The sequence below is a fragment of the uncultured Campylobacter sp. genome, from assembly GCF_944323605.1.
In the GTDB taxonomy this organism is placed as follows: Bacteria; Campylobacterota; Campylobacteria; order Campylobacterales; family Campylobacteraceae; genus Campylobacter_D.
This window is the reverse complement of the sequence record NZ_CALUTC010000005.1, coordinates 1-57,671: the sequence shown is the minus strand read 5'-3', so window position 1 is coordinate 57,671 and position 57,671 is coordinate 1. Positions and strand designations below refer to the sequence as shown.

At 30.8% G+C, this 57,671-nt stretch carries 54 protein-coding genes and 2 tRNA genes (1 of these 56 running past the window's edge); 22 read left to right on the top strand and 34 right to left on the bottom strand.

What is annotated here, in order from left to right; genetic code table 11:
- The 7 genes in view from Q0J35_RS04340 to Q0J35_RS04310 are tightly spaced (at most 51 nt apart) and all read right to left on the bottom strand, a layout consistent with a single transcriptional unit that may run on beyond the window.
- On the bottom strand, positions 1 to 1,561 hold the 5' portion of the coding sequence (locus Q0J35_RS04340; RefSeq protein ID WP_297193463.1) for a flagellar protein. 797 nt of this gene lie to the left of the window's left edge; only the first 1,561 of its 2,358 coding nucleotides appear in the window; the start codon lies at positions 1,559 to 1,561; its stop codon lies beyond the left edge, outside the window.
- A gap of 30 nt (positions 1,562 to 1,591) precedes the next feature.
- Positions 1,592 to 2,245 carry a hypothetical protein gene (locus Q0J35_RS04335; protein ID WP_297193575.1) on the bottom strand — a complete coding sequence of 218 codons (654 nt, stop codon included), beginning with the start codon at positions 2,243 to 2,245 and terminating at the stop codon, positions 1,592 to 1,594.
- 51 nt (positions 2,246 to 2,296) lie between these two features.
- Positions 2,297 to 2,974 carry an ATP-binding cassette domain-containing protein gene (locus Q0J35_RS04330; RefSeq protein WP_297193461.1) on the bottom strand — a complete coding sequence of 226 codons (678 nt, stop codon included), beginning with the start codon at positions 2,972 to 2,974 and terminating at the stop codon, positions 2,297 to 2,299.
- Complete coding sequence (locus Q0J35_RS04325; RefSeq protein WP_297193459.1) at positions 2,965 to 3,723, bottom strand: ATP-binding cassette domain-containing protein; 759 nt, start codon at positions 3,721 to 3,723, stop codon at positions 2,965 to 2,967. The genes Q0J35_RS04330 and Q0J35_RS04325 overlap by 10 nt, the downstream gene beginning before the upstream one ends.
- Positions 3,720 to 4,505 carry an ABC transporter permease gene (locus Q0J35_RS04320; protein WP_297193457.1) on the bottom strand — a complete coding sequence of 262 codons (786 nt, stop codon included), beginning with the start codon at positions 4,503 to 4,505 and terminating at the stop codon, positions 3,720 to 3,722. Before Q0J35_RS04320 ends, Q0J35_RS04325 begins: the two co-directional genes overlap by 4 nt.
- Positions 4,498 to 5,448 carry an ABC transporter permease gene (locus tag Q0J35_RS04315; protein ID WP_297193455.1) on the bottom strand — a complete coding sequence of 317 codons (951 nt, stop codon included), beginning with the start codon at positions 5,446 to 5,448 and terminating at the stop codon, positions 4,498 to 4,500. The genes Q0J35_RS04320 and Q0J35_RS04315 overlap by 8 nt, the downstream gene beginning before the upstream one ends.
- Positions 5,449 to 5,495: 47 nt before the next feature.
- Positions 5,496 to 6,347, bottom strand: coding sequence for a DNA ligase (locus Q0J35_RS04310; RefSeq protein WP_297193453.1), 852 nt, complete (start codon positions 6,345 to 6,347; stop codon positions 5,496 to 5,498).
- Between the two features lie 57 nt (positions 6,348 to 6,404).
- Between Q0J35_RS04310 and hisG the strand changes: the two genes are divergently transcribed.
- Genes hisG through hisB form a run of 3 tightly spaced genes read left to right on the top strand, consistent with a single transcriptional unit; the run spans position 6,405 to position 9,651 of the window.
- Entirely contained in the window at positions 6,405 to 7,301 is an 897-nt protein-coding gene (gene hisG / locus Q0J35_RS04305; RefSeq protein WP_297193450.1) for an ATP phosphoribosyltransferase, read from the top strand.
- 8 nt (positions 7,302 to 7,309) lie between these two features.
- Positions 7,310 to 8,593, top strand: coding sequence for a histidinol dehydrogenase (hisD, locus tag Q0J35_RS04300; protein ID WP_297193449.1), 1,284 nt, complete (start codon positions 7,310 to 7,312; stop codon positions 8,591 to 8,593).
- A complete protein-coding gene (gene hisB, locus Q0J35_RS04295) occupies positions 8,590 to 9,651 on the top strand; it encodes a bifunctional histidinol-phosphatase/imidazoleglycerol-phosphate dehydratase HisB (RefSeq protein ID WP_297193447.1) in 1,062 nt (353 codons plus the stop codon). Before hisD ends, hisB begins: the two co-directional genes overlap by 4 nt.
- A gap of 46 nt (positions 9,652 to 9,697) precedes the next feature.
- Here the strand turns inward: hisB and Q0J35_RS04290 are convergent, their stop codons facing one another.
- Positions 9,698 to 10,351 carry a ThiF family adenylyltransferase gene (locus tag Q0J35_RS04290; RefSeq protein ID WP_297193445.1) on the bottom strand — a complete coding sequence of 218 codons (654 nt, stop codon included), beginning with the start codon at positions 10,349 to 10,351 and terminating at the stop codon, positions 9,698 to 9,700.
- Complete coding sequence (surE, locus tag Q0J35_RS04285; RefSeq protein ID WP_297193443.1) at positions 10,341 to 11,123, bottom strand: 5'/3'-nucleotidase SurE; 783 nt, start codon at positions 11,121 to 11,123, stop codon at positions 10,341 to 10,343. Before surE ends, Q0J35_RS04290 begins: the two co-directional genes overlap by 11 nt.
- 194 nt (positions 11,124 to 11,317) lie before the next feature.
- Here surE and Q0J35_RS04280 point away from each other — a divergent pair, with 194 nt between their 5' ends.
- Entirely contained in the window at positions 11,318 to 12,541 is a 1,224-nt protein-coding gene (locus Q0J35_RS04280) for an aromatic amino acid transport family protein (protein ID WP_297193442.1), read from the top strand.
- 9 nt (positions 12,542 to 12,550) lie between these two features.
- Positions 12,551 to 13,909 (top strand): L-serine ammonia-lyase, encoded by a 1,359-nt coding sequence (locus tag Q0J35_RS04275; protein WP_297193440.1) that lies wholly within the window; start codon positions 12,551 to 12,553, stop codon positions 13,907 to 13,909.
- Positions 13,910 to 13,929: 20 nt separating this feature from the next.
- Here Q0J35_RS04275 and Q0J35_RS04270 read toward each other — a convergent pair whose 3' ends face one another.
- Positions 13,930 to 14,835 carry an RluA family pseudouridine synthase gene (locus tag Q0J35_RS04270; protein WP_297193438.1) on the bottom strand — a complete coding sequence of 302 codons (906 nt, stop codon included), beginning with the start codon at positions 14,833 to 14,835 and terminating at the stop codon, positions 13,930 to 13,932.
- Between the two features lie 86 nt (positions 14,836 to 14,921).
- On the opposite strand from Q0J35_RS04270, the gene Q0J35_RS04265 reads away from it, so the two are divergent.
- Positions 14,922 to 15,365 (top strand): isoprenylcysteine carboxylmethyltransferase family protein, encoded by a 444-nt coding sequence (locus tag Q0J35_RS04265; protein ID WP_297193435.1) that lies wholly within the window; start codon positions 14,922 to 14,924, stop codon positions 15,363 to 15,365.
- Positions 15,362 to 15,712: a hypothetical protein gene (locus tag Q0J35_RS04260; RefSeq protein WP_297193433.1), complete on the top strand. Its 351-nt coding sequence runs from the start codon at positions 15,362 to 15,364 to the stop codon at positions 15,710 to 15,712. Before Q0J35_RS04265 ends, Q0J35_RS04260 begins: the two co-directional genes overlap by 4 nt.
- An 89-nt stretch (positions 15,713 to 15,801) precedes the next feature.
- On the opposite strand, the gene Q0J35_RS04255 is transcribed toward Q0J35_RS04260, so the two are convergent.
- Positions 15,802 to 15,889 (bottom strand) — tRNA-Ser (locus tag Q0J35_RS04255).
- A 102-nt stretch (positions 15,890 to 15,991) separates the two neighbouring features.
- Between Q0J35_RS04255 and Q0J35_RS04250 the strand changes: the two genes are divergently transcribed.
- Positions 15,992 to 16,068 (top strand) — tRNA-Met (locus Q0J35_RS04250).
- A gap of 27 nt (positions 16,069 to 16,095) precedes the next feature.
- Here the strand turns inward: Q0J35_RS04250 and recJ are convergent.
- Positions 16,096 to 17,673 carry a single-stranded-DNA-specific exonuclease RecJ gene (recJ, locus tag Q0J35_RS04245; protein WP_297193431.1) on the bottom strand — a complete coding sequence of 526 codons (1,578 nt, stop codon included), beginning with the start codon at positions 17,671 to 17,673 and terminating at the stop codon, positions 16,096 to 16,098.
- Positions 17,660 to 19,279 (bottom strand): CTP synthase, encoded by a 1,620-nt coding sequence (locus tag Q0J35_RS04240; RefSeq protein ID WP_297193429.1) that lies wholly within the window; start codon positions 19,277 to 19,279, stop codon positions 17,660 to 17,662. Before Q0J35_RS04240 ends, recJ begins: the two co-directional genes overlap by 14 nt.
- Positions 19,280 to 19,357: 78 nt before the next feature.
- Between Q0J35_RS04240 and thyX the strand changes: the two genes are divergently transcribed.
- Positions 19,358 to 19,972 (top strand): FAD-dependent thymidylate synthase, encoded by a 615-nt coding sequence (gene thyX / locus Q0J35_RS04235; protein ID WP_297193427.1) that lies wholly within the window; start codon positions 19,358 to 19,360, stop codon positions 19,970 to 19,972.
- On the opposite strand, the gene Q0J35_RS04230 is transcribed toward thyX, so the two are convergent.
- From Q0J35_RS04230 to dnaA, 11 genes are all read right to left on the bottom strand, one after another.
- Entirely contained in the window at positions 19,969 to 21,012 is a 1,044-nt protein-coding gene (locus Q0J35_RS04230) for an AI-2E family transporter (protein ID WP_297193425.1), read from the bottom strand. The genes thyX and Q0J35_RS04230 overlap by 4 nt on opposite strands.
- An 8-nt stretch (positions 21,013 to 21,020) precedes the next feature.
- Entirely contained in the window at positions 21,021 to 21,590 is a 570-nt protein-coding gene (locus Q0J35_RS04225) for a transformation system protein (protein WP_297193423.1), read from the bottom strand.
- Positions 21,591 to 21,593: 3 nt separating this feature from the next.
- Positions 21,594 to 22,271 carry a hypothetical protein gene (locus Q0J35_RS04220; RefSeq protein WP_297193421.1) on the bottom strand — a complete coding sequence of 226 codons (678 nt, stop codon included), beginning with the start codon at positions 22,269 to 22,271 and terminating at the stop codon, positions 21,594 to 21,596.
- Complete coding sequence (gene mshL, locus Q0J35_RS04215; RefSeq protein ID WP_297193573.1) at positions 22,268 to 23,662, bottom strand: pilus (MSHA type) biogenesis protein MshL; 1,395 nt, start codon at positions 23,660 to 23,662, stop codon at positions 22,268 to 22,270. The genes Q0J35_RS04220 and mshL overlap by 4 nt, the downstream gene beginning before the upstream one ends.
- Complete coding sequence (locus tag Q0J35_RS04210) at positions 23,658 to 23,993, bottom strand: hypothetical protein (protein ID WP_297193419.1); 336 nt, start codon at positions 23,991 to 23,993, stop codon at positions 23,658 to 23,660. Before Q0J35_RS04210 ends, mshL begins: the two co-directional genes overlap by 5 nt.
- The gene (gene nifJ / locus Q0J35_RS04205) at positions 23,962 to 27,540 is read right to left on the bottom strand and encodes a pyruvate:ferredoxin (flavodoxin) oxidoreductase (RefSeq protein WP_297193417.1); all 3,579 of its coding nucleotides are present in this window, start codon (positions 27,538 to 27,540) and stop codon (positions 23,962 to 23,964) included. Before nifJ ends, Q0J35_RS04210 begins: the two co-directional genes overlap by 32 nt.
- Before the next feature lie 191 nt (positions 27,541 to 27,731).
- On the bottom strand, positions 27,732 to 28,826 hold the full coding sequence (locus Q0J35_RS04200) for a Cj0814 family flagellar-dependent secreted protein (RefSeq protein ID WP_297193415.1): 1,095 nt from the start codon (positions 28,824 to 28,826) through the stop codon (positions 27,732 to 27,734).
- Positions 28,827 to 28,966: 140 nt separating this feature from the next.
- Positions 28,967 to 29,647 carry a hypothetical protein gene (locus Q0J35_RS04195; RefSeq protein ID WP_297193413.1) on the bottom strand — a complete coding sequence of 227 codons (681 nt, stop codon included), beginning with the start codon at positions 29,645 to 29,647 and terminating at the stop codon, positions 28,967 to 28,969.
- Positions 29,648 to 29,669: 22 nt separating this feature from the next.
- Positions 29,670 to 31,988 (bottom strand): DNA topoisomerase (ATP-hydrolyzing) subunit B, encoded by a 2,319-nt coding sequence (gyrB, locus tag Q0J35_RS04190; protein ID WP_297193411.1) that lies wholly within the window; start codon positions 31,986 to 31,988, stop codon positions 29,670 to 29,672.
- 9 nt (positions 31,989 to 31,997) lie between these two features.
- Positions 31,998 to 33,068, bottom strand: a complete 1,071-nt coding sequence (dnaN, locus tag Q0J35_RS04185; RefSeq protein ID WP_297193409.1) for a DNA polymerase III subunit beta — start codon at positions 33,066 to 33,068, stop codon at positions 31,998 to 32,000.
- Between the two features lie 139 nt (positions 33,069 to 33,207).
- Positions 33,208 to 34,533 carry a chromosomal replication initiator protein DnaA gene (gene dnaA / locus Q0J35_RS04180; protein WP_297193406.1) on the bottom strand — a complete coding sequence of 442 codons (1,326 nt, stop codon included), beginning with the start codon at positions 34,531 to 34,533 and terminating at the stop codon, positions 33,208 to 33,210.
- Positions 34,534 to 34,627: 94 nt separating this feature from the next.
- Between dnaA and ruvC the strand changes: the two genes are divergently transcribed.
- Together ruvC and Q0J35_RS04170 are read left to right on the top strand one after the other, a co-directional pair.
- Positions 34,628 to 35,119, top strand: coding sequence for a crossover junction endodeoxyribonuclease RuvC (gene ruvC, locus Q0J35_RS04175; RefSeq protein ID WP_297193405.1), 492 nt, complete (start codon positions 34,628 to 34,630; stop codon positions 35,117 to 35,119).
- 24 nt (positions 35,120 to 35,143) lie between these two features.
- The gene (locus Q0J35_RS04170) at positions 35,144 to 36,190 is read left to right on the top strand and encodes an ATP-binding protein (protein WP_297193403.1); all 1,047 of its coding nucleotides are present in this window, start codon (positions 35,144 to 35,146) and stop codon (positions 36,188 to 36,190) included.
- Here Q0J35_RS04170 and Q0J35_RS04165 read toward each other — a convergent pair.
- The 6 genes from Q0J35_RS04165 to coaE form a co-directional block, all read right to left on the bottom strand.
- The gene (locus Q0J35_RS04165) at positions 36,185 to 36,796 is read right to left on the bottom strand and encodes a YiiX/YebB-like N1pC/P60 family cysteine hydrolase (RefSeq protein ID WP_297193401.1); all 612 of its coding nucleotides are present in this window, start codon (positions 36,794 to 36,796) and stop codon (positions 36,185 to 36,187) included. The genes Q0J35_RS04170 and Q0J35_RS04165 overlap by 6 nt on opposite strands.
- On the bottom strand, positions 36,775 to 37,182 hold the full coding sequence (locus Q0J35_RS04160) for a DUF4878 domain-containing protein (protein ID WP_297193399.1): 408 nt from the start codon (positions 37,180 to 37,182) through the stop codon (positions 36,775 to 36,777). The genes Q0J35_RS04165 and Q0J35_RS04160 overlap by 22 nt, the downstream gene beginning before the upstream one ends.
- A gap of 12 nt (positions 37,183 to 37,194) precedes the next feature.
- On the bottom strand, positions 37,195 to 37,746 hold the full coding sequence (locus tag Q0J35_RS04155; protein WP_297193397.1) for a hypothetical protein: 552 nt from the start codon (positions 37,744 to 37,746) through the stop codon (positions 37,195 to 37,197).
- A 92-nt stretch (positions 37,747 to 37,838) separates the two neighbouring features.
- On the bottom strand, positions 37,839 to 38,549 hold the full coding sequence (locus Q0J35_RS04150) for a glucosaminidase domain-containing protein (RefSeq protein ID WP_297193395.1): 711 nt from the start codon (positions 38,547 to 38,549) through the stop codon (positions 37,839 to 37,841).
- Positions 38,524 to 39,279 carry a diaminopimelate epimerase gene (gene dapF / locus Q0J35_RS04145; RefSeq protein ID WP_297193393.1) on the bottom strand — a complete coding sequence of 252 codons (756 nt, stop codon included), beginning with the start codon at positions 39,277 to 39,279 and terminating at the stop codon, positions 38,524 to 38,526. Before dapF ends, Q0J35_RS04150 begins: the two co-directional genes overlap by 26 nt.
- Positions 39,266 to 39,865 carry a dephospho-CoA kinase gene (gene coaE, locus Q0J35_RS04140; RefSeq protein ID WP_297193391.1) on the bottom strand — a complete coding sequence of 200 codons (600 nt, stop codon included), beginning with the start codon at positions 39,863 to 39,865 and terminating at the stop codon, positions 39,266 to 39,268. Before coaE ends, dapF begins: the two co-directional genes overlap by 14 nt.
- 58 nt (positions 39,866 to 39,923) lie before the next feature.
- On the opposite strand from coaE, the gene purM reads away from it, so the two are divergent.
- The 3 genes from purM (at position 39,924) to Q0J35_RS04125 (ending at position 42,657) form a co-directional block, all read left to right on the top strand.
- Positions 39,924 to 40,910, top strand: a complete 987-nt coding sequence (purM, locus tag Q0J35_RS04135; RefSeq protein ID WP_297193389.1) for a phosphoribosylformylglycinamidine cyclo-ligase — start codon at positions 39,924 to 39,926, stop codon at positions 40,908 to 40,910.
- 87 nt (positions 40,911 to 40,997) lie between these two features.
- Positions 40,998 to 41,834 carry a type II restriction endonuclease gene (locus Q0J35_RS04130; protein WP_297193387.1) on the top strand — a complete coding sequence of 279 codons (837 nt, stop codon included), beginning with the start codon at positions 40,998 to 41,000 and terminating at the stop codon, positions 41,832 to 41,834.
- Entirely contained in the window at positions 41,824 to 42,657 is an 834-nt protein-coding gene (locus tag Q0J35_RS04125) for a site-specific DNA-methyltransferase (RefSeq protein ID WP_297193385.1), read from the top strand. Before Q0J35_RS04130 ends, Q0J35_RS04125 begins: the two co-directional genes overlap by 11 nt.
- Positions 42,658 to 42,836: 179 nt before the next feature.
- On the opposite strand, the gene traF is transcribed toward Q0J35_RS04125, so the two are convergent.
- The 4 genes from traF to Q0J35_RS04105 form a co-directional block, all read right to left on the bottom strand.
- On the bottom strand, positions 42,837 to 43,964 hold the full coding sequence (traF, locus tag Q0J35_RS04120) for a conjugal transfer protein TraF (RefSeq protein ID WP_297193383.1): 1,128 nt from the start codon (positions 43,962 to 43,964) through the stop codon (positions 42,837 to 42,839).
- A 254-nt stretch (positions 43,965 to 44,218) separates the two neighbouring features.
- Positions 44,219 to 44,464 (bottom strand): hypothetical protein, encoded by a 246-nt coding sequence (locus tag Q0J35_RS04115; RefSeq protein WP_297193381.1) that lies wholly within the window; start codon positions 44,462 to 44,464, stop codon positions 44,219 to 44,221.
- 99 nt (positions 44,465 to 44,563) lie between these two features.
- A complete protein-coding gene (rlmN, locus tag Q0J35_RS04110) occupies positions 44,564 to 45,622 on the bottom strand; it encodes a 23S rRNA (adenine(2503)-C(2))-methyltransferase RlmN (RefSeq protein ID WP_297193379.1) in 1,059 nt (352 codons plus the stop codon).
- Between the two features lie 16 nt (positions 45,623 to 45,638).
- Positions 45,639 to 46,184, bottom strand: a complete 546-nt coding sequence (locus Q0J35_RS04105) for a purine-nucleoside phosphorylase (protein WP_297193377.1) — start codon at positions 46,182 to 46,184, stop codon at positions 45,639 to 45,641.
- Between the two features lie 91 nt (positions 46,185 to 46,275).
- On the opposite strand from Q0J35_RS04105, the gene rsmA reads away from it, so the two are divergent.
- The 8 genes from rsmA to queF all read left to right on the top strand — a co-directional run bounded on the left by rsmA (position 46,276) and on the right by queF (position 57,590).
- Complete coding sequence (rsmA, locus tag Q0J35_RS04100) at positions 46,276 to 47,082, top strand: 16S rRNA (adenine(1518)-N(6)/adenine(1519)-N(6))-dimethyltransferase RsmA (protein ID WP_297193375.1); 807 nt, start codon at positions 46,276 to 46,278, stop codon at positions 47,080 to 47,082.
- Positions 47,051 to 49,018 carry a ribonuclease J gene (locus Q0J35_RS04095; protein ID WP_297193373.1) on the top strand — a complete coding sequence of 656 codons (1,968 nt, stop codon included), beginning with the start codon at positions 47,051 to 47,053 and terminating at the stop codon, positions 49,016 to 49,018. Before rsmA ends, Q0J35_RS04095 begins: the two co-directional genes overlap by 32 nt.
- Positions 49,019 to 49,057: 39 nt before the next feature.
- Entirely contained in the window at positions 49,058 to 50,212 is a 1,155-nt protein-coding gene (locus tag Q0J35_RS04090) for an Eco57I restriction-modification methylase domain-containing protein (RefSeq protein ID WP_297193371.1), read from the top strand.
- Entirely contained in the window at positions 50,187 to 50,813 is a 627-nt protein-coding gene (locus tag Q0J35_RS04085; RefSeq protein ID WP_297193369.1) for a restriction endonuclease, read from the top strand. The genes Q0J35_RS04090 and Q0J35_RS04085 overlap by 26 nt, the downstream gene beginning before the upstream one ends.
- 23 nt (positions 50,814 to 50,836) lie before the next feature.
- Entirely contained in the window at positions 50,837 to 51,616 is a 780-nt protein-coding gene (locus tag Q0J35_RS04080) for a pseudouridine synthase (RefSeq protein WP_297193367.1), read from the top strand.
- 78 nt (positions 51,617 to 51,694) lie between these two features.
- A complete protein-coding gene (locus Q0J35_RS04075) occupies positions 51,695 to 52,585 on the top strand; it encodes a site-specific DNA-methyltransferase (RefSeq protein ID WP_297193365.1) in 891 nt (296 codons plus the stop codon).
- A gap of 111 nt (positions 52,586 to 52,696) precedes the next feature.
- Positions 52,697 to 57,187 carry a glutamate synthase large subunit gene (gene gltB / locus Q0J35_RS04070; RefSeq protein ID WP_297193363.1) on the top strand — a complete coding sequence of 1,497 codons (4,491 nt, stop codon included), beginning with the start codon at positions 52,697 to 52,699 and terminating at the stop codon, positions 57,185 to 57,187.
- 16 nt (positions 57,188 to 57,203) lie between these two features.
- Positions 57,204 to 57,590: a preQ(1) synthase gene (gene queF / locus Q0J35_RS04065; protein ID WP_297193361.1), complete on the top strand. Its 387-nt coding sequence runs from the start codon at positions 57,204 to 57,206 to the stop codon at positions 57,588 to 57,590.
- The last annotated feature ends 81 nt before the right edge of the window (positions 57,591 to 57,671 follow it).

The following is a 57,671-nucleotide window of genomic DNA, read 5'->3' as shown; positions in this document are numbered from 1 at the left end:
TTCTTTCCAAAATATTTTTAAGCTCTTGATTATTATACTTTTCTATCTCGTTTTTATAGTTTAATATAGCTGTGTCATTGTTTTCTTTGAAATAAAGCTTTACATCTCTTTCTAAAGCCTTTGCTGCTATTTCATTTGCATATTCTTTCATCAAACTTTGGTATTTTTGATGTAAAAAACTGGCATTATTTTCTGGTATATTAAAAAAAACAGAATCAGAAGCTTCTTTTATAAGTGCTATGTATTCGCTATTTTGAAAATCTTGTTTATAGCTATCTAGATATTTTTTAGCTAGTTCGTATTTATTTGTATTGCTAAGTGCTAAGGCTAAATTTCTAAGTGTTTCTTCGTATGAAGGGCTATTTTTTTGCATATTAGTAAAAACTATCTCATACAGCTGCGAGCTTAATTCATACTCTTTTTCGTTATCTAACATCTTAGCAAGCTCTAAAACTCTTTGCTCATCTTTACTAAAATAAACAGGATTAGCGGCTAAGGAGGTGTTTATTAAAGATAGGGCTGCATTTTTATCTTTGGCATTAAGTGCATTTTTAGCGATAGAAAGTGCCGCTCTTGTCGCTAAATCAACATCTTTTGTGTTATAATAAATTTGATTATAAATGGAATTTGCGTTATCTATATCACCTAAACCAAGCAAATAATCAGCATAATCTAAAGAAGCTAACTGGGAAAAATAGTGATTTGGGTGTTCATTTCTTAAAATATCGACTATATATTCTAAATTAGCCCTTTGCTCTAAAGCCATATAAGATCTCATCATTATATAAAGCACCTCTTGAAAATTGAGATCGCTTGTAAATGTTCTAGTCCAAAATTTAGCCTCATCTACCATATCTTCTAAATTTTCTTGCTTTCTAAAATCGTAGCCATAGGTGTAAAGTTTGTTTTGTGCTCTTAATCTATAAAGCATAAATTCATTTAAAAAGATACTATTTTTATAGCGATTTATCGCATTAGTAGAATCGCTTAAAACTTGTGCATAGTTTTCTTTTTCATACTCTTGTTTTATGCGAATAAAGGTGTTTATATCAGCACTTTGTGGCACATTAACAGGGTTTGCGTCCAAATCTATAGCTCCTAGACTTGGATTTTTAGCGTCTGGAAAATCTATATCAAATTCTAAACCATCATATGTTCTTATATATGGTATCTCTCTGCTAAATACAAAGGTAAAAGAGCTTGAATTTGTATCTTTCACATCATTTAAAATTTTACTTTCGCCGTATAATTCCTGGGACATATTATACATTCTTGCTGGCATTTTAGGCTCTATTTTAACATCTATACTTAAATCTTGTTTTGTGAAATTTATATCAAAAAAAGCAAAACTTTTATTTTCTAATTTTGTATCCACAAAGCCTAAAATTTTACATTCAAAATGATTTTTACCATCTACTATAACTTCTCTACAAGTAAAATTATCTTTGTTTTTTAGATGCAAAACAGCAAATGCTTGGTCGTTTTCTCTGCCGGTATTTAACAGCAATTCAAAACAAGTAGCATATGAAAAAAGTAAGGCAAGTAAAAAAAATCTTTTCATAAGTTTTATTATAGCAAACAAAAAGTATATTTAAGAGTTTATTATTAGTTTTTTAAAGGCAAAATCTTTGCTGTTTATGTTTAATAATGCAACCGTGCCTTGTAAATCATCATTTAAACAAAGTTTGGCTTTAAAACTCGCTCCATCTAACTTAAATTCTAGTATATCTTCATTTTTTGCCTTTGCTATATTTAGAAACTGTTTAGAACAGTGTAAAAATTTATCATCTAATTTGCTATCTAAAACAACCAAGCCATCATAATTATCCAAAGCTTTTAATTCCTTAAATTCACAGCATTTAAATTCGCCTTCTTCATTTGCAGAATTCGCAAGTTTTAGATTAAATTTTTTTGCTAAAAAAGACAAAAAAAACTTAATATTTTCGTAATCTTTATGTTTTTTTAAATTTTCATCAAAGACTATAAAATCAGCTTCTTTTAAGAAGTCTAAAAGATCAAAAGCCTCCTCTTCTGCTATGCAAGATTCAGCACTCAAATACGCCTCATCAAGCTCATCAAAGCAGTTATCACAAAGCCTTGCCAATAAAGCTAAAACAAAGGCACTAGCTCCTATCTCGCATTTAAAAAATTTAGCTTTAAAAGCATTATCTTTTATGCAAGATACATAACAGTTTTTTTCATTATTTAGCTCTTTAAATAAAAATTTATGATTTACACTGGGCATATCTAAAAAACAAAGTGCTTTTTTTCCTTGCTCATATTTACACAGTCTCAATTACAATCCTTTAATTTGCATATTAAGAATCTTGGCATTAAAATCTTTGAATAATTTTACCTGATGTGTGATGAATATATAGCTAATATCCGTATTTTTTTGTATTTTTTTTAAACAAGAAAGTATAAGAAAAGCGGAATTTAAATCAAGCGAAGAGCTTATTTCATCAAGTATTAATAATTTAGGTTTTACAAGCAAAGCACGGAGCAAAGCAAGTTTTTTTAATTCTCCACCACTTAACTGGTAGGCTTTAAGGTCTAATAAGCTCTTTTTAAAATCAAGCTCTTTCATCATCTCATCTAAATTTCTTAGCTCTAGCTTAAAATTTCTTGCTAGGTCTTTGATTAAACAACGTGCTGTTTTATAAGGGTTTAAAGCCTCTTTTTGTTCGGCAAATATAAATTGTAAATCCTTTCTTAACTCCCTTTGTTTTTTAAAATTTAAAGAAAAAATATCTAAACCATCAAAGAAAACCTTACCAAAACTAGGTCTTTCAAGCATACAAAGCACCTTGCCTAAACTAGTTTTTCCAGAACCACTTTCTCCGCTGATAAGCAAATTTTCTCCTAAATTTAAGCTTAAATTTATATTATCAAAGACTTTTATGCTTTCTTTTTTTAGGTAAAAATGTTTTTTAAATTCGTAAGACTTTGCTAAATTTTTAACTTCTAAGAGCATTTTAAAGCCTTATATATTTCTAGCAATCTTTTAGCAGATTGCGAACTTGGCTTTTGAAAAAAGTCGTATTTTTTACTTTGTTCTACCAAAGCACCATTTTCAAAGACCAAAACCTCATCGGCTAATTGATTTAAAGCTTCTAAATCGTGGCTTATTAAGATAATTTTTTTTCCTTCATTGTTAAATTCGCTCAAAAGTTCATATATTATCCTTACATTTTCATCATCTAAATTTGCATTTATCTCATCGCATATTAAAACTTTTGGTTTAGAGGCTAGGGCTAAGGCAAATTGCACCCTCATCGATATACCACTGCTTAATTGAGCGGGAAAACTATGCCAAATCCTATCGGCATCTTTTAAATTTAGCCTTTCAAATAAATCAAAAGCAAGTGTTTTTCTAGCTTTTTTGCTAAGATTAGTATGTGTTTTTAAAACGATATTAAAATGCTCTCCGATGTCAAGTAAGGGGTGAAAACTAGCTCTTGCATCTTGAAAAAGCATAGCGATTTTACTTCTTAGGCTTTGTAAATTTTTAAATTCTAGCACATCGATTTCATCGACAATAAATTCACTAGCACTAAATTTAAAACCTTTGTCAAAAAGTCTTATAAAAGATCTTGCAAATAGACTTTTTGAAGAGCCATTTTCGCCTACAACGGCTAAAAAATTGCTGTCGCTTTTGAGATTTATGTTTTTTAAAAGATTGTTGCCTCTAAAACATAGATTTAAATTTTTAATACTTATCAAAGTTTTACTCCAAATTTATCTTGTAAAAAATACGCAAAATAGAGCAAGGGCAAAATCAAGCAAAGCAAAGATAAAACAGGGAAAATCACAAGCCACCAAGCACCTATAAAAAGAGCCTTTGAAGCATCATTAAGCAATATACCCAAAGAACTTTGATTCAAATCAAAACCCAAGCCAAAAAAAGAAAGCATAGCTTCAGCAGATATAGCGTGAGCTATGTTTAAAACAAAAAAAACAGATAAAAGAGAAAAACAAGCTGGTAAAATTTCATAAACAAACAAAGTAAATTTAGTGCCGCCAAGCACAATGGCATTTTTATAAAAATCACTAAGCATAATATTTGAAATTTGCGTATCCAAAAGCTTTGCAAGCAAGGCAAAATGTCCTAAAGCTATAACCACAATCATTACAAAAACAGAATTTGAAAAAAAGCTTTGAAAAAGCATAATAAACAAAAGAGAGGGAAAAGCCAAAAAGGCATCTAAAATACCCAATAAAAAATTTCTTAAAAAAAATCTTGCCAAAAAGGCGTAAAATATAGCAAATGCTAATATACACAAAGAGGCAAAAAATCCCACAAACAAAGATGTTCTAAAGGCATAAGCTATCCTTGTAAAAAGATCTCTGCCAAAAACATCAGTGCCAAAGAAATGACTAAAAGAAGGGGCTAATTTTATACTGGATAAATCGCTTATATATATATCATAGGGGCTTATAAAGGGGTAGAAAATTCCAAACAAGACACAAATAAAAAAGGGGCTTAAAACGAAAAAATTACGCATACAAAGCCCTTTTATCCATAATTTTGCAAAAAAGCTCAAGTAAGGCATTTAAACACAAAAGAAAAGCTGTGTTAAATAAAACAAGAGCCAAAACCACTGGATAATCCTTATATGTAATGCTATGTATAAGCAAAGATCCAAGCCCCTCGTAAGAAAAAACAGCCTCTATCACATAAGCACTCATCAAAAAACTAACAGACATAGAAGTAAAACAAGCTAATATAGATGATAAGCTATCCTTTAAAACAAAGTGAAAATAAATTCTTGACTTGCTAAGACCGCGTGCAAAAGCAGCGTCTATAAAATATTGGCTTAGGCTTTGCTTTAAAACGCTTTTCATAAAATTAAGAACAAAGGCTAAATGCGATAAAACTAAACTCAAAATAGGTAGTATCAAATGCTTTATCCTATCTAAAAACGAAAAATCTTCGCCCAAACTGTAAGCACCAGAACTAGGCAAAAGATTAAGATAAACACAGAAAAAAAGAATCGAGATTAAAGCTGTGCAAAAACTAGGCAAGGCAAAAAAACTCATAGAAATAAAATTTATAAGCTTTTCTAAAAAACTGCCCTCATAAGCCAAGCTTAAAACACTCAAAAACAAGGCTAAAACGAATAAAAAAAACAAGGCACAAAATCCAAGAACAACAGTATTTAACAATCTTTCTTTTAATAGCTCTGATACAGCTTGTGAATTTATAAGAGAATTTGATAAATCCCCGCTTAAAAAGGACTTTAGCCAAGTTTTGTATTGAAATAATAAGCTCTTATCCAAATTTAAATTTGCCTCAAGCTCGTTTTGCAAATCCTTGCTAAACGCTTGAGGATTACTAGCAAAAATAGGACTAGCTTTACTATAATACATCATTGCAAAGCTTGCAAAACTAAGCAAAAATAAAACACAAATCCCAAAAAAAAGTCTTCTTAACAAAAAATAAAACATTTTTATATTATACTTGGAAGAAAAATACAAAAAAAGCCTACTAGGGGCTAATCAGCTCTTATCCCCTTAAAAACAGCAAAACGAGGCAAACCCTTTTTAGTATAGCCATTAAATTTATATCTTATCTTTTGCCCTATTTTTGGTGGATTTGCTCGCAAAGCATTGCTTAAACCTGAACCTATCTTAAAGCTTTTCATCTCACCTTGTATATTTGCTTGACATATCAAAGCACCTATTAAATTTTCAAATTTTCCTTTGCCTTTTGTATAAGCTATGACCGTGCAATCCTCTTCCTCTTCCTTTTTAATTTTAAGAGCATTTTTGCTTCTAAAGTTTTCATAAGGTGCTAAATTTTTTCTTAAAACAACCCCTTCACCACCCAAACTATGCACCAAATTAACAAAATTTTCAAGCTCCTTTTTGTTTTTTATTTCTTTTTGTTCTATTATTTTTATAAATTTAGAAGGTGTATCTTTTAGAAAAAGTTCGAGCTTTAAAAGCCTATTCTTAAGAGAGCAAGACTGTAAATCATCACAAGCATTTGGCACATCAAAAACCATATATTTTACCTTTTGCCATTCTATTTCAGCTTCATTTTTTCTAACTATACTTGAAATTTCATCAAAACTGTTTCTATCTATAAAAAGCTCCCCATCAAGTGCAAAATTTGGAAAATTTTTTGTAAAAAATTTTGGAGCATTTATTTTGTTTTTATTTCTAGTATAAAAATTTTTTCCATCCCAAAAAGCCCTAACCCCGTCAAGCTTTTCACTCATAAGCCATTCTTGTATATTTTCATTTTTAAAATCTTTTTCATCATATTTTTGCAAAAGCAAGAGTTCATTTGAAAAGGAAAAAACGAAAGAAAATAATAAAAAAAACAAAAACCTAAAACACATAAAACAAACCTAAAAATTTACACAAATATGCTAACATAAAAATGTAAAGGAAGAAGTATGCAAAAAAACCGTCTTAAAATAGCTATACAAAAATCAGGAAGACTAAGCAAAGAATCTTTAGAGCTTTTAAAAAATTTAGGCATAAAAGTGCATATACAAGAACAAAATTTAGTAGCCTTTGCTAGTAATTTTAACATAGATATATTAAGACTTAGAGATGATGATATACCAGCCCTTGTTTTTGATGGAATGGTTGATTTAGGAATAGTTGGAGAAAATGTCTTAAAAGAACACGAACTTGAAAGAAAAGCTTTGGGCTTAAGTGCTGATTTTGAACTTTTAAAAAAGCTTGACTTTGGCTACTGTAGGCTTTCTTTAGCCTTGCCAAATTCTTTTGAGTATAATGGCTTAAAAAGCTTTGAAAATCTACGCATAGCCACTTCTTATCCTTATATATTAAAAGATTTTATGCAAAAAAACAATATCCCTTACAAAACTTGCTCTTTAAAAGGCTCTGTCGAATTAGCACCAAAAATGAATTTAGCGGATGCCATTTGTGATTTGGTATCAAGCGGAGCTACTTTAGAGGCAAATTCTTTAAAAGAAATAGAAAGTATTTTTGAATCAAAAGCCTGTCTTATAAAAAGAAAATCGAACTTAAGCGAGGAAAATGAGCTTTTGCTAGAAAAACTTATGTTAAGGATAGACGGGGTTATGCAAGCAAGGGAATCAAAATACATTATGTTGCATTCTCCGAAAAATAAAATAGATGAAATTATATCACTACTTCCCGGAGTTGAAACGCCAACAGTTTTGCCATTAGCTCACAGCGATGATAAGGTTGTTTTGCATATGGTTAGTAAAGAAAATTTATTTTGGGAAACTATGGAAAAATTAAAAGAAGTAGGTGCTAGTTCTATCCTAGTTTTACCGATAGAAAAAATGTTGAAATAGGATGTAATATGCAAATTTTAGAATATAAAAATTTAAGTCAAGATGAAAAAGAAAAAGCTCTTTTGCGTCCTGCTATAGACGCTAAAGAGGAAATAATCAAACGTAGTAAAGACATAATAAACGATGTTAAAGCAAGGGGTGATGAAGCTTTAATAGAACAAGCTTTAAAATTTGATAAAGTAAATATAAACAGTCTAAAAATTTCAAAAAAAGACATAGAAGAAGCCTCAAAAAGACTTAGCAAGGACTTAAAAAATTCAATAAAAATAGCCTATAAAAATATATATAGCTTTCATAAAGCTCAAGTCTTTAAACCTATAAAAGTGCAAACTATGAAAGGTGTTTGTTGCGAACTTGTAAGCAGACCTATTGATAGCGTTGGGCTTTATATACCGGGCGGACTTGCTCCATTACTTTCAACTACACTAATGTTAGCAATTCCAGCAAAGATAGCAAAATGCAAAAGGATAGTCTTAGCAAGTCCAGCAAAAATAGATGATTCTATACTTTTTTGTGCAAAACTTTGCGGTGTAGATGAAATTTATCAAATGGGCGGAGCAGGTGCTATAGCTGCACTTGCTTACGGAACAAAAACTGTTGCTAAGGTAGATAAAATTTTTGGACCAGGCAATGCGTATGTAACGGCAGCAAAAGCTATTGTAAGTGCCGAAAATGCTGCTGCGATAGATATGCAAGCAGGACCTTCTGAAGTGCTTGTTATAGCTGATAACAGTGCTAAACCTTCTTTTGTTGCGAGTGATTTGCTATCACAAGCTGAACATGGGGCGGATTCTCAAGTCATCTTGCTTTGTTTAAGCTCATCTTATGCCAAAGAAGTTGTAAAAGAGCTTGAAACTCAAATAGAAAAACTTCCTAGAAAAGAAATAGCAAAAAAATCCATAGCAAATTCGAAAATAATAGTAGTAAAAAATTTAAAAGAAGCCTTAGAGGTTTCAAACGAATATGCACCAGAACACTTGATCTTGCAAGTGAAACAAGCACGAAAACTGCTACAAGATGTAAAACACGCTGGTTCTGTATTTTTAGGAGAGTATTCTCCTGAATCTATGGGAGACTATGCTAGTGGAACAAACCATGTTTTACCAACTTATGGACTTACAAAAACACATTCTAGCTTAAATTTAAGCGATTTTTATAAAAAAATGACTGTGCAAGAATTAAGCAAAAGTGGATTTAAGAAATTAGCAAAAACAGTTGAAATTTTAGCGGCTGCAGAGCATTTAGACGCACACAAAAAAGCAGTATCTTTAAGAATAAAGAGCCTAAAATGAGTAAAAAAATTCTTTTCATAGACAGAGACGGGACAATCATAAAAGAGCCAAAGGATAATTTTCAAGTAGATAGTCTTGAAAAACTATCCTTTGAAAAGGGCGTTATAGAAGCTTTAATAAAACTAAAAAGCTATGGTTTCACCTTTGTTATGGTTACAAATCAAGACGGACTTGGCACAAAGTCTTTTCCGAAAGAAAATTTTGATTTAGCACACGAAAAAATGCTTGATATTTTAAATTCTTGTGGCATAGAATTTAAAGATATTTTTATATGTCCCCATTTTGAAAATGAAAACTGTGAATGCAGAAAACCAAAAACAAAAATGCTAGATGAATACATAAAATATGCTCTCTACGACAAGGAACAAAGCTTTGTGATAGGCGATAGAAAGACAGATATGCTTTTAGCTAAAAATTTGGGCGTAGAAGGCATTTTATACGATGAAAAAACATCTTGGCAAGATATACAAGAATACATACTAAGCCATTTTAGACGAGCTAAGGTTGTTAGAAACACGAAAGAAACAAAGATAACAGTCAAGCTCTGCTTAAATTCAGGCGATTCAAACATAAACACGGGCATAGGATTTCTAGATCATATGCTAGAGCAAATCGCAACCCACGCAAACATAAGTTTAAATTTAGAATGCAAGGGCGACTTAGAAGTAGATGAACATCACACTGTCGAAGATGTAGCCATAGCACTTGGAGAAGCGATAAAAAAGGCAGTAGGCGATAAAATAGGTCTTGCAAGATATGGATTTACAACGCCTATGGACGAGAGCTTGGCAACTTGTGCTATAGATTTTTGTGGCAGGGCTACTTTGGTTTATAAGGCTAAATTTAAAAAAGAAAAGCTTGGAAATCTTAGCACAGAGATGATAGAACATTTTTTCTACTCCCTAGCACAAGCTATGAAAATTTCTTTGCACTTAAAAGTAAAGGGTAAAAACGATCATCACAAGGCAGAAGCTTTATTTAAATCATTTGCTAGAGCTTTAAAAATGGCACTAGCATTGCAAGATGCGAAATTAGCAAGCTCTAAAGGTGTTTTATAGATAAAACTCATTAATGTCTTAAAAAGCCGTTATATTTTTTCTATCTTTATGCTTTCTCAAGCAGTTTTCTAATAAGCAAAGAAGCTAAATTTAAACCAAAAGATGCGGTAACCCCCATAAAAGAACCCAAATTTTTACATCTTGGCTCTTCATCTGAAAAAACCACATCAAAAGATCCTTTAAATCCCGATTTTTTAAGCTCGTATCTAAATTTTTTAGCAAGAGCATCGCCGTAAGTCTTAAAAACAGGTGCAACCTTTATCCTAGTGCTATCTATTTTTCTTGCACCTCCCATAGATGAGATATAAATTTGCTTTTTTAAATCAGCGCTATTTGCTAAAGCAACCTTCGCTTTTATATCATCTATTGCATCTATTATAACATCGAATTCTAGTGTATTAAAACTAGCTAAAAATTTCTCGTCTATCCTTGCTACTATCGCTTTAAAACCATAAATTCTAGCAAAAACTTCCGCTTTCTTTTGAGCTAAATTTTCACTATGAAGTTGGCGATTTTGATTTGTTAGCTCAAAACTATCAGAATCTATGACAGTTATATCACTCAAACCACTTCTAAAAAGAGCGTCAGCACACACTCCACCCACGCCACCAAGTCCGCACAAAAGTATTTTTGTCTTTGAAATTTTGTTAAACTCTTCCTCTCCTAAAAGCCACCTTACTCTTGTATATTTATCTTGCATTATCTAGCCATTTTTCAAGATTTTCTAGCTTACCATAAGCCGTTAAATCAAGCATTATCGGCGTTATTGTTGCATATCCTTGCAAAAGCAAGCTTACATCACTATTTTTCTCGCTTATATAATCAAGCTCACTTGTGCCAAGCCAATAATAACGGCTTCCACGCGGATCCTTATTTGAAAAAGCCTTGTAGTTATATACTCTTTTACCAGCGCTTGCCACCTTTATGCCTTTAAATTTAGCGGTAGCTGAAGGAAAATTTATATTTAAAAACTGCTTTTCATCTAGCATAAAACCCTCGTCTAAAATTCTTTTAACTATATTTTTTGTTATCTTTAAAGCTCTTTTAAAATTTAATGTCTTTACATCTTCTTTTTTTGTATAAAACTGCGACAAAGCAAGTGCTGGTATGCCTTGTAAAACAGCCTCCATAGCTCCCGCACAGGTGCCAGAATACGTTATATCCTCTCCTATATTTGCTCCACGGTTTATACCACTTATAACTAAATCTGGCAGCCTTTTTTTATAAAGTGCAAAAAGTGCTAAATACACACAGTCTGATGGAGTGCCGTCTTCTAGTTTATAAAACCTCTTACCTACTTTTATAAATTTAAGCGGATGTTTTAGGGTGATAGAATGAGAACAAGCAGATTTTTCACTAGCAGGAGCAACGACTGTTATTTTTGCTTTAAATTCTTTTCTAAGCATTTTAACAAGCTTAGTTAAGCCCTCGCTATCAAAACCGTCATCATTTGTTATCAAAATTTCTTTCATAAAAAAACCTTTTTTAAATTATACAATATGAAGTCTTAAACAATAGCATTTTTACCTAGTTTTTTAAATTTTTCTTTAAGATACAAAAACCAAAATGTAACTTAGTCATAAAAAATAAGAAAATTATGTTAATTCTTTGTTAAAAAATATGAATTTTTTGCTATTATTTATATGTTAATAGTAAGGAGGTTTTTATGAATTCTTATAATATGCGTTGGGTTTTATCCCTTTTTGGCACTGCAATAGGTGCTGGAGTGCTTTTTTTGCCGATAAATGCTGGTATGGGTGGGCTTTTGCCGTTAATTGTTATACTGATTCTGGCTTATCCTATGGTATATTTGGCACATAGAGGGTTGTGTAGATTTGTTTTAGGGTCTAAAAATCCAAGCGATGATATAACATTTGTGTCAGAAACTTATTTTGGAGCGGGTGGTGGTTTTGCGGTTACCGTTCTTTATTTCTTTGCTATCTTGCCTATACTTTTGGTTTATAGTGCAAATTTAACTACTACTTTTATAGATTTTTGGATAAATCAGCTAGGATTTGCGGAGCCGAGCAGACTTTTGGTTTCATTCATTATAGTTACAGTTCTTATGCTTTTTTCAACGCTAGGAGAAGTGCTTGTAACTAAAGTTATGTCAGTTCTTGTATTTCCTTTTATAGCGATTTTGCTAATCATATCTTTAATGCTTATACCTTACTGGAATGGTGCGCTTTTTACAAATGTTGATTTTGGCACTGTTACAACATCAAATTTTTGGCTTACACTTTGGCTTGTTATACCTGTTATGGTATTTGCTTTTAATCACTCTCCTATCATCTCTTCTCTAGCCTGCTCTTGCAAGAGAGAATTTAAAGATGAGGCTGAAAAAAATTCATCAAATATCATAAGCAAAGCAATCATACTAATGATAGTTGTAGTGTTCTTTTTTGTATTTTCTTGTGCGCTTTGTCTAACCCCACAAGACTTTGCAAACGCAAAAACTCAAAATGTAAATATACTCACATATATAGCAAACCGTTTCCCAGAATCAGCCTTTTTAGCCTTTTTAGCACCGATAATAGCTATCGTAGCTATGTCTAAAAGCTTTTTAGGGCATTACCTTGGTTCGCAAGAAGGGCTTAACGGTATTTTATACAAAGCAAGTAATGGAAAGATACAAGGTAAAAAAGCAAATACAATAACGGCTATAGTTACCTTTTTAATAGCCTGGTATGTTGCATATGCAAATCCTAGCGTTATAGGTATCATAGAAAGTATAGGCGGTCCTGTGCTTGCAATACTTCTTTTCCTAATGCCTACATACTGTATTTATAAATTTGAAGTGCTTAAAAAATACAAAAGTCCTATACTTGATACATTCATAGTTATAATGGGACTTATAGCTATATCAGCGGCTATAAACAAGCTATTATAAGGTATAAAAATGTCTAATTTAAATATATTTAAAATAGGCGTAGGTCCATCATCATCTCACACTTTAGGACCTATGCTTGCTGGGAATTTATTTTGCAAAAAGATAGAAAAGTTGCTTGAAAACATAGCTAGGATAGAGATAGTTCTTTACGGCTCTTTATCGCTAACGGGCAAGGGGCATTTAACTGACAAGGCTATTTTGTGGGGTTTAAATGATTTAAAAGCTAAAAATCTAAGTCCTGATTTACAAGAAGCGGTGATAAAGCAAGTTTTTGAAAATAAAAAACTAAATTTATGTGGTAAAAAAGAGCTTGATTTTGACTATGAAAAGGATTTGATATTTTCAAAAGACTTTTTACCACTTCACGAAAATGCACTTAAAATTTCTGTGTTTGACGCAAATGACGAAAGAATTTACAGAGAAGTTTATTACAGTGTTGGAGGTGGTTTTGTAAAAACTGAAGCAGAGCTTGAAAAAGAAAAACTAGGCAAGGAAAAGCCTAAAACTCAAAAACTAGATATAGCTATATCAAATGCCGCACAAGCACTTGAACTTTGCGATAAAAACGGCTGGAATCTAGCAGAACTTTCTTATAATTACGAGCTTCAATTTAATACCAAAGATGAGATTAGAAGCTATTGTTTAGAAATTTTTGAAACTATGCAAGAGGTGTATTACAATGGCACTCACACAAAAGAAGAATTTTTGCCCGGAAAACTTCATCTAAAAAGAAGGGCAAAAACCTTATCTCAAAGAGTGCATTTAAGCACAGATCCTATCGGCATAATAGACTTTATCTCATTATACGCTATAGCAGTAGCAGAAGAAAATGCAGGTGGTGCTAAGGTAGTAACAGCTCCAACTAATGGAGCGTGTGGTGTAGTTCCTGCTGTTATGCTTTATCTTAAAAATCATACAACCGGTTTTAATGATGATATGGTTTGTGATTTTTTATTAACTGCTATGCTAATAGGCTCATTTTACAAGAAAAATGCAAGTATAAGCGGTGCTGAGGCTGGTTGTCAAGCAGAAATAGGATCTGCTAGCTCTATGGCTGCAGCGGCTATGGCTACGGTGCTAGGAGCAGATGCACACAAGGCTTGTAATGCTGCTGAAATGGCTATGGAACATCACTTAGGACTTACTTGTGATCCTGTAGCAGGACTTGTTCAAATCCCTTGCATAGAAAGAAATGCCTTTGGTGCTATAAAAGCTATATCAGCAGCTAGAATGGCAATGACTAGAAAAAGCACTCCAAAGGTGAGCCTTGATGATGTTATTAAAACCATGTATGAAACAGGTAAGGATATGAATTTAAAATATAAAGAAACCTCGCTTGGAGGACTTGCTAGTCTAAATATCTGCTAATTTTCTAGGCTAAATTTAGCCTAGAATTTACAAGAGTTTAAAAACTCGGATTTTGTATCCTTTTTTGAGAAAATATCATATTTCTTTTCCTTATAAACAAAGCTAAGTCTATTTGAATGCAAACAAAGTCTCTTTGCAAGACAAAGTCTAAAATACTCTTTTTCATCACAAAGCCCGTCTAAAATTTTTTCTATATCATCTTTTTCAAGACCATATAAACAGTCCCCTAAAATTCTATGTCCATTGTAAAAAAGATGTGCTCTTAATTGATGTTGCCTACCTGTTAAAGGCTTACAAAGTAAAAAAGATGCATTTAAGTCTTTAAAAAAATCTATTTTTTTGAAATAAGAAATAGACTTTTTTCCATTCTTATCCAAAACAACTCTTGTTTTTACGTCTTCATAATCTTCATTCAAAGATAAAGAATCATCAAGCACAAATTCATCATTTGTATAACCATAAACCAAGGCTAAATATTCTTTTTTTATCTCTTTTTTTTCAAACATAGACTTAAATTCTATCTGTGATTTTTTGTGCTTTGCTACAAGTATTAAGCCACTTGTTTGTTTGTCAAGTCTATGAGCTACACAGGCTTGTTTTCCCCACAAATGCCAAATTTCATCGCAAAGGCTGTAAGAGCATTTTCTACCGTTTGGGTGCGAGAGAATCCCGCTTTCTTTTTCAAGAACTGCAAAATCATCATTTTCAAAAACTATATCCACGCCTTTTGGATTGTTTTCATAGCATAAAAGCTCTACCTTGCCTTGCAAAAACTCATTTTTTTTTAGCACAAGTTCATCATTACAAAAAAGCCTTCTTTTGTCTATCAATCTTTGAGCCTCTCTCATAGATATATTAAATTCTTTCATAAGAAGAGCGAAGGCTTTTAAATTTGTAAGTTTTAATTCCTTTTTTATATAAGACATAGTGCAATCTTATATATTTTTTGCTTAATATATATTTATTTTTATGGTATAATTTGCTTATGTTTGAATGTTTAAAAGCTATACTTATGCTACCTTTTAATGTGATCATTGTTATACCAGCTTTGATACTGTATTTTTCTGATTACACTTACAAAACGCCAAATACTCTATCTTTAATATTGCTATCAATGGGTATATTTTTGTTAGCTTGGACTATAATATTATTTTATAATGTAGGAAAAGGCACCTTAGCCCCGTGGAATCCGCCAAAAAATTTTGTTGTGAAAGGTCCTTACCGCTATGTTAGAAATCCTATGATAATAGGTGTTTTGCTTATGTTGTTTGCAGAATATTTTCTTTTAAATTCAGTAGAAATACTTTCTTGGGCTTTATTGGTTTTCGTAATAAATACTATATATTTTTATCTTTTTGAAGAAAAGCAACTCGAGAAAAAATTTAAACAAGACTATAAAAGATACAAAGAAAATGTTCCTATGTGGATACCAAGATTTAAGGCTTGGGATTTATGAGCTTTAAGGTAAAATGCGAGAATTGCGATAATGCACTAGATAAAGTTTTTGATGCATTATCAATATATCGTGGCATTATGTCTGGCGGCATAGTTGAGTGCAAAAATTGTAAAGCAAGATACAAATCCAAATACAAAACTTCATTTTTTGAAGGATTAGTGCCATTAGATATTGTTGTATTGCCTATTTATATCTGGCTTTTATTATATTTTGATGATTGGGCTATTAGTCTTATAGCTTGTATTGTTGTCTATCAATGTTTTAGCCTTGGTGGTGCATATTTTATGCCATTGCGTAGGATTGATAAAAGTGATGAGGAATTTTGGGATATTAAACAAAAAGATTAAAGAGATTTTATGCAAGTATAATATAAGTTTAAATAAAAAGCTTTAAATAGCACGATTTTATGATATTTGAAAATGAAAGGAAATAATTATGGCAGAGAGGAAGGGATTCGAACCCTCGAAAGCTTGCACTTTACACGCGTTCCAGGCGTGCTCCTTAAACCGCTCGGACACCTCTCTAAAGTAAGAATTATACTAATAAAAAGTTTAAAAACAAAAAAAAGACTTCAAATTTTAGCAAAAAATTAGAAAAAAAAATGTATAATCTTTCTTTTTTATTAAGTCAGGGTAGCTCAGCTGGTTAGAGCGCTGGTCTCATAAGCCGGAGGTCGGGAGTTCAAGTCTCCCCCTTGATACCATAAAATAGTTTTTAGTGCTAGAATACTTTAAGCTTGGCAAAGCTGTCTTATGATAAGTTGTGGGGTTAATAGCCCTCTAAATTCATTTTTTGATATAGAAGCTATGAAGCTTATATTTGAATTTAAACTAATCTCATCTTCACAGTTAAAATAAAGTGCTTCTACTGTTTTGTTTTCTTTTTGTAGTATAAGCTTTAAGTGCTGGTTATTTTCTCCCATATTTTTTTTATGCTTTACGCAAAGATCTTTGAAAGCAAAAAATGGCTTTGGGTTTTTATTACCAAAAGGCTCAAAATATTCTAAAATTTTTATCATCTCAAAATCCACATCACAAAGCTTTAATTCTCCTAAAATATCATCGCTATTAACAAATTCACAACTTGGGATTTTAGAACATTCTGCATTTATAAGCTCCTTAAAGGCTTCATAATTGCTTTTGCTGATACAAAGTCCGGCTGCACTTTTATGTCCGCCGTAATTTTGCAACAAATGCGAGGTTTTTTTTATGAGCTCTAATATATCTACGTGACCTATGGATCTAGCCGAACCTTTAAGCTTGTCTTCGTTTTGACTAAAGACAAAGCTTATTTTTGAACAATGTTTTGCTAACCTAGAGGCTACTATGCCTAAAACGCCTTCGTGCCAGTTATCAGAGCTGACTATGACAGCTTTTTCTTCATTTTTTATTTGCTCTAAAGCCTCGTTAAAAAGCTTGTTTTCCTCTTCCTTTCTTAACTCATTAAAATTTTCTATCTTGTTTAAAAGAGCTTTTGCTTCTTCCTTGTCTTTTGCTCTTAAAAAATCATAAGAAAGCTTAGCATCGTCCATTCTGCCAGTAGAATTTAACAAAGGAGCTATTAAAAAACTTATATTTTCAAGCTCAAATTTATTTTTTTGATAGTGTGATTTTAAAACCTTAAAAGCCTCTCTTTTTGAAGAATTTATAAGCTCTATACCTTTTTTGACTATAACCCTATTTAAATCTCTTAGCTCCATCATATCAGCTATTATAGCTATAGCCAAAAGATCTAAAAATTTACACATATCGTATTTTAGTTTGCAAACCTCTTTTAATGCCCCAAGAAGATACCAAGCAACTTCAGCACCGCAAATTTCAACATCTGGAAAATGACAATCATCTTGTTTTGGATTAATGATAGCATAGGCTTTTGGCAGGACTGCTGGAGGGCAGTGATGATCTGTTATTATCAAATCTATACCATTTTCTAAGCAAACTTCAGCAGCACCTACAGCTGCGATGCCGTTATCAACAGTTATTATTAAACTTACATCAAGATCTTTTACTATGTCTTCATTTATACCGTATCCGTTTTTGAAACGGTTTGGAATTTTTACTATATAATCAAAGCCTATATCATCAAAAAATTCACTCAAAATAACGCAAGATATAACACCATCAACATCATAATCTCCGACTATAGCAACTTTTTCGTTATTTTCAATCGCTTTTTTTATCCTATTGGCTGCCTTGTAAATATCCTTCAAACAAGAAGGAAGTGGCAAATCGCACAGCCTTTTATGTATATCATTTTCGAAACGAGACGATAAAATCTTCTTTACGCCTTCTTTATTAAGAATGTTCATGATTTAAACTCGCCTTTATGAAAGATGATATAACAGGATCTACATCTACTAATCTTGATTTAAATTCTGGATGAAACTGAACTCCTAAAAAAAATGGGTGTTTTTCGAGTTCTACTGCTTCTATAAGACCGTTATTTTCTCCGCTAACTAGCAAACCGTGCTTTTCAAAATCTTTTTTGTATTTAACATTTGCTTCGTATCTGTGTCTATGTCTTTGCAATACCGTTTTTTTACCGTCAAAAATTTTACTTAGCAAAGAATTTGACTTTATTTTACACTCATAAGAACCAAGTCTCATAGTGCCTCCTAAAGGGGTTTGCTTTGTGCGAATTTGTTTTTTTCCGCTTTTGTCCATAAATTCGTCTATTAGGTATATTACAGGGTTTTTGCAATTTTCATCAAATTCGCTTGAATTTGCATCTTCAATCTTTAACACAGTCCTTGCAAATTCTATCAAAGCTAACTGCATACCAAGACAAATTCCAAGAAAAGGTATTTTGTTTTCTCTTGCATATTTTATAGCATTTATCTTGCCATCAACGCCTCTACTGCCAAATCCACCAGGCACTAACACACCGCTTACATCTTTTAAGCTTTCATCTATATTTTCTAGTTTCTCGCTGTCAAGCCATTTTAAATTTACCTTTGTATCAAGAGCTGCTCCAGCGTGGATTATAGCTTCTGTTAGGCTTTTATAACTTTCTTTTAAGTCTATATATTTTCCAACAAATGCGATATTTACCTCATTTTGAGGTGCTATAACTCTTTTAACCAAAGAATCCCATTTTGTCATATCGGGTTTTAAATTTTTAAGTCCTAATAATGTAGCTATAGGCTTTAGAATATCTTGTTTTAAAAAATTTAAAGGAATTTGATATATACTTGTAGCATCTACGCTTTCTATCACGCAGTTTTTGGCTACGCCACAAGATGTAGCTATCTTGTCTTTTAGCTCTCTATCAAGAGCTTTTTCACTTCTACATATAATCATATCTGGGCTTATACCTATGCGACGTAACTCGCCAACACTATGTTGAGTAGGCTTTGTCTTTAACTCTCCAGCTGCTTGTATAAATGGCACTAGGGTAAGATGTATATTTATAGCATTTCCAAGCTCTAGCCTTAAAGCTCTTATAGCTTCTAAAAATGGTAAGCCTTCTATATCTCCTACTGTGCCGCCTATTTCTACGATAAGAACGTCTTTGTTAAGGGCTGCGTTTTTTATGCGGTCTTTTATTTCATTTACTATATGAGGGATAACCTGTATAGTTTTTCCTAAATAATCGCCTCTTCTTTCTTTTTCTATAACAGTTTGATAAACTTTTCCGGTAGTAAAATTGTTAAGCTGACTTAAATTTTCATCTAAAAATCTCTCATAATGACCCAAGTCAAGATCTGTTTCTGCTCCATCTTCTGTAACAAAAACTTCTCCGTGTTCAAATGGACTCATAGTGCCTGGATCTACATTTATATAAGGATCTGCTTTTAATATACTAACATTAAGCCCTGAATTTTTTAAAAGAGTGCCAATAGAAGCAGCTGCTATCCCTTTGCCTAAAGAACTTAACACTCCACCTGTTACAAATATGTATTTTGTTTGCTTCATTTAGCCTAGCCTTATATTTTTTGATATAATTATAACTTCATTTATCTTATAAAAAAGAAAAAAACAAAGGATAATTTTATGCAAATAACTTTACTTTCCTACACTAATATATCAGTATGCTCTCACGCCATAAGGACTTGTTGGCAAAGTTTTGAAAAAGGAGATGGCGGAGGAGATATAGATAAGGAGCTTATAGATAGGGTAGGAAACAAATTTAAACACGCTTCTACATTAGAACATTTAAATTACACATTTTATATACAAGGTATTTCAAGGGCTTGTTTGCAAGAATTAGCAAGGCATAGACACGCTAGTTTAAGTGTAAAAAGCACGAGATATACGCTAAAAGAATTAAGAAAAGAAGAAGAATTTAAAAATATAAATAAAAATTCACAAAAATACCTAGTCCTAACAGGTAACGAAACGGTAGATATGGCTTCTGTAAAAGCACTTGAAAATTTAAGAAAAATACTAAACGAGGGAATAAGTTTAGATATAGCTAAATACTGCTTACCCGAAAGCTATAAAACAGAGCTTACTTGGAGTATAAATGCGAGATCTTTGCAAAATTTTTTAAGTTTAAGAAGTTCTAAATCGGCTCTTTGGGAAATAAGAGACTTGGCAAAGGCTATATTTGAAGCTTTGCCAAGTGAGCATAAATTTATATTTGAAGGCTGTATAACTAGGGATTAAAGCAAGTTTTTTTCCTTTAATATAACATACATTTTTAAGGTAGATATAAAAAAAGTAAGTATAGCTGGTCCTAGTATAATCCCCCAAAAGCCAAAACTAGAAATTCCAGCGAGCATTGCTAAGAATATCAAAAGTTCATTTATCTTGGTAGGTTTTGTTACTAGCTTTTCATTTATCCATTTTATAATTAGAGGTTTTATAAAATTATCAGCTAAAAAAGAGATAACTACCATAGAATAAATAAGTATCCAAAGTGCGGCATAAATATCTTTTGAAGCAAATTCATAAATGCTTAAAGGAACATAAACCAAAGCTCCTCCAACGACAGGTATTAAAGATGAAAATGCAAAAAGTATAGCCCACAACAGTCCATCATAATCAAAAAATGAAACCATGAAAGAAAAAAGAACTCCTTGCAATATAGCTGCTAAAATCATAGAATAAAGCACAACAGCCATAACATTAGCCACCTCTGATAAAACCTCATCTAATTCTTTTTTATCTATAGGAATTATAGTTTTCAGATAAAGAACAAGTTCTGTTCCATATAGATTTGCAAAGAAATAAAAAACACATATTAAAGCTATATCAGTAACTACATTGGCAGCTGTTTTGGTAAAATTACTAAAGTACGCAAAAATATTTCTAGATATAGAATTTAAATCCAAACTAGCTATAAATTCTCTGATTTTAGGCTCTAAAAAATCCAAAGACTGTGGCAAATTTATGTGATAGTTTTTAATAAAATCAATAGTATTTGTGATGATAGTATAGTCAAAATTTTTAATGCTGATACCAAGTTTAAAAAGTGCATATAAAAATGGGACTATTAAAAACAAAGAAACAAGTGCAGTGGTGCAAGTAGCAGATAATATTTTCCTACCCTTAAATTTTTTTAAAAAATATACGTTTATATTGGAGGTTGCAACAGCCATAAGACAACCTATAGATATGACAAGCAAAAAATCCTTAAAAAGATATAAAATTAAACAGAGAACAACTAAAATAAAGCCTATAAAAAAAAATCTACCGTTTTGCATAAAGTCTCCTAAAAATCGAAATTTACACCCTCAAAACCATAAAAATCAGTATATGTTTTAAGAACTTTTTTAGCTTCCTCTTCCTTGCCTAAAGCTTTTTTAGCTTCCGCAAAAAGCAACCAAGATTCCTTTGAATTTTTATCTAAAGAATTAGCCTTTAAACTCCAAAATATAGATTTTTCATAATCTTTTTTATGCATATAAAATCTAGACAAAGATATAGCTATATCAACACTTTTTTTGTCATAGAATTTTTTCTTTAAATTTGTGCTATTTACGTTATAGCTTGTGATTTGAATTTTCTTTTCTTTTGAGGCATTTTTTACTTGTTTTTTTTCCTGTAAAATTTGCGTTTTTTGCTCTTTTATTCTAGCTTGTTCTAATCTTTTATTTAATTCCTTTTTCTCTTTTAATGCTAAATTTAAATTTTGTTTTTGTTCCTCATACTCATTAAAAAAAAGATACAAGCAAAAAGATACAAGCAAAAAGATGCAAGCAAAAAATGTTTTTTTTAAAAAAAGTTTTAAAATGTAAGATTTATATTTTTGCTCTAATTCTTGAATTTGAGTTGTATTCATATTTTACCTCAATAATCCATAATGTAAAGCACAAAGTTTTAATATAAATAAATCCTTTTTATTTTTACCCATTTTATTATAATAAAGCTTTATTTCATTAAATGTTTTTAAAATTTTATCTACAGTTCTTAAATTTAAAAGACTAATCTTTGCTAAAAATTTTAAACTTTTTTTACATAAATTGCTAGAATGCTTAATACTAACATAATAAAAAAGCTCATTTATATCGAGTTTGCAAATAGCAAATTCTTTACTTATCCTGCTTGAAAAATGCTCTTTTTCCAAAATTTTTTGCTTTTTATGCGTACTTAGTATAAGCTGTAAATTTTTAAGCTCACTTAATAGTCTAAGTCTTTCTAAAATTTCCTCATCATACATACCAAGTTCATCAAAGGCTAAAATAAAATTTTTTTTGGAATTTTTTATCATATCGTAAAGCTTATTAAAACTTAAACGACTACCAAAAAGCGTATTTGAAACAGTTTCGCTAAATTCTTTTTCATTAAAAAAAGGTTTTAAAAATAAAAAAAGCTCTATATCATTGCTTAAATGCTCTAGCAAAAAGCTTTTGCCGCTACCACTTTTACCGATCAATAATATAAGCTTATCCTTATCATCTATGCTTTTTTTAAGAGAATCTAGGATAAAAAGTTGGGATTTTAAATTTACAAAAGCACTCATATAGAAAAATCCAAATCTTTTAAGCTAGGGTTTTGTTTTGCATTAACTATCATAGGTCTTATTATAAAAACTATTTCTGTAGAATTTTTTACATTATTGCTACCGCTAAAAAGATAACCTAAAATTGGAATTTTAGAGAAGAAATTTACAGAACTTTCATCAAGGGAATCATTATGGCTTATCAAACCTCCTAAAATTAGAGTTTGATTATTTTCCATTTGCACTACAGTTGAAAGCTTTTTTTGCACGGTATCAGGAGCAATCACACGCGGTGCTTCTTGCCTTTGATTATCTTGAGCGTATTTAAAAGAGCTTAAAGATGGATTTATCCTAAGCATTACCTTACCATCATCAGAAATTTCTGGCAATATATTTAGTAAAATTCCAACAAAAATAGAATAATTATTATAACTTTCACTTACTGTTGTGCCACTTTCGGTGCTTTTTGAACTTTCTCTTACTTGATAGTTTATAGTATCGCCTACTGAAATGATAGCTTGCTGGTTATTTAGTGCTACTAGCTTTGGATTAGATAAAATAGTTGTTTTTCCGTTTTGTTTTAAAAAATTCATAATAGAATCTAAATTTGCAGAGGAATTAAAACCTAAATTCAAAACAAAGCCATTATTGTTTGTATAATTTAGTGAGCTAGGATTAGAATTTGACGCAAGAGAGTCAAAAGAGAGTGAAAAATTTTGCCAATTAATACCGCTTGAGCTGCTTTCATCTAGGCTAACTGCTATTATATTTACATCTATTATAACTTGTTTTTTAAGTCTGTCTTGCAAAGATGATATATACTCTTGCACTCTTTGAATTTGGTTTGCTGTGCCACTTACTGTAATCAAACCAGCATTTTGATTAATAATAGGTGCTTTTGCTTGTTCGTTTTCACTGCTAAGTATAGCAGCTATTTCCTTTTCCATAGTCTGCCAAAAATCAAATTTTTCCGAGCTTTTTATCATATTATCATCTGAATTAAGCTCTGTATTTGAATAATCACTTTGTATAGATTTAGAATCTACAGAAGCCTTTGTTATGCTTTGTCCTTCCCTAACAGAGCTTATATAATTTAACTTAAAGCTTTTCGTCTTTATGCCTGCTATTCTTAAAACTTTTCCATCAAAATCATAGTGCAAATTTTGTTCTCTTATGATAAGTCTGAAAAGCTCATCTAAGCTAATTTGTTGTGCGTTTATATTTTTTTGTAAAGAATTTAACTTTTCTTTAGCAAGCTCATCTTTTAATACTATACTAAAGGAACAAAGTTGGGAAAAATTTTCCAAAATTTCCCCTGTGCTTAACTCCTCAAGTAAAACTACATCAAATAGCTTGGCGCTACAATTTGCGTATAAATTAAAGCATAAAATGATAGAAAATGTGATACTAATTAATGATAATTTTATAAGATTTCCTTTCAGGCTTTAGCTGTAAAATTTCACCGTCTTTTTCTAAAAAAACAATACCATTTTTTATATCTATAATTCTTGCAGACACGCCTTCTATGTGTTCTCCGACAGAATACCAATTATCTTGTATTTTGGCTCTGTCGTTTAAAATAGCTTGTAGAAATAATTTTTCTTCTACTGCATAGTCAAAAAATGGGTTTTTAAGCTCTGTTATTTGAGCTTTTGTATTTAAAAATGTCCTAATATCCGCATTTAAAAAGGATATTAGGAGTATAAATAAACTAATCTTTTTTATGTCTTTGACCCTTTTCATCGCTAAAATCAGATATAGCAAGTCTTTTTAACTGCCTATATCTTCTTTGTGCATCGGCTTTATTTTTTTCAAATAGTTCAGAAGCGTGTTCTGGGTTGCTTTTCTTTAAAGAATTATATCTAACTTCATTAAGTAAAAACTGCTCATAAAGATCCCAATCAGGTTCTTTTCCAGCCAAAACCAAAGGATTTTTTCCTTCATCTTGAAGTCTAGGATCAAAGGTATATAAAGGCCAATATCCACATTTTGTAGCTAATTCGCCCTGTGAGCCAGAATATCCAAGACCGCCTTTTATACCATGTGCTATACAAGGAGAATAACAAATAATCAAGGAAGGACCATCATAAGCTTCAGCTGCTATTATAGCTTTTAAAAGATGATTATAATTAGCATTTGAATTTACTTGAGCTACAAAAACATAGCCGTAAGTCATTGCGATTTGTCCTAAATCTTTCTTTTGAACAGGCTTACCAGAAGCTGCAAACTGTGCAACAGAACCTGTTCTTGATGATTTTGAGCTTTGACCTCCGGTATTTGAATAAACTTCAGTATCTAAAACAAGGATATTCACATTTTCACCACTAGCCAAAACATGATCTAAACCGCCATAACCTATGTCATAAGCCCAACCATCTCCACCAAATATCCATTGAGATTTCTTGCTTAAAAAATGTTTTAATTCTAATATATCTTGTATAGCCTTATTTCCTTTTGCATTTGCCTCAAGTAATGGAACAAGTTGATTTCTAAGCTCTAAAGATGCTGTTGAATTCTCTTTGTTTGCTATCCATTCTTTAAACAAGGCTGATAAGGCATTAGGGACGGATTGCATATTTTCTTGCATTATTTTTTCTATACCGGCTCTTATATTTTGTGTGGCTATATGCATACCAAGACCGAATTCAGCGTTATCTTCAAATAAAGAATTCGCCCAAGCTGGTCCATGTCCGCTTGCAACACTTTTTCTATAAGGAGTAGAAGGTGCTGAACCGCCATATATAGAACTACAGCCTGTAGCATTTGCTATCATCATTCTTTCGCCAAATAACCTAGTTATAAGAGTTATATAAGGTGTTTCTCCGCAACCTGGACAAGCTCCGTGAAATTCAAATAAAGGCTGTGAAAACTGTGCACCTTTTAAAACTTCTTTTGATAAGATATTATCTTTATAGCTTATTTCTTTGAAAAGATAATCTGCATTTTCTTGCTCTCCAAATTCAATTTCTTCATCAAGAGGCACCATAACCAAAGATTTTTCCTTAGTAGGACATTCTTGGACACAAAGCTCACAACCAGTGCAATCAAGAGGCGATACTTGAATTTTAAATTTGAGCTTTTCTCCCTTTGTTCCTTTTGCTTCAAGAGAATGATCTTTTACTCCATTTGGAGCTTTATTAAATTCTTCATCATTGATTAAAAAAGGTCGTATAACAGCGTGAGGGCAAACAGAAGCACATTGATTACACTGTATACAGTTTGACTCTATCCAGCGAGGCACCATAACCCCTACGCCTCTTTTTTCAAATTCAGTAGTTCCGTGTTCAAAGCTTCCATCCTCGTAACCGAGAAAATCAGATACTTTTAATTCATCTCCTTTGGCAGCGTTCATAGGTTTTACTATATTTTCTACGAATTCTGTGCCTTTATATGTAGCAGAATCAATCTTTTCTTCATCTTTTAAATTTACCCAATCAGGTTCAATTTTCACTTTTACAAGACCGTCTCCCCCTACATCTATAGCTTTGTAATTCATTTCAACTATAGCATCACCTTTTTTGCTGTATGTTTTGTAGGCTAATTTTTTCATATATTCTTTTGCTTTTTCAAAGTCTATTATGCCTGTTAATTTAAAAAATGCTGATTGCATAATTGTATTAGTGCGATTACCAAGTCCTATATCTCTAGCTAATTTTGTAGCATTTATTATGTAGAAATTAATATTTTTTTGAGCTAGAATTTTCTTTACTTTATTTGGTATATGTTTTACGGTTTCTTCAGCACTCCAAATACTATTTAAAAGAAAAGTTCCATTTTCTCTAATACCTGCTAAAACATCATAGGTTTCAAGATAAGCAGAAACAGAACAAGCCACAAAATGCGGTGTTGAAACAAGATAAGTAGATCTTATAGGCTTTTTAGAAAATCTTAAGTGGGATCTAGTATAACCACCTGATTTTTTAGAGTCATAAGCAAAATAAGCTTGTGCGTAGAAATCTGTATTATCACCTATAATTTTTATAGAATTTTTATTTGCACCTACAGTTCCGTCGGCTCCAAGACCGTAAAATAAACACTCTGTAGTGCTTTCATTGCTAAGTGAAATTTTTTCATTTACTTGCAAAGAAGTGTGAGTTACATCATCTACTATGCCTATAGTAAAATTATTTTTAGGTTTATCTTGTTCTAAATTTTCAAATACAGTTATAATTTGAGAAGGATCTACATCTTTTGAAGAAAGGCCATATCTTCCACCGACTATTATAGGATTTTTCTCTCTTTCATAGAAAGCTGCTCTAACGTCTAAATATAAAGGCTCTCCTATACTGCCCGGTTCCTTTGTTCTGTCTAGAACTGCTATTTTTTCAACAGTATCAGGCATAACATCAAAGAAATATTTTAAACTAAATGGTCTATAAAGATGAACCTTTATAAGACCTACTTTTTCACCTTTTGAACTTAGAAAATCTATAACTTGTTCTATGGTTTGTGTAACTGAACCCATAGCTATGATGATCTTGGTAGCGTCTTTAGCTCCATAGTAAGTAAATGGTTTATATTCTCTACCTGTTATATTTGAAATTTCTTTCATATAATCATTAACTATGTCGGGTAAAGCATTGTAGTATTTATTTACTAATTCTCTAGTTTGAAAATATATATCATCATTTTGGGCTGTTCCCCTTGTTTTTGGTTTTTCTGGGTTTAAACAGTTTTCCTTAAACTGACGAACAGCGTCTCTATCTAAAAGTCTATCAAAATGAGCATAATCCATAAGCTCTATCTTTTGAATTTCGTGACTTGTTCTAAAACCGTCAAAAAAGTGCAAAAATGGAACCCTGCCTTTAATAGCTGATAAATGAGCTACACCAGCTAAATCCATAACTTCTTGCACACTGTGCGAACAAAGCAAAGCAAAACCTGTTTGTCTTGCGGCATAAATATCCTGATGATCTCCAAATATAGAAAGAGCCTGTGAAGCTAAAGAACGTGCAGCAACGTGTATAACACAAGGCAAAAGTTGTCCTGCTATTTTATACATATTTGGTATCTTTAAAAGCAGACCTTGAGAGGCTGTGTAGGTTGTGGTTAAAGCTCCAGCTTGCAAAGAACCGTGAACAGTCCCAGCAGCACCGGCTTCACTTTGCATTTCAACAACTCTTACTGTATTTCCAAATAGATTTTTTTTACCTTCAGCTGACCAAGCATCTGTATAATCAGCCATAGGAGAAGAAGGGGTTATAGGATAAATACCAGCAACTTCAGTAAAGGCGTAAGAAGCATAAGCGGCTGCTTCATTACCGTCCATAGTTTTCATAATCTTAGACATAAATAACCTTATAAATAAATTTTAAAGAGTGCCAAATTTAAGGCATTTAAAACCATAATAGGGCTTAATTTTAAATCCTATCTTTTTTTTGCTTAATTTTTTGTTAAAACTATAAAACTTTATTACTAACTGTTTCATTTTGTAAGTTGAATTTTGTTGTATATAAAATAGTGAGTTTTTTTACAATCTTTTCACACTTTCAAATCTATCTTACTCTTATCTACTTTAAATAACTTTTCTAATAATTCTAATACATCATTTCCTTTTTTTCTTTCATTCTCTAAGAAAGTTAAAAAGAAATTCTTAGCTATATCATCATAAGTAAAAGTTTGAGATTTACTTTCAGCTTGTATGGGGGTGAAGGAGTTTTTATTTTCTTTAGGAGTCGGGTTATTGTTATTTGGATTGTTTGTCGAGTGTGTATGGTTTTGCTCCAAAGTATTTTCTTTTAACCAAATTTCAGTTGCTTTTTTAAACTCATCTATATTTGTGTGTTTTTTTAATAAATCATAAAATTCCAGACTCTTTTTTAACAAATCGTCTATACTATCCCCACCACCTTTTAATATAAAGCCAGAGTTTTCTTTAAAAACAAAGTTATTTAAATTTTCTATATCATCTAAGTTCATATTTTTATCATAGCCATTAAGTTTTCCTAATATGCTAACTTCTCCTTCTATCAAGAAAGATTTATCTTCAAGAAAAGCCATAAAAACTTCAGCTTTTGAAACGATATTGTTCTTGTAGTTTAAATTTGTTTCAGGCGATGAAAACAGCAAGGACGTGTAAGTAGGATTTTGATAAATTTTAAGATTAGTTTCAAGATTCAATGCTTCATCATACTCATTTTGATTATAATGCAATTTGTTTATATTAAAAGTAGTTTTGTCGTAAGTAAAAGCCAAAGGAAGATTAGCAATATCGTTTTTTGTAAAATAATTAACATTTTTATCATCTACTAAAGCAGAAAAAACCTTATAAGCATTTTGCATACTCTTTGCTATGTCTATACTTAGAAACAGCCCGCTCTGCTCGTAAGTTTTTATTATACTTTCAACAGATTTATACTCTATCCTATAATCCTTAGGAAGTCCTGCCGCTTCATTAAAATCACTTGTAAAAAAGCCTTCACTATCTACACCATATCCTAGAATTTCACTTACAGCTTGGCTTTTGGGTTTTACTAGATTTTGGTTTAGATTTGTGTTTAAAGATGAAGTTTGATTTTTAATATTTTCTAAATTTAGGCTGTATAAATTTAAATTATTAGATACAAAAGAAAGCATACCTAGCCTTTAAAATTTACTTGTGTTTAAATCGTCAAATTTGAAAATAGCTTTATAAAATTTAGTGTTTAAATTTACATCTTGTGTAAAAAAAGTAATTTAAATTTCAAACTCTTAAATTTACTTTTTACTTCTATACATTAAGCCTTTAAATCAACTTTATTCTTATCTACCTTAAATAAATTCTGTAATAATTCTAATACATCAGTCCCCTTTTTTCTTTCATTCTCTAAGAAAGTTAAAAAGAAATTCTTAGCTATATCATCATAAGTAAAAGTTTCACTTTTACTTTCAGCTTGTATGGGGGTGAAGGTTTTTTTCTCATCATTTAAATCTATGTTAGAATGTAAATTTTTATCATCTTGTACAAGCTCTTCATTTTCTTGTTTTAAAGCTTTAAACTCACTATCTTTTTGCTCTTTAAATTCAAGCCATTTTTCTTTAAATTCGTTTATAGAAAAAGAGTTTCTCAAAATTCTTTCAATTTCTACACTTATATCCTCATTTAAAGAATTTTCAAAAAACATATCCTTTATATAATTTTCTTGAACCCAGCTATAAAGTTTCAATTCATCTTTATAACTAAGCTCTCCTTTTAGAGATTGATCTCTTAAAGATCCCTCATATATAGGTATATCTTTTCTAGCTTCATACATCATTTTAGCTAGTATAGGCATAGATCTATTAAACATATCTATGGTTTCGCCTTTTATTACAGTGCCATCAGGTCTTATATAATCCTGTGCCTTTGGAATCTCTCTTTCCAAAAGCTTTTTTATGGGCGTATAGTCCTCGTAATAGTATTTATTTGAGATTAGCATAAAATTTACCTTTTACAAAAAACTATACATCTAGGTGTTTAACATCTTTTGCGTGTCTTTGTATGTATTCGCGTCTTGGTTCTACATCATCACCCATAAATAGATTAAAAGTATCATTTGCACTAATTGCATCTTCTATCGTGATTTTAAGTAATCTTCTGTTACTTGGATCCATAGTAGTTTCCCAAAGTTGTTCTGGATTCATTTCACCAAGTCCTTTATATCTTTGTATATAAGCACCTTTTCTGGCATTTTTCTCCACTTCCTCTAGTATATCTAATATATCTCTTTTAAAATCTAAATCTCTTTCTTTTATCTTTTTATAAAGATGGATTCCTTCCTGAAATAAAGGATTTGAGAACAAATAATCATTTATGATAAGCTCTTCAAGTCCATTTTCAGTTTGAACAAAAATTCTTAATTCCTCATCACTTAAATATGAATTTAAGACATTATTGCCTTGTTTTTCTAAGAAATTTTTTATAATGTTAAAAAGTTCTTCATTTGTTTTCTTTAATAGTTCTTCATTTTCTATTAAATATCTTACAACAGATATTACAGAAAACCTTTTTTCAAGGTCTTTTAATATAGATCTATAAAGAGCAACTAATTTTAAGAAATCTTTTAAATCATTAAGACCTATACCTTCATAATTAGAATTTTCTATGCCTGTTTCTATTAAATAGTCATTTAAAGCTCTTTCATCTTTTAAGTAAATTTCTCTTTTTTTACCTTTTTGATAACGATACAAAGGCGGTTGTGCTAAATAAATATGCCCATTTAAAACTAGATCTTTCATAAAACGGAAGAAAAAAGTTAAAAGCAAAGTTTGTATGTGAGAACCATCTACATCAGCATCTGTCATTATTATGATTTTATGATATCTTAGCTTTTCTATATCAAAATCTTCACTTATTCCACAGCCAAATGCTGTTATCATATTTTGAATTTGTTCTGATTTTAAAATTTTATCAAGTCTTGCTTTTTCAACATTTAATATTTTTCCACGTAAAGGTAAGATTGCTTGGAAACTTCTTTGCCTACCTTGCTTTGCTGAACCACCCGCAGAATCACCTTCTACAAGATAAATTTCACTCTCGCTTGGATTTTTACTTTGACAATCAGCTAATTTTCCTGGTAAAGTCCCAACTGTTAAACTATCTTTTTTTCTTGTAAGCTCTCTTGCTCTTTTAGCTGCTTCTCTACCTTTTGCCGCCATTAAAGCTTTATTCATTATAGCTTTTGCTTCGTTCGGATTTTCTTCAAAATATTTACTTAAATATTCAAAACTTACCTTTGAAACTATAGGTCTAACATAAGAAGAACCGAGCTTACCTTTAGTTTGACCCTCAAACTGTGGTTCTGGCACCTTTACGCTAATAACAGCTATCAAGCCTTCTCTTATATCATCTCCAACTATTTTGCTATCTTTTTCTCTTGAATTTGCATTTGCTTCTATATAGTTTGTTATAACTCTTGTTAAAGCTATTCTAAAACCTGCTTCGTGAGTTCCTCCATCTGGAGTTCTTATATTATTAACAAAGGATAGTAAATTTTCACTATAAGATTCATTATAAAGAAGTGCAATTTCAACTTCTACATCATCTTCATGTTTATTAAAAGATATAACCTTTGTTAAGGCTTGTTTTTTATTCATATCTTCTACAAACTGTGAAATTCCTCCATCAAAATGAAAAAGCTCTTCTTTTTGAGTCCTATCATCTTTAAATTTTATACTTATTTTTGGATTAAGATAAGCAAGCTCTTTAAATCTTTTAGCTAAAATTTCATAGTCAAAATTTGTTACTTCAAATATAGTATCATCAGGCCAAAATTCTATTATAGTTCCTGTTTCATTTGTCTTGCCTATTATTTCAAGCTCACTTGTTGGTTTGCCTTTTTCGAATTCTTGTCTGTATATGTTACCTTCTCTTTTAACTGTAGCTATTAATTTCTTTGAAAGAGCATTCACTACAGAAACCCCAACTCCGTGCAAACCTCCAGATACTTTGTAAGTATCCTTGTCAAATTTACCTCCAGCGTGAAGAACTGTTAAAACAACTGTTAAGGTTGGAATTCCTTCACTTGGATGGATTCCAACAGGAATACCTCTTCCATTATCTGTAACTATACAGCTTCCTTCTTCTGTTAGTTCTATTTTTATATCATCACAGTGTCCAGCCATTGATTCATCTATTGAATTATCGACCACTTCGTATATCATATGATGAAGACCATTTATGTTTGTATCTCCTATATACATACCAGGTCTTTTTCTGACGGCTTCTAGACCTTTTAAGACTTTTATATTACTTTCGCCATAGTTTTTGTTTTCTTGCATTTATATTCCTTATAAAATAACTGGCATTACTATTGTTTTTAATTCTTGTGATGAAAGTATAAAGGCTAAGTTAGGCTCATTTATTTTTAGTTCAAATTCTTCTGTTTCTATTGAATTTAAGAAATCCATAAAAAACTCAACCTGTATATTTAGTGAAAAATCTTCTTTTATGTCTATTTCTCTTTGTATTTCTGTTTTGGCTTCAGCTGAATTATTATCCCCACTTCCTTCAAAACTTATTTTATTTTTAGAGAAATTCACCTTTATCTTTTTAGCAACAACATTCATTATTTTTAAACTATTTATAAATTCTTCTGTATTTAGCACCAAATTTGTGTTTAAACTCTTTGGTATAGCCTTTTCATAGTCAGGAAATTTATCATTTATTAGCTTTGTATAGAATTCGAAATTCTCATTTTTAGCTATGAGTATATTTTCATCATAAAAAATTTCTATTTTTTCATAGAATAGTTTTTGCATTTCTGATATTGCTTTTTTTGGTATGCTTATAGCTAATTCTTTATCATTTGTTTTTTCTAAAGTGTATATAGCAAGCCTTTTGGTATCTGAACCTACGAAATTTATTTTGTCATTTTTTATATCTATTAACGCACCATTTAGTGAATATTTTGGGTTTTGATTATCTATAGCTGGAAATATTTTTTTAAGACTTCTACTTAAATCATTTGAATCTATGTCAAGTTTATTTTTATCATTTGTGTTTGGAAATTTTGGGAAATCCTCGTGATCAAACATAGAAAGTTTATATTTTGTATTTTTTTGTCTTATAAATAAAGAACTATCTATAGTTTCTAATATCAAATCTTCATTGTTTAGATTTTTTATCATATCTATCATATTTTTAGCATTTACTGTTGCAAAACCTTGTCTTTCTATGTTTATTTTTTTAATCTTGTATGTTAAGCCTATTTCATAATCTGTTGCCTTTATTATTAGTTTATCCTCACTTGCTTCAAATAGAAAATGAGAATTTATAGCTGTTATGTCTTTTTTTTCTACATAAGCATTGCATAGCATTATCGCTGATTCTAAAGTATTTTTATTTATACTTAATTTCATTTTTTCTCCCTTATATTTATTTTTAAATTTAGTAGTATTAGTAAGTGCTAGTGAAAATGTGAAAATATATCAAAAGCACCTAATACAACGCAAAAATTATGTGAAATTTATTTTATAATTTTTCACATAATTTCACAAGTCATTCCTGTTTTTTTATCAAAATTTTATTCTTTAACTCATCTATTCTAGCCTTAAGATTGTTATCATTTATTATATCTTCTTTTATTTTTTTTATATTATGTGAAATTGAAGTGTGATCTTTCATTTGAAAAATTTTAGCAAGTTGTGGAGTTGATATAGCTGTTAATTCTCTTGCTAGATATATTATTATCCTTTTTATCATAACTATGTTTTTTGTTTTTTTGTTTGATTTTACATCATTTGTTTTTACGTTAAATTCTTTGCAAACTGTATTAAATATATCATCTATTGATATATTATCTTTACTTTCTTTTATGTGATCCTTCATCATCATTTTAGCTATATCTAAATTTACATCAAGCCCCATAAGTTTTGAATACGCGTTGATATTTGTTATCATACCTTCTATTTCTCTTATATTATCTCCCATTGAGGTAGCTATATAAGATATAATCTCTTCTTCAAGCTTTATATCATTCATTTCACATTTTTTACTTATAATTGCTTTTTTTGTATCAAGTTCAGGAGGGGTAATATCTGCTATTATACCGTTTGCAAATCTTGATTTTAAACGCTCTGTTATTCCTTTTAACATATTTGGAGGATTATCGCTTGTTATTATTATTTGAGCGTCTTTGCTTTTTATTTCGTTAAATACAGAGAAAAATTCATCTTGTATGCTATCAGTTTTCCCTAGAAATTGCACATCATCTATTAGTAAGAGGTCACAATTTGTATATTTTTCTCTAAATTTATCCATTATTTTATTTTGTAAATGGTATGAAAAATCGTTAGCAAATTTAGAACTAACCACATTTATAACCCTTTTTCCAAATTTTATACAAGCATTTCCAACGGCTTGTATAAGATGAGTTTTTCCAAGTCCTGTAGGACCATATATAAAAATAGGGTTGTATAATTTACCTAAATTTTTTTTATCACTTACCGCTTTGCATACATTATAGGCATATTCGTTTGATGAACCAACTATAAAACTTTCAAAAGTATATTCTGGAATCAATACATCACCTTGAACCTGCATTAGCGGATTTTGAAAATACGCTACTTTAGCTGATTTTTTGTTTTGATTTTGACTTTGTATGCTTATCTTTGCTTTATTTCCACTTTTAACTTCATAATAATAAGAAATTTTGTCAGCATATCTAGTTTGTATAAATTTAGCAATTATATCATTTGGTGCGTTAAATACTATATAATCAGGCTTAGTAAGCTTTTCATTTAATCTTAAAACACTTATAAAATTATCAAATTCTTTTGCAGAAATTTCCTCTTTAAAAGCATTTAAGATTTCTCTTGTATCCATTTATTATAACCCTTGATTTGTAAAATTTAAATTCTATCTTAAAATTTATAAAAATTGGTTAAAATATCTCAAATTTTAAGCAAAAAAAGGAAAATTGTTTTTGAGAATTTTAGGCATAGATCCTGGGTCTAGATTTTGTGGATACTGTGTTTTGGAATCTAATAATGGCAAAAATTCACTCATAGAAGCTGGTTTGATAAAAATAAAACCAAGTTCTTTACAATATCAAATTACGGAGCTTTGTGAGGGGCTTGATCTTATTTTTAAGACTTATAAATTTGATGAGGTAGCTATAGAGGATATATTTTTTGCGTATAATCCAAAAACAGTTTTGAAATTAGCACAATTTAGAGGTGCTTTAAGCCTTAAAATTTTACAAATTCACGGTGAATTTAGCGAATACACTCCTTTACAAATCAAAAAAACAGTTACAGGCAAAGCAAAAGCTAGTAAAGAACAAGTAGCTTTTATGGTAAAAAAGCTTTTAGGAATAAGCAAGGACATAAAGCCCCTTGATATAACAGATGCCATAGCTGTTGCACTCACGCACTGTGCAAATTTAAGATTTAAAAAAGACAAGGTTTGATAATTATTCTTATAAAGCAGATTAATGAAAATACTTGATTTTTTTTATGAAGAAGAGCTTGATTTTAAAAATGCTATTGAGAGAAAACAAGAAATAAATTCTAAAAATCTTATAATAAAAGGTGCTAGGCATAGTGGTAAGAGGAGTTTGCTGCTTTCTTATCTTAAAAATTTTGATAAAAAGGAAATTTTATTTTTAAATTTTAAGGACTTGAGATTCAAAGAAGATTCCTTGTTGTTCTTAGATGATTTTTTAAAAAATAAAATCATAAAAATTATAATTTTTTACGGTGTGAATGAGAATTTCACATTCAATTTTTCAAATCTTATAGATAGCTATCAAATAATAATATGCACGGAATTTGCATCTGTGAAAATTGATTTTTTTGAAGAAATTTGGCTTGATTTTTTGGATTTTGAGGAATTTTTAAGTCTTAGCAAAAAAAATCCACAGCTAGGCACTTATTTTCAAATAGGTCGTTGTTTAAAGAACGAGCAGAATGGTTTTTTAAATGATTATTTAAGCAATTCTTTTTCAAATTTAGAGCTTGAAATTTTAAAATATGTTGCTTTAAATTTGGGGCTTGAGTTTAGCATAAATGAGCTTTATACAAGACTTAAAAAAAATATGAAGCTTTCTAAAGATGGCATTTACAAAGCAGTATCTGAGCTTGAAAATAGATATATTTTACATTTTGTAAAACATAGTGATAAGGCTTTAAAAAAAGTGTATTTTAGTGATTTTGCATTTAAAAATGCACTATGCTTACAAAAAGATTTTAAAAAACTTTTTGCTAATGCTATTTTGTGTGAGCTTTTTAAATTCAAAGAAGAAATTTTTTATAATAAGCATTTTGATTTTGTATTAAAAGATAAGAAAATAGCTTTTATAGCAGCTGATTTTTTTGATGTAGATTTGCTCGTTTTAAAAGCCAAAAAGCTTGTATATAAAGCTTTGGAGCTTGGAATTTTTCATATAATTTTTATAAGCTTATCTAACGAAACAATTTTTTACGAAGAAGGGGTTAAGGTAGAGGTTTTACCCTTTGAAAATTGGGCTTTAAGCTTATAAATAAAGTTCTAAAATGCTTATAAAGCTATCATTTTCATTAAAACTTTGAGGAAAAAGATACTTGCCTTTAAAAAGGCTAAAATCTACATCTGTATATTTTAATTCTATATCAAAATAAGCTTTTATGCTTTCTTCTAAAAATGTTGTGCAATAAAATTTGTCTTTATCAGAGCTTAAAACAAAAGCTCTACCTAAATGCTTTCTAGCTTCTTTTAGTATATTTAGTCTAGTTTTTTCATCTGCTTTTAAACGTAGAATTTTGATATTTTTAGATTCTTTTAAAAAGTCTCTCATATCTTGTATAGTTGCTTTGTTTTGACTTTCCTTGTCATTTGTCGTGGCGTGCAGGATTGTTAATGGCTCTGTTGAGTTTATAATTCCTATATGAGAAAATTTAGAATCAGACATAAAAGATATTATGCTGCTATCAAGCTCTAAACCTTGTCTAAGTATTAAATCACCTTCTTTTACATCGTTTTCAAGTTTAATGTAGATATTTTCTATATCTTTTTTAAAAAAATCAATATAAATTTTATAAAACAGTAAGCCAAGCAAAACTAAGCTTACTGTTGAAAATAAGAATTTTATCTTAGTATTAACTTCCACTCCCCGTCCCTAAGTGTAAAAGAAAAATTAGAGCTATCATTTGAATCATCTTTATATATGTTTAATACCTTTACTGTTTTTCTATTTTGACCACTTTCTTTTACTTCAACTATCTTGCTTTCTTTTAAGCCACCTTTTTTCTCTATTTTTGCTTGTTCTTTAGCTATGCCCTCTTTTAATTTGGCAGAAATAAGCTCTTTTGTCTCATCATCTTGTTGTTTTTCAGGCAAATCCAAGTATTTTACTATCTTAGAAGCATCATCGCTATTTCCGCTTTGCATTATCTTATTTACCTCAAGAGCTATATCCTCAGGCTCACTAGCAGAACCACAAGCTACAAAAAAAGTAGCCAAACAAACATAAAGTGCGAACGCAAATTTTTTCATTTTTTTTCCTTTCTAATTTAAAATTTTATTGATACTTTCTAATTTTAACCACGCTATAAATTCGCATATTAAAGCTAAAAATAAAAACACAAAAGATACAGCACTGATAAAAGGTATCATTTCAAAAACTATACCTATTGCAAGCAGTATAAAGGATATGAAAAACAAACTAACAGAGCTTAGTTTTGCTAATTCTTTATACAGTAAATATGCAAAAATCAAGGAAATAACAAGAAAAATATAGCCTAAAATTAAAATAAAAATTCCAATACCAAAACCGATTGCAAACATCGTTTTATAAGACAATATAAGCACACCAAATAAAACACTTACAATGTAAATCAATAAATTTCTTACAATTGTTTTAGAGCCCGATGCTTTAGCTATAGTTCTAACAGCCAAAAATAAAAAGATAAAAGCTATTATTTTGAGAACAAATTCAAAAATAGCTCCAGTAAATGGTATAAAATCAGCAAAATAAGCTAATACCGCAAGCACCATATAAATAATGCCTTTTTTTCTAGCAGAATGCACCATTTCATCTTGCAGATAATTAACGGACATAAAAGCTCCTTTTAAAAAATTTCCTAATTATAATAAAAAAAAAAAAAAACGAATTTTTAAAGTAAGCTTAAAAAAATTATTTATTATATGAATTAGTCAAGAGTGCTAAGATTGTTTTTGTTTATAACTGTGGTTAAAATTTTTACATATTTTCCCTTGATTTCCGAATAGTTTTCAAGAGTTTTCACGGCTTCTAAGCCACTTAATTTTTTTCCTTCTTTCATAAATTTAGCCCTTAAAGTTCTAAAATCCTCATAAGCGTGGTTTCTGTTTAAATTTAAAAGATAAGAATCAACACTTTCTTGTAAGCTGTCAAAGATTCTTATCTTGTGTGTTTTGCCCTTGCTTCTTTTTTTTGGTATGATGCCTTTTTCTCCCCAGGTCCATTCTCCAAAAAGATTATTACCTTCTTTGGTAAAACGACTCGTTCCAGTAGCACTTTCAACGAGTGCTTGTGCTATGCCCATTGATTTTGGCACTGTAGCAATTCTTTTTTTATAATCTTTATAATCAAATAAATTTTTTATTCTATATTTTTCTTTTAATTCTATGAGTTTGTTAAGTTCGTTTTTTTGGATTTCTCTAAAACCTGTTTTTGAATTTTTTTCAAAAAAATTATCCACAAAATTTCTTTCTTTTTGTATATTTTCAAAAGACTTATCAAGTAGTTTATCTATGGTGCTTATAAATATTTTTCTTTTTTCTTCTATATCTAGCTTATAGTATTCATCTGGAAAACCTCCATTTATAGCAAAAGAAAAAAGAGGTATAAAAAAACTAAGAAATATTATAATCAGCCTCAAAACAAAACCTCACCATACCTTTAAAATATATATTTTTTTCATCATCAAGTCTTAAGCTAAGTTTTTCACCGCTTTTTGGACTAACTGTTATTTCATCATCTACTAAATTTTTAAGTCTAGCTAGATAAAAACTAGCAGCCATTCCAGTGCCACAAGCTAAAGTTTCGTTTTCAACCCCTCTTTCAAAAGTTCTTACCTGCATAAAGCTTTTATTAATTATCTTAGCAAAATTTACATTTGCATTATATTTATCTCTAACTTTTTTACAAAGCTTTAAATCAAAGCTAGATAAATCCTCGCAAAAATGCACCAAATGAGGCACTCCCGTATCGACACCTTGCCAAATTTTACCCTCGAAGCTAAAATCCTCTTTTATATCTTTTGCCTTGCTAAGTAAAATTTCAACTTCATTATTATCAAATACCTTAGCTTTTATTTCACCTGCACCGCTCATAAAGCTTAAATTTTTATTTTTATTTAAAATTTGCACTGCAAACATAGCAGCAGCTCTCGCACCATTGCCACACATTGAAGCTTTTGAACCGTCGCAGTTATAAAAATCCCATTCAAAATCATAATCTTTGTTATCAAGTATCACTATCATACCATCAGCACCAATGCCGCTATATCTATCACAAATTTTTTTTGCAAATTCTTTTCTATCTTCTTTTTTTTTGGAATAAAAAATAACAAAATCATTCCCAGAGCTACAATATTTATAGACTTTCATTTTCTAACTCCTTAAAAAACAAATCACAAGCTTCTTTAAAATTTTTAAGATCGCTTGAATTATCTATAACAAAATCAGCTTTTTCTCTTTTCTTTTCTATATCCATTTGTAAGGATATCCTTTTTATGGCTTCATCTTTGTTTATTTTATCTCTTTTCATTAAACGGTTTAAAATAACTTCTTTGGGTGCATATATAAGCAAAGAATATCCTAAATTTTGGTATCTTTGACTTTCAAAGAAAAGTGGGAGTTCTATGAAAACTGTATCTTTTTCATTTTCTTTTATGAATTTTAAAATTTCATCTTTTATTTTTGGGTGCAAAAAATTTTCTAGTTTTTTAAGTTTATTTTTATTGTTAAAAACTATTTTTCCTAAAATTTTTCTGTCTATTTGCCCATTTTTTATAAGCTCATCTTTGCTTAATTCTTTTTTAAAAAGTTCATAAATTTCATCTTTTTTTTCATTTAAAAGCTTGTGTGCTATCTCATCTGCACTAGCAGTTTTGTAGCCTTTGTCTTTGGCTATTTGCATAAAAGATGATTTGCCACAAGCTATAGAGGCGGTTACGAAAAATACTTTTTGCATTTACTAAGCTTTAAAATTCTTTTTGTTACAATAGCATTTTTGTTTTAAGGAAAATTAAATGATAAGCTATGAAGATGCAGGTGTAAGTATAGATAATGGAAATTCCTTTGTAGAAAAGATAAAACCATTTGTAAAAAACACCTTTGATAACAATGTTCTAGGAGGCATAGGCTCTTTTTCTGGTGCTTACGCCTTACCAAGCGGATATAAAAACCCTGTTTTGCTTGCCGCAACAGACGGAGTTGGCACTAAACTAAGACTTGCTATAGATAGCAAAAGATATGACAGCATAGGGCAAGATTTGGTGGCTATGTGCGTTAATGATCTTTTGTGTAATTTTGCTAAGCCTATGTTTTTTCTTGATTATTATGCTAGTTCCAAGCTTGAAATAGAAGTGGCAAGTTCTGTTGTTGAGGGCATAGCTAAGGCTTGTAAATTAGCTAACTGTGCCTTAATAGGCGGAGAGACCGCTGAAATGCCCGGACTTTACGCTAAAGATGATTTTGATTTAGCTGGTTTTGCTGTGGGTATTGCTGAGGCTGATGAGATAGATAGAAGATCCTTTGTAAAAAGTGGAGATTTGCTTTTGGCTTTGCCTAGTTCCGGGCTTCATTCAAATGGCTATTCCCTAGCTAGAAAGGTGCTTTTTGATGAGCTTAAGATGAATTTTAATGATAAGCTAAACGGTAAAGAGCTGATAGATATTTTGCTTGAGCCAACTAGAATTTATGTGAATGATTTTTTAAAACTAAAACCATATATAAATGCCTTAGCACATATAACAGGTGGCGGTCTTATTGAAAATTTGCCAAGAATTTTCCCAAGAGGCATAGGTGCTGTTATAAGAAAACATCATCTAAAAACACAAGATATTTTTTATACCATAGGCGAAATGGTAGATGAAAATGAGATGTATAGAAGCTTTAATATGGGAGTTGGAATGGTGCTTGTAGTCAGTGCTGAAAATGTTTCAAAAGTGCTTGAAAATTCTGACGCTTTCATCATAGGCGAGGTAGTTTTAAATGAAGGCGTAGTGCTGGAGTAAATAACACTTTACAGTGATAGTGTAAATATTATTCTTCGTTTATTGTAGAAAGATAAAAATATACACTAAATAAAACTTGGGAAAATGATGAAAAATACTTTACCTTTTGAATCTTTCATAAGCACATTAAAACCTACAAATAGAAATTTAAGTTTTTATGTGGATTGGGATAAGTGCTTAACAAATCGCGATAGAATTACTATTGCCCTCAATCATCTTAATTTTTTATTGGGCAAAGATTCTAAACAAATGCAAGAGTGTATCGCTACACTTTTTGCAGAATATAGCAAAGCTTTTGAAGTATTACCACTTTTGCTTGCTGTGCGTGATAGTAACGAGAAGGTTTTAGATTCTCAAGGTTTAGAAATACAGATGTTTAAAATTTTGCAAACACCACAAGGTATATATAACTTTATTTGCGAGAGTGGATTGCTAGAGGTCTTTAGTGATAAAAAAATCAAAGATTTGAATGATTTTGTATTTGGGATAGAAGTTGGGCTTGATAGCAATGCAAGAAAAAATCGAAGTGGTAAAACTATGGAATCTTTAATAGCTAGAATCTTCAAGGAAGCAAATCTGTCTTTTAGGGAACAAGTTAATATCAAAGAATTTCAAGATTTACACAAGGTTTTTGGTGAAGATATAAAGAAATTTGATTTTGTAGTGTTTAGCAAAAACAAACAATACTTTATAGAATGCAATTTTTATACAGGCGGTGGAAGCAAGCTTAATGAGACCGCTAGAGCATACACGGAACTAGCTACAAAATTTGAAAATTTGAAAGATAGAAGCTTTGTTTGGATTAGTGATGGACAGGGTTGGCTATCTGCAAAAAATAAATTACAAGAAGCTTACAAAAGCGTAGAGATGTATAATCTTAGCAATATATCTGATTTTACTAAAAAGGCACAAAATGACAAGTAGAGTTCTCCCAACATTACCCACATTCCAAAGCCAAGATTCTACGTTTTTACTATATCAGGGTGATTGCAATGAGGTTTTAAAAGAGTTTAGGGGGCAGTTTGATTTAATTTTTGCCGATCCGCCTTATTTTCTTTCAAATGATGGTTTGAGTATTCAAAGTGGAAAGATTGTAAGTGTAAATAAAGGACAGTGGGACAAGGGAGAGAATATTGATGAGATAGATTCTTTTAATACGCAATGGATACAAAATGCAAAAGAAGCCTTAAAACCCACAGGTAGTATTATGATAAGTGGCACATACCACAATATCTTTTCTTTAGGTAGAATTTTACAAAAGCTTGATTTTAAGATTCTAAATATTATTACTTGGCAAAAGACAAACCCGCCACCAAATTTTAGTTGTCGCTATCTTACGCATTCCACAGAGCAGATTATTTGGGCTAGAAAAAGTCATAAACATAAGCATATTTTCAACTATGAGATTCTCAAAAAACTTAATGGCGATAAACAAATGCGTGATGTATGGAGCTTCCCGGCTATCGCCCCTTGGGAAAAAGCAAATGGCAAACACCCTACACAAAAGCCCTTAGCTCTTTTGGTTCGCTTACTCTTAATGGCAAGCGAGGAAAATTCACTTATTTGCGATCCTTTTAGTGGCTCTAGCACCACAGGTATAGCGGCAAATCTTTTAGAGCGGAAGTTTGTCGGCATAGAGAAAGAAAATGAGTTTATAAAAATGTCTATCGCACGCAAAAATGAGCTAGATTCTCATAAAAAAGATATAGAATCAAGAATTAAAGATTTAAGGTGTTTGTGTATTTAAGATAATGTATTTTTTATAGCTTTTCTCAAATAAGATAAAGTTCATATATTTTAGTAATTATAAAAAGCCACATTTATTTTTATAATTTTTTACTTGTTTCTAATTTTAAAAATTTGTTTTTTTAAATTTCTATTATGGTGATTTTGTTTATTTTTTTAAAATGTTTCACAAGAAACATTTTAAAATTCATAGCTTCCACCAAGATGAAGAGAGAAATATCTAGGGTATTTCATATCATCAACTTCGCCTTTTTTTGTAGATACTGATACTCCAAGATCTACAAAACCAACACCTAAACCAAAAGACATTATCAGACCATTTTTTTGCATTATATCTGTTGCCAAACCTGCTCTAGCACTGAAAAAAGCTGTATGTGCGTCTATTCCTATACCCATTTTTTGCGAATATTGTTTAGGTGAGCCACTAGGAGTAAGCATAATATTTCTAGTTAAATCAGCGTCAGCACCTATAAGCAAACCCTCTCCTAGTTCATATGCCAAACCTAATCTTGCTTGAGGAAAGGCTGTAATTTTCCCTTGTTCTTTGAAGTTAAATTTAGGTCTATTTAAATTTTTTCCACTTATACCAATTGTAAAATTTGGCAATATCACCGGGCTATAAGCAAAACCTAAATCTATACCATAGTTATAATCAGAGACAGAGTCTGAACCACTCATTATAGTTTTTATATCATTTTGTATGCTTGATTTTGAGTCATTAACTCCTAGTTTTCTACTCACCTGAACATTTGAGAAACTCATAAATTTGAGGGCAGCTCCCCATGATAAATTTCCTATAGCAGTATCTATATTGAAAGAGTAGGATACTGGCAACTCGACTGTATCAAGTCTTCTTATATTAAAGTCTATATGGTCATTTATAGCTGTTATATTATTTGGTAGCTGTCCAGTGAATGTAGATGCCGTATATACATTTACGATAAAGCCTATTGACAAATCCCCAAAAAGTAGATTGCTAGGTGCTTTTAATGCCCAAGCTCCTTGAACTTTTGTGCTAAGTAAATTATCGTCTAATAATTTATTAAAAGCTTCTATATCTTGTATATTGTTTAAATCGAATTTAAATACGTCTAAAAGTTGTTTTTCTCCTAAAGAGCCTGAAAAAGCGTATCCCATTCTAGGTTTAGCATTTATGCTAGCTAGGGCAGGGTTATAAAATATGGCGTAGGGGTTATTTTTCATAGCTACTCCAACACCTCCCATAGTAGAAGCTCTATGTCCAACCTCTTCAAATTCTAAAGCAAAGGAGCTAACTATACACAAAAGAAAGAGTAAAAAAAATCTCATGAAAAATCCTTGTTAAAAACTACAAGTTAAATCGACATTTATATTTTTTTCCTTAATGGTATTTTAGAGAAAATAAGCAAATTTAGCAAGTATTAAAGCTAAGATACAAATCAATAAGGCTATGTAATGATAAAATTGTTTAAAAGGATCTTGTTTTTTAAATAAAAATATACACGATAAAGATATAGAAACACACAAGATGAGAGAAAATAATAAAACAATTTTTATAAGTATAAGCTTTTGTATAGAATTTTCTAAAGAAAAAAATTTTCAGAATGAAAATATCCAAGAAAAGCACCCGAAAGGAGCAGTATTAAAAAGCTTGGTGCTAAAAATTTTACACTATTTTTCAGCAGCATTCTTTTTAATGCGGTAAATTCCTCGTTTTTTATGGAATTTTTTAGTTTTGAAAATACAAATATATCATAGGCTAAATATCCTATGATGAAACAAGCACAAATAAGATGTATGCTTTTAAATATATCATAGTATAAAAACAAACTAATTTCTCCGTTCGTCTCGTAATACCTTTATGATCCCTACTATAGATATAAATACTACCGCAAAAATAAATACAATTTCCACTATATCTAGTATAGTCATTCTTTACCTTTCTTGCTAAGCTGTCCGCAAGCTGCTGATATATCAAGCCCTTTGCTTTCTCTTATGGTGCATACTATCCTTTTTGAACTTAGGTAGTCTTGAAAGGCTATAGCATTTTCCATTTTTGGTCTTTTATATATTGAACCAAAATGCGGGTTAAACAGTATCAAATTTACTTTTGCATTAATCCCATTTAAAAGTTTTACAAGTTTTTTTGCATGTTCTATTTTGTCGTTTATCCCATCTATTAATAAGTATTCAAACATCAATCTTTTTCTTTGGTTTATAGGAAAATCTCTTAAAGCTTCCATAATTTGCCCTATATTATAAGCTTTATTTATAGGCATCAATTCGCTTCTTAATTCATCATCTACAGCGTGTAAGGAAATTGCAAGCAATGCCCCTAAATCCATCTTTGCTAATTCTTTTATCTGTTTGGCTAAGCCACTAGTGCTTATGGTCTGTCTTTTAGGGCTTATAGCCAAGGTATCATTTTCGCTTAAAATTTTTACAGCTTTTGCTACATTTTTAAGATTATCCAAAGGCTCTCCCATACCCATATAAACTACATTTACTCTTTTTTCATACGGTATATTTTTTTCCTTTTTTATATACAAAATTTGAGCTACTATCTCAGATGGGTTTAAATTTCTTTTGAAGCCATCTTTTGCCGTAAGACAAAAAGAGCAAGCACTTTTGCAACCAACTTGTGATGATACGCAGATAGTAAATTTTGCCTCTTTTAAAATTTTTCCATTATTTGATTTTTCTTCCTTTTTCATAGGTAAAAAAACAGTTTCTATCAATTCACCGTCTTTAAGCTTAAAAAGGTATTTCTCACTCCCGTCCCTACTTGTTTCTTTTCTCAAACATTCTAATGTTTTAAAATAATAATTCTCGCTCAAATATTTTCTAAAGTCCATAGGCAAAGAGGTCATATCATAAAAACTATCAACGTATTTTTGATAAATCCATTGAAAAATTTGCTTAACTCTAAATTTAGGTTTTATTTCTAAAGCTAATTCTTCACTTGTAAAGTCTAGTAAATTTCTCATTTTAAGATAAAAGCCTTTATATTATATTTTTTTCTTGCAAAAATAATGTCAATCTTTTTTTAGCTTCCTCTTGATTTTTTATAAAAAGGCTATGTGCGTTTTCATCGCAAAAATTTGTAGCACATAAAAAAGCTTCTGCTTCTATACCGAAATTTTTAGCTACGCAAAGAATAGAAAAAAATTCCATATTTTCAAGCTCTAAACCAAGCTTTGCAAATTCTTGTGCCGCCTTTTTATTTTGACATATATAATTTGAGGAATTTGTTTTATAGTTTTTAAATGTTTCATATGAAACATTTAAATTTATTTCATTTTTTATAGGGCTATAAAATTTATCTTTAATAGAGGAAAATTCTATATTAAAAGCATGTGAGCTATGATAAATTTGTAAAAGCTCTCCTTTGTCATAAAGCCCACAAGTTCCTACAAATATAATTTTAGGAGGATTTTCTTTTATACATAATTCGCTAAGTTTGATACTGGATTGTATCATACCTATTCCTAAGGCTTTTGCAAAATAAAAATTTTCATTTCCTCCAGCACAGACTATTAAATTAGACATATTTTTCCTTTTGCTTCTAAAAAATAAAAGATTTTAGCCTTTTTTTCTAAATTTTTGCAAAATATTAAATAAAATTTAGGTAAAATTAGAGATGATTAAAGCAAAAAAGCATTTTGGTCAAAATTTCTTAAAAGATAAGAATGTATTACACAAAATCACTCAAGCCATACCCAATTATGTAAATTACATAGTGGAAATTGGGCCTGGCTTAGGTGATTTGACACAAGAGCTTTTGAAGAAATGCAAGGTTGAAGCTTATGAGATAGATGATGAGCTTATTCCATTTTTAGAAAGCAAATTTCAAAAGCAAATTTTGGGTGGAGAATTTAAATTATTTCATTTAAATGCCAGTGAATTTTTTAGCAGGGCTTTAGCTACTAGAGATTATTTCTTGGTAGCTAATTTGCCATATTATATGGCTAGTTCTTTGGTTTTACAGGCACTTGAAGATAATAAGTGCTTAGGGCTTTTGGTAATGTTACAAAAGGAGGTTGTGCAAAAATTCTGTGCCAATAGAGGTGAAAAGGAATATTGTGCAATATCTATCATATCTTCTTTATTTTGCGAAAGATTAGTTCTTTTTGATGTAGATAAAGAAAGCTTTTATCCTGAGCCAAAGGTAAAATCATCTGTAATGTTGCTAGAAAAAAAGCAGCAAGCTATAGATTTGTTTGACTTAGAGCCTTTTAAGGATTTTCTTAGAGATTGTTTTAAGTCCCCAAGAAAACAACTTGTAAGCAATTTAAAAGACAAGCAAAATTCTTTGTATGAAATTTTAAATTCTTTAGGTATAGAAAATACCGTTCGTCCTCACCAACTTGATGTCAATGATTATCTTAAAATTTTTACGCACTTAAAGGAATATTATGAGCGAGGAAATCAAGCAAAACAAAAGTGAAATACAAGCTGATGAAAATATAGTTGCTAGAAATAGTAAAAAGTATAAATATAAAAGAAAAAGAAAATCTTTGGAAAATTCTATAAAAAAAGATGATTCTAATGATGTGCAAAAAAATGAGGAACTAAAACAAACTCCTAAGAAAAAGAAAAACAAAAATATACCAACAAATTTAATGGGTAATGAACCTTGGCAGGTGCAAATGTCAAAATCAATAGAAGCAAATAAAATCATACACGAGCAAAGATTATATCCATTAAAATTTGCTAACAATGCAGAACACAAGCTAAGAATAACTCCTATTGGAGGTCTTGGTGAAGTGGGCGGAAATATGACCGTCATAGAAACAAACAAAGACGCTATAATCATAGACATAGGCTTAAGCTTTCCTGATGAAAGTATGCACGGGGTTGATATAGTTATACCTGATTTTGACTATATAAGAAAGATAAAAGATAAGGTTAGAGCTGTTTTGATTACCCACGCACACGAGGATCATATCGGAGCTGTGCCGTATTTTTATAAAGAATTTTCTTTTCCTTTATATGCTAGTCCTATGGCTCTTGGTATGATTTCAAATAAATTTGAAGAGCATGGTTTAAAAAACGAAAGAAAAAATTTTAGACCTATAGAAAAAAGAAAAATTTACAATATAGGTGATTTTGATATAGAATGGATACATATAACGCACTCTGTTATCGATGCTTCTGCTCTTGCTATTGCCTCAAAAGCTGGAACTATACTGCATAGTGGAGATTTTAAGATAGATCATACTCCTATTGATAATTATCCTAGTGATTTAAATAGGATAGCTTATTATGGCGATAAAGGAATTTTGTGTCTTTTAAGCGATAGCACAAATTCTTATAAAGAGGGCTATACAAAAAGTGAAAGTTCTGTTGGAGATACGTTTGATAATATATTTTTAAGGGCAAAAGGTAGGGTTATAATGAGCACCTTTAGTTCAAATATACACCGTGTTTATCAAGCCATTACATATGGCTTAAAATATGGACGAAAAATTTGTGTTATAGGTCGCTCTATGGAAAGAAATTTATACACAACTATGGAGCTTGGTTATATAAATTTAGATAGAAAAATTTTTATAGACGCAGATGAAGTTAGTAAGCATAAAGATAATGAAGTTTTAATAGTTACTACAGGCTCTCAAGGCGAGACGATGAGTGCATTATATAGAATGGCAACAGATGAGCATAAATTTATAAAAATAAAACCAAGCGATCAAATTATAATCTCTGCCAAAGCTATACCGGGTAATGAAAGAAGCATAAGTGCCGTTCTTGACTATCTTTTAAAAGCCGGTGCTAAGGTTGCGTATCAAGAATTTAGCGAAATTCATGTAAGCGGGCACGCAAATATAGAAGAGCAAAAACTTATGCTTTGTCTTAGCAAACCTAAATTTTTTCTACCTGTGCATGGAGAATATAATCATATAACAAAACATAGGCAAACCGCTATAAGATGTGGGGTAAATGAAAAAAATATTTATCTTATGAGTAATGGCGATCAAATAGAACTTTGTCAAAAATATATGAAAAGAGTTGGCACTGTAAAGACTGGAAAGGTATTTGTTGATAATCAAATCAATAAGCAAATAGCTGATGATGTTGTTATAGATAGACAAAAATTAGCCGACAATGGAGTTGTTGTTATAATAGCACAACTTGATAAGAGCAATAAAAAACTCATACAAAAACCAAGAGTTTTAAGTTATGGCATAGTCGCAAATAATCAAAACAACGAATTTTCTAAGGAATTAAGCGAGGTTTTATCTCACTTTTTTGAAAATGTAAAAGATGAGATTTTAAATAATCCTAGAATTTTAGAAGCTCAAATAAGGCAGGTTTTAAGGAAGCATATTTTTAGAAAAATCAAAAAATACCCTACAATAGTGCCTACAGTTTTTGTGATGTAAAATGCGTAATTAAAATTTTATAGTATCAAGTATATTTATATGATAAAAAAAGATATGACAAAAACCATTTTTTTCAATAAAAAATTAGGACAGTTTTTTACACCTAAAATACTTGTTGAAAAATGTATTTCTCTTATACAGAATCAAGGCAGGCTTTTAGAACCAAGTTGTGGTAATTTAGCTTTTAAAAGCTGTTTAAAAGAAGATTCTATTTTCATAGAAATAGATTCAAAGCTTATTAGAGATCCTAGAGTTTTAAATATGAATTTTTTTGATTATTCTATAAATGAGAAATTTGATACTATCATTGGCAATCCTCCCTATGTGGATAATCAATTTATAAACATCAAACACAAAAGCATTATAAAATGTGAAGCAAATTTGTATCTTTACTTCATAGAAAAGTGCTTTTATCATTTAAAAGATAAGGGCGAATTAATCTTCATAGTGCCAAGAGACTTTATAAAGCTTACTTCTGCAAGAAAGCTTAATGATCTTCTTTTGCAAAATGGCACAATCACACATTTTTTAGATTTTGGCGATGAAAAATTTTTTCAAAATGCCTGTCCTAATGTTTGTATTTTTAGATACGAAAAGGGAAATTTTTCTTATAAAACAAAGACTTTTCAGGGAGAAAAGCATTTGCTTACAAAAGATGGCATAATCTCTTTTTGCGATAAAATATACACAAAAACTTTGGGGGATTTTTTTGAAATTAAAGTTGGTGCAGTGAGTGGAAAAGATGAGTGTTTTGAGAGTGAAAAAGGAGAGAATTTTGTTTTTTCAAAAACCGCTAAAACAGGAACTTTGAAAAAAATGATTTATCAAAGATATGATGAAAGTTTAGAAAATTACAAAGAAATTTTAATAAAACGAGGTATTAAAAAATTTGATGAAGATACTTGGTGGCATTGGGGTAGGGCTGTAAAATTTAGAGAAAATGAAGCTAGAATTTATGTAAACTGCAAGACTAGAAACAAAAATCCTTTTTTTATAAACGACTGTAAAAAATGGGATGGCTCTATCTTAGCACTTTTTCCAAAGGTTAAAATGAATTTAAACAAGGCTTTAGAAGCTTTAAATTCTTTGCCTTGGCAAGATATGGGCTTTATTACAGGAGGCAGATACATTTTTTCACAAAAAGCTTTAAAGGAGGCTTTGATAGATGATGAGATATTTAGAGAGTGTTGTTGAGTTTTTACAGGCTAATCCAATATTGCTTTATAATAACAATGATGATGGTAGATTAAATTCTGCAAATAGCGAGGAAGTTCTTCTTGATAAAATTTTAAAAAACTTTTCAAATACACAAAAACCAAATATTAGATCTTGGTACGATTTTAGCATTTGTGAAAAAGAAAAAATTTATGTAAATATTAAAATTTCAGATTTAGATAATTCTGCAGCGGATAATTGTTCCTCAAAATTAGGTATGGGCTATGCTTTGACAGGAGTTATAAACATGCCGATTTCTTGGAATACTTTTCATAAAATGTTAGTTAAAGAGCTTAAAATAGGTTTTGATTATTATTTTTTAGTTATAAATAAAAATGATACTAGAGATTGTTTTTACACTTCTTTAAAAAGAATCAAAACACTAGTTCCAAATGGTAATAACTTACCTTTTCAATGTGATTGGTCTAAAAATAGGGAATTTGCTAATAGAAGTGAAGTTGAAGCAATGAGATATATACTAGATATATATTTACAAAGTTGGGATAAAAAAGTTGGGATAAAAAGGTTAAGGATTATCCTTTCGAGCTTAAAGAATTATTTGCAAATGACAAAATTTTAAACATAGAGTAAGCAAGGCTAAAAATGCGTATAAACAAATACATCTCTCATAATAGCAAATATTCTCGCCGTGAGGCTGATGAGCTTATAAAATCTGGCTTTGTTAAGATAAATAAGCAAATAGCCTCATTAAACAATACCGTCAAAAAAAACGATAAGGTAAGCATTAAAGGCAAGCTTATAAACGAAAAAAAAATTTTTACCGTGATAGTTTATAACAAAGCAAAAGGAGAGCTAGTAAGCAAGAAAGATGATAGGGGCAGAAAGACTATATACGATTCTTTGCCTAGACATTTTTCATCTTTTTTGCCTGTTGGGAGGCTTGATTATGCTAGTGAGGGCTTACTTTTACTAAGTGATAGTGTAAAAGTTGTAAGTGCCTTGATGAATAGCGATTTAGAAAGAAAATACTATCTAAAAATAAGAGGAATCGTTAATGAAAAGGTTATAGAAGCTATGCAAAATGGGCTTGAAATTGTAAATTCAAAAAAAGGAGCCCACGCAAAAACAAAGATAAGCTCTATGAAAATATCTCCTTTTTTAGAATATGAAATTCTTGGCTCAAGCGGCGGTTACACAAAGCTTAAGGTTCTTATAAATGAGGGTAAAAATCGAGAATTAAGACGTTTTTTTGCTTTCTTTGATCTTGAGGTTGTGGATCTAAAGAGAGTTTCTTTTGGCGTGGTTGATTTGGGTATGCTAGCTAGTGGAAAATACCGTTTTTTAAGCAAAAGCGAATATGAAAAACTAAGAGATTTTTTAGAATATAAAAGGCAAAAACCGCAAAAAACCATAAAAATTTAAGTTAATTTTTATAGTCCTAATTATAAGGATTGCAATGACTTATCTAAAAAAAGTTGTTTGAAAATAAAACTAAATGATATGAAAAGCTATAAAATATTTAATGAAGATTGTAAAATTGCACTCAAAAATTTACAAGATTCTAGTATTGATTGTATCATCACTGATCCGCCTTATTTTATCGATGGAATGGGAAGCGAATGGAATGATACAAATTTGCAAACAAAGGCTAAAAAATCAGGCGTCATCGGTGGCTTACCCGTAGGTATGAAATTTGATAGAATGCAAGGGCTAAGGTTGCAAGAGTTTATGAATCCTATTGCAAAGGAACTTTTTAGAGTTTTAAAACCTGGTGGCTTTTGCATAATCTTTTCTCAAGCAAGGCTTTATCATCGAATGGCTATGAGCTTTGATGAGGCAGGATTTGAGATAAGAGATATGCTAGTATGGAAGTATGAAGGACAGGCAAAAGCTTTTTCACAAAGTCATTTCATCAAAAAGGACAAAAATTTAAGTGATGTTGAAAAAGAAGTTTTGCTTAAAGAGCTAGAAGGTATGAAAACTCCGCAGTTAAAGCCTCAAATAGAACCTATGGTCTTAGCACAAAAGCCACGAATTGGCACTTTTTTGCAAAATTGGCGTGAATACAAACTAGGGCTTATGAATACCAAAGAAAGCCTTGATGGGAAATTTCCGGGCAATGTTATGGAGGTATCAAAACAAGCACGAAAAAAAGATAGTGTCGATAAAATAGAGCATTTAACGCCTAAGCCTATAAAGCTTATTTCACATTTAATAAAACTTTTCACAAAGGAAGATCAAATCATTTTAGATCCCTTTTTAGGCTCTGGTTCTCACGCCCTAGCTGCTTTGCAAGAGAAACGCAAATTTATAGGCTTTGAAATAGAGAAAAGGTATTTTGACATCGCACAAAAAAGGATAGAAAAATTTCACAAAGAGAGATTGTTTTAATGTGCGAAGTTATGCATAGTTTTTATGAATTTAAATTTACAAAATGCTTAAAATATCCCTAAAGCTTTTTTGGATATAATTAGCCAATAAACAAACAAGAAGGAAAGTATTATGCAAAATTCACACTCTACTTCCTATAATTTCGGACTTTATGACAGCAAATTCGAACACGATTCTTGTGGTATAGCAGCCGTTGTTAATATAAGAGGTATCGCTTCTTATAAGGTTGTTTGCGATGCTTTAGAAATTTTAATGCAGCTTGAACACAGAGGCGGTGCTGGTGCTGAGGAAAATACGGGAGATGGAGCCGGAATTTTGATACAAATCCCACACGATTTTTTCGCTACTTTAGAGCTTGGTTTTACCTTGCCTAAAAAAGGTGATTACGCAGTAGCTCAAATGTTTTTATCCCCGAATTTAGAAGCAAAAGAAGAGGCTAAAAGAATTTTTCTAGATGGTTTAAAAGAAAAAAACTTAGAATTTTTAGGCTTTAGAGAAGTGCCTATAAATCCAAGCGACATAGGAAAAACAGCCCTAGCTGCTATGCCTTATTTTTTACAAGCCTTTGTAAAAAGACCAAAAGATGTAGATAAGGGCTTGGCATTTGAAAGAGTGCTTTATAACGCAAGAAGAATTATAGAAAAAAAAGCTGCTTTAGTCCCTAAATTTTATTTTTCTAGTTTTTCTTCAAGAACTATTGTCTATAAAGGTATGTTGCTTTCAACTCAACTTAGTGATTTTTATCTAGATTTTAAAGATGTAAATTTAAAGTCTGCCATAGCTCTTGTGCATTCTCGTTTTTCTACAAATACCTTTCCAAGTTGGGAAAGAGCACACCCAAATAGATATATGGCACATAACGGAGAGATAAATACCATAAGAGGAAACGTTGATACTATAAGTGCTAGAGAGGGTCTTTTGGAGTCTGATTATTTTGAGAATTTAGATGAATTATTTCCTATAATAGCCAAACCAAGTAGCGATTCTGCTATGTTTGATAACACTTTAGAATTTTTATCTTTGAATGGTAGAACTTTAGAAGAAGCTTTTTTGATGATGATACCAGAACCTTGGCATAGAAATACAAATATGAATCCTAAAAAAAGAGCATTTTATGAATATCACTCAACCTTAATGGAGCCTTGGGACGGACCTGCTGCTATCATCTTTACTGATGGTGTTGTAATGGGTGCGTCTTTGGATAGAAATGGTTTTAGACCATCAAGATATTATCTAACAAAAGATGATTTTTTAATACTTTCAAGCGAAACAGGTGCTTTAAAAATAGATGAAAAAAACATAAAGGCAAAAAAAAGACTTGAGCCGGGTAAGCTCCTTTTGGTAGATACCGCAAGGGGTAGAGTTGTATCTGATGATGAGGTTAAAGAGCATTATGCAAATGCCAAACCTTATGAAAAATGGCTTGAAAATTTAGTTAGACTTGAGGATTTGAAAAGTAAAGATTATAAACATAATTTTTTGAGCGAAAAGGAAGTTTTAAAGCTTCAAAAGATATTTGCCTGGTCTTATGATGAACTAAAACAAAGCGTTGAATCTATGGCAAGAACAGGAAAAGAAGCTCTTGCTGCAATGGGAAATGATTCTCCTTTGGCTGTGTTGTCAAATACATACCAACCCCTTTACAATTATTTTAAGCAGCTTTTTGCTCAGGTTACAAATCCACCACTTGACGCCATACGAGAGGAGATTATAACTTCAACAAGAATTTATCTTGGTAGAGAGGGAAATCTCTTAAAGCCAGACGAAAGCCACTGCAAAAGAGTAAAGGTTAGCCTTCCTATCATAAGCAATGAGGAATTAAATGAGATAAAGAAACTAAAAGATTTTAAGGTTAAAGATTTTTCTTTATTGTTTGAATACGGTAAAATTTCGCTAGAAAAGGCTTTAGATGAGCTTTTTATAAAAGTAGAAAAAGAGATAGACAGTGGCGCTAGTATAGTAGTTTTAAACGATAAAGGTGTTAAAGAAAATTTAAGCTATATACCAGCATTATTAGCTGTTTCTGGTTTGCATAATTATTTAGTTAGGAAATCAAAAAGAACTCACGTAAGCATAATCATAGAAAGCGCAGAACCTAGAGAAATTCATCATTTTGCTTGTTTGCTTGGTTTTGGTGCAACTGTCATAAATCCTTACCTAGTTTATGAAAGCATAAACCAGCTTGTAAGACAAAAAGATCTTAATATAAGCTATGAAAAGGCTGTTTCAAATTTCATAAAAGCCTCTTCAAGCGGTATAGTAAAAATAGCTTCTAAAATGGGAATTTCAACCTTGCAAAGTTATTGTGGAGCTCAAATTTTTGAATGTTTGGGACTTAGCACTAAGTTAATGCAAAAATACTTTACTTCCGTTAGCTCAAGGATAGAAGGTATAGATATAGAGGATATAGAAAAAGAATTAATATCTCATCATAAAAAAGTCTTTGAAGATAGCTCAAATGCACTTGATTCTAAAGGCAATCACAAATACAGAAGCAACAAAGAAGAACACTTGTTTGATCCTTTAGTTATATTTCATTTGCAAGAATCTTGCAGAAATGGCGATTACAAACAGTTTAAAAAATACAGTTCTTTAGTAGATAGTAAGATTGTAAATTTAAGACACTTAATGGATTTTGATTTTAGCGAGGCTATAAGTATAGATAAAGTCGAAAGTACTGATGAAATAGTAAAAAGATTTAAAACCGGAGCTATGAGCTATGGTTCTATTTCAAAAGAAGTGCATGAATGTCTAGCTATAGCTATGAATTCTATAAAAGCTAAGTCAAATTCTGGTGAAGGCGGAGAGGATGAAAGCAGATATGAAATAAAAGATGGTATAAATAAAAATTCTGCTATCAAACAGGTTGCTAGTGGGAGATTTGGTGTTGATATAAATTATCTGGTAAATGCTAAAGAAATTCAAATCAAAGTAGCACAAGGAGCAAAGCCTGGTGAAGGCGGACAGTTAATGGGCTTTAAGGTTTATCCTTGGATAGCAAAGGCAAGACATTCAACGCCGGGAGTTTCTTTGATATCTCCTCCACCTCATCACGATATATACTCTATAGAGGATCTAGCACAGCTTATATATGATTTGAAAAATGCAAATAGCAAGGCAAAAATTTCTGTTAAGCTTGTAAGTGAAAGCGGCATAGGAACGGTTGCGGCTGGAGTAGCAAAAGCAGGTGCAAATTTGATTCTTGTTTCAGGCTATGATGGCGGCACAGGAGCTAGTCCTAGGACATCTATACCTCACGCTGGAATTCCTTGGGAATTAGGTCTTGCAGAAACTCATCAAACACTTATACTAAATAAGCTAAGACAAAGAGTAAGGCTAGAAACTGATGGCAAACTTTTAACAGGGCGAGATTTAGCCATAGCCGCCTTGCTTGGAGCTGAAGAATTTGGCTTTGCTACCGCTCCATTGATTGTCGTGGGTTGCACTATGATGAGGGTTTGTCATCTAAATACTTGTCCTTTTGGCATAGCTACTCAAGACAGAGAGCTTAGAGATAGATTTAAGGGCAAGCCAGAGGATGTTGTGAATTTTATGTATTTCATAGCCGAGGAACTTAGAGAATATATGGCAAGACTTGGTTTTGAAAAGCTTGATGATATGATAGGCAGGATAGATAAGTTAAAGCAAAAAAAATTAAGCGGTAAATTAGCAAAGATAAATTTAGACAGTATCATAAAATCCTTGCCAACATATAATAAAAGTGCTGTGCATTTTGAAAGTTTTTCAGATAACAAGCTTGAAAAAACTATAGACTATAGAATTTTGCTCCCACTTTGTAAGAGCGCCTTAGAGAAAAATAAAAAGATAAAATTAAGCCTAGAAGTAAGCAATCTTAGCAGGACCTTTGCTACAATGCTTTCAAGCTACATAGTTAAGACTTATGGTAAAGATGCATTAAGCGAGGATAGGATTAATTTAACAGCCATAGGAAGTGCAGGAAATAGCTTTGGTGCTTTTTTATGTAAGGGTATAAAGCTTGAGATTATAGGCGATACTAATGATTATTTAGGCAAGGGCTTAAGCGGCGGAAAGATAATAGCTAGAATTTCTGATGAAGCTACCTTTAGTCCTGAGGAAAATATCATAGCGGGTAATGCTTGTTTATATGGTGCAACCAGCGGTTCTGTTTATTTAGATGGCATAGCAGGAGAGAGATTTTGTGTTAGAAATTCCGGTGCAAAAGCCGTTGTTCTTGGCACAGGAGTGCATGGCTGTGAATATATGACGGGAGGTATAGTCGTTGTGCTAGGCGATGTCGGAGTAAATTTTGCTGCTGGTATGAGCGGAGGAGTAGTATATATCTTTGGAAGACACAATGAAGCAAATGTAAATAAAGAACTTATTGATATAAAAAACCTTAGTAAAGACGATGAGAAAGAGCTAAAAGCTATCATTGAAGAACATATATCATATACAAATTCGAAAAAAGCTAAGGATATAATGCAAAAATTTGATAAAAAAGATTTTTTTAAGATAATGCCAAGGGATTACGAAAAAGCTTTAAAAGCTCTTGAAATTTGTAAGAATGAAAAAGAACCAGAACTTAGTGCCTTTAAAATACTAAGCGAAGGTAAGGTATGACTTATAAAGGAAAAAGATGAGATACGGTGAAAAAGAGATAAAAGAATTTGATGTTGAAAAAGATCTAGAACTTTGGGAAAATAAGGCTGAGAATGATTATATTATAAAGATAACATTGCCTGAATTTGCTTGTCTTTGCCCAAGAAGTGGTTATCCTGATTTTGCCACCTTAAAGCTTGAGTATATACCTGATAAGTTTATAGTTGAGCTTAAGGCTATAAAGATTTATATAAATTCTTTTATGTATAAACACATCAGCCACGAAGCTAGTGTAAATGAAATTTACTCCACCCTAAAAAATAAGCTAAAACCAAAATACATCAAGCTAGTAGCTGAATTTAATCCAAGAGGAAATGTCTATACAAGCATAGAATGCAGAAGCGACATAGTAGTGCCTAAATAAAAATTTTAAACTACTTTACCCCCCCCCCCCCCCCCCCTTTTTTTTTTTTTATAAAATATTTTTTAAGTTTTTTTTTTTTTT

Bases quoted from the DNA above. Each gene is read 5' to 3' on its own strand.
- Q0J35_RS04335 (WP_297193575.1), bottom strand. From the start codon at position 2,245: ATGCCCAGTGTAAATCATAAATTTTTATTTAAAGAGCTAAATAATGAA.
- Q0J35_RS04330 (WP_297193461.1), bottom strand. From the start codon at position 2,974: ATGCTCTTAGAAGTTAAAAATTTAGCAAAGTCTTACGAATTTAAAAAA.
- Q0J35_RS04320 (WP_297193457.1), bottom strand. From the start codon at position 4,505: ATGCGTAATTTTTTCGTTTTAAGCCCCTTTTTTATTTGTGTCTTGTTT.
- Q0J35_RS04315 (WP_297193455.1), bottom strand. From the start codon at position 5,448: ATGTTTTATTTTTTGTTAAGAAGACTTTTTTTTGGGATTTGTGTTTTA.
- Q0J35_RS04310 (WP_297193453.1), bottom strand. From the start codon at position 6,347: ATGTGTTTTAGGTTTTTGTTTTTTTTATTATTTTCTTTCGTTTTTTCC.
- hisG (WP_297193450.1), top strand. From the start codon at position 6,405: ATGCAAAAAAACCGTCTTAAAATAGCTATACAAAAATCAGGAAGACTA.
- hisD (WP_297193449.1), top strand. From the start codon at position 7,310: ATGCAAATTTTAGAATATAAAAATTTAAGTCAAGATGAAAAAGAAAAA.
- hisB (WP_297193447.1), top strand. From the start codon at position 8,590: ATGAGTAAAAAAATTCTTTTCATAGACAGAGACGGGACAATCATAAAA.
- Q0J35_RS04290 (WP_297193445.1), bottom strand. From the start codon at position 10,351: ATGCAAGATAAATATACAAGAGTAAGGTGGCTTTTAGGAGAGGAAGAG.
- surE (WP_297193443.1), bottom strand. From the start codon at position 11,123: ATGAAAGAAATTTTGATAACAAATGATGACGGTTTTGATAGCGAGGGC.
- Q0J35_RS04280 (WP_297193442.1), top strand. From the start codon at position 11,318: ATGAATTCTTATAATATGCGTTGGGTTTTATCCCTTTTTGGCACTGCA.
- Q0J35_RS04275 (WP_297193440.1), top strand. From the start codon at position 12,551: ATGTCTAATTTAAATATATTTAAAATAGGCGTAGGTCCATCATCATCT.
- Q0J35_RS04270 (WP_297193438.1), bottom strand. From the start codon at position 14,835: ATGTCTTATATAAAAAAGGAATTAAAACTTACAAATTTAAAAGCCTTC.
- Q0J35_RS04265 (WP_297193435.1), top strand. From the start codon at position 14,922: ATGCTACCTTTTAATGTGATCATTGTTATACCAGCTTTGATACTGTAT.
- Q0J35_RS04260 (WP_297193433.1), top strand. From the start codon at position 15,362: ATGAGCTTTAAGGTAAAATGCGAGAATTGCGATAATGCACTAGATAAA.
- recJ (WP_297193431.1), bottom strand. From the start codon at position 17,673: ATGAACATTCTTAATAAAGAAGGCGTAAAGAAGATTTTATCGTCTCGT.
- Q0J35_RS04240 (WP_297193429.1), bottom strand. From the start codon at position 19,279: ATGAAGCAAACAAAATACATATTTGTAACAGGTGGAGTGTTAAGTTCT.
- thyX (WP_297193427.1), top strand. From the start codon at position 19,358: ATGCAAATAACTTTACTTTCCTACACTAATATATCAGTATGCTCTCAC.
- Q0J35_RS04230 (WP_297193425.1), bottom strand. From the start codon at position 21,012: ATGCAAAACGGTAGATTTTTTTTTATAGGCTTTATTTTAGTTGTTCTC.
- Q0J35_RS04225 (WP_297193423.1), bottom strand. From the start codon at position 21,590: ATGAATACAACTCAAATTCAAGAATTAGAGCAAAAATATAAATCTTAC.
- Q0J35_RS04220 (WP_297193421.1), bottom strand. From the start codon at position 22,271: ATGAGTGCTTTTGTAAATTTAAAATCCCAACTTTTTATCCTAGATTCT.
- Q0J35_RS04210 (WP_297193419.1), bottom strand. From the start codon at position 23,993: ATGAAAAGGGTCAAAGACATAAAAAAGATTAGTTTATTTATACTCCTA.
- nifJ (WP_297193417.1), bottom strand. From the start codon at position 27,540: ATGTCTAAGATTATGAAAACTATGGACGGTAATGAAGCAGCCGCTTAT.
- Q0J35_RS04200 (WP_297193415.1), bottom strand. From the start codon at position 28,826: ATGCTTTCTTTTGTATCTAATAATTTAAATTTATACAGCCTAAATTTA.
- Q0J35_RS04195 (WP_297193413.1), bottom strand. From the start codon at position 29,647: ATGCTAATCTCAAATAAATACTATTACGAGGACTATACGCCCATAAAA.
- gyrB (WP_297193411.1), bottom strand. From the start codon at position 31,988: ATGCAAGAAAACAAAAACTATGGCGAAAGTAATATAAAAGTCTTAAAA.
- dnaN (WP_297193409.1), bottom strand. From the start codon at position 33,068: ATGAAATTAAGTATAAATAAAAATACTTTAGAATCAGCGATAATGCTA.
- dnaA (WP_297193406.1), bottom strand. From the start codon at position 34,533: ATGGATACAAGAGAAATCTTAAATGCTTTTAAAGAGGAAATTTCTGCA.
- Q0J35_RS04170 (WP_297193403.1), top strand. From the start codon at position 35,144: ATGAAAATACTTGATTTTTTTTATGAAGAAGAGCTTGATTTTAAAAAT.
- Q0J35_RS04160 (WP_297193399.1), bottom strand. From the start codon at position 37,182: ATGAAAAAATTTGCGTTCGCACTTTATGTTTGTTTGGCTACTTTTTTT.
- Q0J35_RS04155 (WP_297193397.1), bottom strand. From the start codon at position 37,746: ATGTCCGTTAATTATCTGCAAGATGAAATGGTGCATTCTGCTAGAAAA.
- dapF (WP_297193393.1), bottom strand. From the start codon at position 39,279: ATGAAAGTCTATAAATATTGTAGCTCTGGGAATGATTTTGTTATTTTT.
- coaE (WP_297193391.1), bottom strand. From the start codon at position 39,865: ATGCAAAAAGTATTTTTCGTAACCGCCTCTATAGCTTGTGGCAAATCA.
- purM (WP_297193389.1), top strand. From the start codon at position 39,924: ATGATAAGCTATGAAGATGCAGGTGTAAGTATAGATAATGGAAATTCC.
- Q0J35_RS04130 (WP_297193387.1), top strand. From the start codon at position 40,998: ATGAAAAATACTTTACCTTTTGAATCTTTCATAAGCACATTAAAACCT.
- Q0J35_RS04125 (WP_297193385.1), top strand. From the start codon at position 41,824: ATGACAAGTAGAGTTCTCCCAACATTACCCACATTCCAAAGCCAAGAT.
- traF (WP_297193383.1), bottom strand. From the start codon at position 43,964: ATGAGATTTTTTTTACTCTTTCTTTTGTGTATAGTTAGCTCCTTTGCT.
- rlmN (WP_297193379.1), bottom strand. From the start codon at position 45,622: ATGAGAAATTTACTAGACTTTACAAGTGAAGAATTAGCTTTAGAAATA.
- Q0J35_RS04105 (WP_297193377.1), bottom strand. From the start codon at position 46,184: ATGTCTAATTTAATAGTCTGTGCTGGAGGAAATGAAAATTTTTATTTT.
- rsmA (WP_297193375.1), top strand. From the start codon at position 46,276: ATGATTAAAGCAAAAAAGCATTTTGGTCAAAATTTCTTAAAAGATAAG.
- Q0J35_RS04095 (WP_297193373.1), top strand. From the start codon at position 47,051: ATGAGCGAGGAAATCAAGCAAAACAAAAGTGAAATACAAGCTGATGAA.
- Q0J35_RS04090 (WP_297193371.1), top strand. From the start codon at position 49,058: ATGATAAAAAAAGATATGACAAAAACCATTTTTTTCAATAAAAAATTA.
- Q0J35_RS04085 (WP_297193369.1), top strand. From the start codon at position 50,187: ATGAGATATTTAGAGAGTGTTGTTGAGTTTTTACAGGCTAATCCAATA.
- Q0J35_RS04080 (WP_297193367.1), top strand. From the start codon at position 50,837: ATGCGTATAAACAAATACATCTCTCATAATAGCAAATATTCTCGCCGT.
- Q0J35_RS04075 (WP_297193365.1), top strand. From the start codon at position 51,695: ATGAAAAGCTATAAAATATTTAATGAAGATTGTAAAATTGCACTCAAA.
- gltB (WP_297193363.1), top strand. From the start codon at position 52,697: ATGCAAAATTCACACTCTACTTCCTATAATTTCGGACTTTATGACAGC.
- queF (WP_297193361.1), top strand. From the start codon at position 57,204: ATGAGATACGGTGAAAAAGAGATAAAAGAATTTGATGTTGAAAAAGAT.